Source organism: Roseateles puraquae, assembly GCF_002205845.1.
GTDB lineage: Bacteria > Pseudomonadota > Gammaproteobacteria > Burkholderiales > Burkholderiaceae_C > Pelomonas > Pelomonas puraquae.
In genome coordinates this window covers 109,426-167,096 of the sequence record NZ_NISI01000009.1, presented here as the reverse complement: position 1 = coordinate 167,096, position 57,671 = coordinate 109,426, and the positions used below count along the sequence as shown (strand labels likewise).

The window sequence follows — 57,671 nt, the reverse complement described above, 5'->3', positions numbered from 1 at the left end:
CAGCGGCCTGACCCGCACCAGCACCGAGCCCATGACCCGTGACGCCACCACCGGCGTGTGGAGCCTGGTCAAGCAGGGCAACCTGCAGGGCACGCAGTACCGCTACCAGGTGCAAGTCTTCGTGAAGGGCGTGGGCCTGGTGAAGAACCTCGTCACCGACCCCTACTCCCTCGGCCTGACGCTGGGCAGCCAGCAGAGCGTGGTCGTGGACCTGCAGTCGCCGCAGACCAAGCCGGCCGGCTGGGACCTGGGCGCCGCGCCCGCCACCGTGGCGGCGCCGTCGGACCTGAGCATCTATGAGCTGCATGTCCGCGACTTCTCCATCAACGATGCGACCGTGCCGGCCGCCAAGCGCGGCAAGTACCTGGCCTTCACCGAGACGGGCTCCAACGGCATGCGGCACCTTGCCGCCCTCGCCGCCGCCGGCCTGACGGACGTGCACCTGCTGCCGGTGTTCGACATCGCCAGCGTCAACGAGAAGAGCTGCACCACGCCCAGCCCAAGCGGCGCACCCGACAGCGAATCCCAGCAGGCCACGGTCGCGGCCACCGCCGGCACCGATTGCTTCAACTGGGGCTATGACCCACTGCAGTTCACAACGCCCGAGGGCAGCTACGCCAGCAACCCGGCCGACCCGCTGAACCGCATCGTGGAGTTCCGCCGGATGGTGCAGTCGCTGAACGGCGCCGGCCTGCGCGTGGGCATGGACGTGGTCTACAACCACACCACCTCGTCGGGCCAGAACGCCAACTCGGTGCTGGACCGCGTCGTGCCCGGCTACTACTACCGGCTCAATGCCGGAGGCGGCATCGAGCGCTCGACCTGCTGCGAGAACACCGCGGCCGAGAACCTGATGATGGCCAAGCTGATGATCGACTCGGCCGTCACCTGGGTACGCGACTACCGCATCAGCTCGCTGCGCTTTGACATCATGGGCCACCACCCGCGCTCGGTCATCGAAGCGCTCAAGGCGCGCGTCGAGGCGGCAGCCGGCCGCAAGGTTCAGATCGTGGGCGAGGGCTGGAACTTCGGCGAGGTCGCCAATGGCGCCCGCTTCGTGCAGGCCGAGATGCTGTCGCTCAACGGCTCGGGCATCGGCAGCTTCAATCCCATCATCCGCGACGCGGTGCGGGGCGGCGGCTGCTGCGACTCCGGCAATGCCGTGGTCGCGAACCAGGGCTATGTGAACGGCTTCTTCTACGACCCCAACAGCAACGCCAGCGGCCAGAGCCGCGGCGAGCTGATGTGGCAGGCCGACCGCATCAAGGCCTCCATGGCAGGCTCCATCCGCAGCTTCCAGATGCAGACCAGCTGGGACGCCAACCTGCGGCTGGAACAGATCGACGTGGGTGGCATTCCGGCCGGCTGGGTGCTGGAGCCGGGCGAGGTCGTGAACTACGTGGAGAACCACGACAACCTCACCCTGTTCGACAACAACGCCTTCCGCCTGCCCACGGGCACCTCGAAGGAGGACCGTGCCCGCGTGCAGATCCTGGCTGCGGCCATCAATGCCTTCAGCCAGGGCGTGGCCTACTTCCATGCGGGCGTGGACACCCTGCGCAGCAAGAGCCTGGACCGCAACAGCTACGACAGTGGCGACTGGTTCAACCGGCTGGACTGGAGCTACCAGGACAACAACTTCGGCGTCGGCCTGCCGCCTGCGCGCGACAACGGCGACAACTGGGCCTTCGCCCGCCCGCTGCTGGCCAACCCGCTGATCAAGCCGGCCCCCGCCGACATCGCCTGGACACGCGACGCCTTCCGCGACCTGCTCAAGATCCGCAAGAGCACCACGCTGCTGCGCCTGCGCACCGCGGCGGACATCAAGCAGCGCCTGAGCTTCCTGAACACCGGCTCGGGCCAGGAACCCACGGTGCTGGTCGGCCGCCTGGACGGCACGGGCTACGCCGGTGCCAACTTCGAGGAACTGGTCTACCTGATCAACGTCGACAAGAACCCCAAGCAGCTCACGCTGCCCAGCCTCGCCGGCCACGCGCTGCAACTGCATCCGGTGCACACCGCCACCGGCGCGGCCGATGCACGTGCGCGCCAGGCGAGCTTTGACGCCGCCACGGGCCGCTTCAACCTGCCGGCACGCACCGCCGTCGTCTTCGTCGCCTCGCCGGCCTCCGCGCCATGAAAGCCAACACCATGACAACCTGGTCCCGCCTCGCTCCTTTTGCCGCCGCCGCCACACTTGCCCTTGCCGGGCTGGGCGCCCACGCCACACCGGTGGTGGTGGACGTCGCCGGCGCCCAGAGCCGCAACCTGCTTGGCGAGACGGGCAACACCGTCTGGCTGATCGACATCGGCGCCCGTGCGGCCGTGAACGCGCTCGACTGGGACGTGCTGCTCGAAGCCTTCTCGCCCAGCCTGCTGTCGGAGCTGCAGGTCAGCTTTGGCAGCTCCTCCGGCCTGGACCAGCTGACGCTGCAGCCCGGCTTCGGCGACGACGCCAGTGGCAGCGGCCGCTACAGCGGCACGCTCGACCTGACCGGCTTCGGCATCGCTGCCGGCGACGACGGCCTGCTGCGCATCGAGTTCAGCGAGCTCTACAAAGACCTGTCCACCACCGTGGCGGACGGCCAGTGGCTCGGCGGCACGCTGACCTTCGACGTCAGCACCAGCGCCGTGCCGGAGCCGGGCTCCGCGGCGCTGGCCCTGCTGGGCCTGCTGGGCCTCGGGGCGGCCGCGGTGCACCGCCGCCGCCAGACCCGCTGAGGCGCAGGCCGCTCAGGGCTGGACGTAGCGCAGCACCGCCGCTGCGGCGTCCGGCCGGATCTCGATGAAGGCCAGGCCGATCTTGAAGCCCTGCTCGCTGGCCGAGTAGACGCTGTGCACGACCCTGGCCCGCGCCTCGATCGGCACATAGCCCATCGGCTTGATGGGCAACTGGAAGCGGATGACCATCACCGTGCCGGGTCTTGGATTGGCTTGAGCCACGATCCCCATGCCACCGGACGCGAGGTCCAGCGTGCGGACCTCGAAGGCCTGCGTCTGGCCCAGCAGGAGGGTCGCTCGGGTTCGCAGGCCCTTGCGTTCAGCAGTTCGTCGTTCCGCTTCTTCTGACGCCGACATCAGGTTCCGGTCCCAAGCAGTGGAGGAGGAACCCGCCCGGCGTCCGGTCCGGTTCACTCACAGAGAAGGGTCGCACCGCCGTCGTTCAAGCGCCAGGGCAGCCAGCGTCGGCGTGCTGGGCCCATGCTACGGGAAGCACCCCGCGCTGCGCTCACCCTCAATCGAGAACAAATACCGCCGCCGTGCGCGCAGGGACCTCGAACCGGCCCGCCACGAAGCGGGCTTCGCGCCGCACGCGCGCATCCACCCCCTGACGCTGCACCGGATGCAGCACCCAACGAGCACCCGCCTCGGTCGGCAACTCAAGCGCCTGGGCGCTTGGGGCGACATTGATCAACGCCATCACCGCCTTCGGCCCCGGCAGTCCGCGCCCATCCAGGCGCAGCGCGACCAGCGTGGGGTTCTGCCCCGGCCCGCTGCCCGGGAAGCTCAGGCGCTCGCGGATCTGCGCTGCACTCGGCAAGCGCAGCAGCGGCGTCGACGCCCGGATGCGCAGCAGGTCGCGGAACACATCGCGCGACCAGGCGATCTCGGCCGGACCTGGGGCGATGGACGCATCAGCCAGCCGTTCACGGGCCAGCGCCCAGTCGCGCCCCTCGACGCCGAAGTTGTCCTGGCGCGGCGGCAGCCCCGTGCCGAAATGGTTGCTGCGGTAGGTCCAGTCCAGGCGGTTGAACCAGTCGCCGCTGTCATAGCTGTTGCGGTCCAGGCTCTTGCTGCGCAGGATGTCCTGCCCGGCATGGAAGTAGGCCACGCCCTGACTGAAGGCCACCAGCGCCGCACCGAGCATCTGCACCCGGGCACGGTCCTCCCGCGAGGTCTCGCGAGGCAGTTTCAGCGTGTTGATGTCAAACAGCGTCTGGTTGTCGTGGTTCTCGACGTAATTCACCACCTCGCCCGGCTCGCTGGCAAAGCCCGCAGGCTGGTCACCGTAGGCGATGGCATCGAGACGGCGCGTCTCGCCCCGCCAGGTGGTCAGCTCGACGCTGCGAAGCGAGCCGGCCAGGCCGACGCGAATGAGGTCAGCCGCCTGCAGCAGGTCTTCGTCCGGTCGCCCGCTGCCCAGCGCGTTCGGCGCATACACCAGTCCGTTGAGCCAGCCCTGGTTGCGCACGCTGGCATCGCCGCCCTCGCCGGCGCCACCGCCCCGGGCCGCGTCGCGGGCGCGGTCGCTGAAGGCGCCGATGCCGCTGCCGTTCAGGCTGAGCTGCGAGGCCTGCACGAAGCGCGCGCCGTTGGCGACTTCACCGAAGTTCCAGCCCTCGCCCAGCAACTGCACGGCGCGGCCGGCCTCCGCATTCACACGGCGCTGCAGCCGTTCCATGGCCTCGCGAGGCTGGTGGCCCATCAGGTCGAAGCGCATCGAATCGATGCGGTACTCGCGCACCCACAGCGCCGCCGAATCGATCATCAGCTTGGCCATCATGCGGTGCTCAGTGGCGGTGTTGTCACAGCAGGTCGAGCGCTCGATGCGCCCCTGCGCGTCCAGCCGGTGGTAGTAGCCCGGCACCAGGCGATCCAGCACCGACTTGGGATGCTGCCCGGCGGCCGCCATGTGGTTGTAGACCATGTCCATGCCCACGCGCAGGCCAGCCCGATGCAGGGCCATGACCATCTGGCGGAACTCCCTGATGCGGCGCAGCGCATCGTCCGCGTCAGTCGCGTAGCTGCCCTCCGGCGTGTTGAAGTGCCAGGGGTCGTAGCCCCAGTTGAAGCAGTCCTCGGCCGCCACGGCCATGACGGCCGCCTGCTGGGCTTCGCTGTCGGGCGCCGCAGCGGGCACCACCGGTGTCTTGCAGCCGCGCTCGGGCACGCTGGCCAGGTCAAAGACCGGCAGCAGGTGAACGTCGGTCACGCCCGCGCGGGCCAGCGCCTGCAGGTGGCGCATGCCGTTGGAGCGGCGCTCGGTGAAAGCCAGGTATTTGCCGCGCCAGGCCGGCCGCACGGTCTCGTCGCTGATGGAGAAGTCGCGCACATGCAACTCGTAGATGACCTGGTCGGTGGCGGTCTTCACCCTGGCGGGTGCGGGCAGGCGGTCCCAGCCCGCTGGCTTGAGCCGCGGCGAGGCCAGATCGGCCACGACGCTCAGCCGCGAGTCGGCCGTCAGGGCGACCGAGTAGGGGTCGGTCACCAGGTTGCGCACGCGCCCCTGCGTTGGCGTGACCACGTCGACAAGGAAGCGGTAGGCCTGGCCGGTGAGATCACCTGCGACGCGTGCGCGCCAGACGCCGGTGGCCGCGTCGAAAGCCATCGGCTCCACGGCCGTGGCCGGGCCGCCGGTGCGGGCATGGCGGCACAGCATCACCCGCTGCGCCGTCGGCGCCCAGACCGCAAAGCGAGTGCCCGATGGCGAGGGGTGGGCGCCGAGATCGGTCACTTGTTCGGCCGCGGCGTAGAGGTCGTCCAACGCGGCGGGCATTTGAACGCCGGTCGTCGCCTTCACTTCCCCGGCAGCCGTCTCATGCACCAGCAGCAACTGCGACTTCAGCAGCCCCTTCACATCGGCACCTGGCGGCAGCACGAAACGCGGACCAGCGCCGATGAAGCGCAGACGTTGAGGCAAGGGCACGTCGGCCGGCGCGAGGTCCAGGACCCCGTCCGCCCCCGTGATCGCACGACCGCCGACTTGCAACCCGGCTGACGCCGCATGGAACAGCCGCACCCGTTCTCCCGCCTGCAGTTGCAGCCCCGGCCACTGCAGCGCGTGACCATTGAGCCAGTACGCAGCGGCAGGCCCCGGCTGCGCACCCGCCGCTGGCGTTGCGGGCTCGCGATTGCAGTCGTCAAGGTCGCTGGCATGGGCCCCACTCACCGAGAGCAACAGGGCCAGCAGCAGGGGCATCACGGCGTGCGGGGTCATGCAAGGTCTCCAGTTTTGCAAAGCATCGTAGCAAAACTACATATACAACCTTCCCCGCATGACATGACCATCTCAGATGGCTATGCTCGCCACGCTCCAGCAAAGTAGTTCGATTACATGAACCGTTCACTCCTGGCCGTGGCCAGCGCCCTCGCCCTGATGGCCCCCCCCGCGCTCGCAGACCCGACGCCCCTCATCGACACCCGCCCCGTGCCCGCCGAGCCGCGCGCCAGCACCCTGCCCGCCCATTGGCAACACGGCGTGTTCATGGAGATCTTCGTGCGCGCCTACCAGGACACCGACGGGGACGGTATCGGCGATCTGCGCGGCCTGACCCGGCGGCTCGACTATCTCCAGCGCCTGGGCGTGAGCGGCCTGTGGCTGATGCCCATCACCGCGAGCGCCGACCGCGACCATGGCTACGCCACGACGGACTTCCGCCGCATCGAGCCCCAATACGGCACGCTGGCCGACTTCGACGAACTGGTGCGCGAGGCGCACAAACGCGGCATCGGCATCGTGATGGACTACGTCATCAACCATGCCGCCTGGTCCTTCCCGCCCTTCCAGGCGGCCGTGGCCGACCGCAACAGCCCCTGGCGCAGCTGGTTCGTCTGGAACCCCGACCCCGGCCCTGGCTGGGATATCTGGGGCAAGGTGCCTTGGTACGACGCTGCCACCCGGCCCTGGACCTGGACCGGCTCGCTGAAGGACCTGCCGCCATTCAAGCCGGGGGCGCCCGACGTCTACTTCGGCACCTTCGGCCCGCACATGCCCGACTTCAACATGCGCAACCCGGCCGTGGTGCAGTACCACGAAGACTCGCTGCGCTTCTGGCTGAACCGCGGCCTGGACGGCTACCGGCTCGACGCCGTGCCCCATCTCATCGAGAACAACGCCAAGGACTGGAACGACCAGCCCGAGAGCCGCGCGCTGACCAAGCATTTCCAGGACCTGATCAAGAGCTACCCGGGCCGCTACGTGGTGTGCGAGGCCACCGCCGAGCCGATCGCCTACGGCGACCCCGCGCTCTGTGGCGGCGCCTTCGCCTTCAACCTCAACTACGAGATGATGAAGGCCGCCAAAGGCGAGGCGGGCGCGGTGCAGAAGGTGGCGGACTACTACCGCAGCATGTCACCCACCATGGCCACCTTCCTGCACAACCACGACATCTTCACCGGCCACCGCGTGTGGGACCAGCTCCATGGCGATGAAGCCCGCTATCGGCTCGCCGCCGCCAGCTATCTGCTCTTGCCGGGCACGCCCTTCGTCTACTACGGCGAGGAGATCGGCCTGGCCGGCATCGACGGCAAAGCCGCCGATGACGACGCGCCCCTGCGGGCCCCGATGAGTTGGACGCCGAGCAATCACGGCCCGGGCGGCTTCACCACGAGTGACACACCCTACCGCGCCCTGTCACTGAACCGCAGCCGGCATAACGCCGAAAGCCAGCAGCGCGACCCGGGCTCCCTCTTCAACTTCTACCGCGAGCTGATCGCCCTGCGCCGCGCACAGCCGGCGTTGACGCTCGGCCGCTACGAGGTCGACCGCGTCGAGGGCCTGGTGTGGAGCTTCCAGCGCGTGCACGGGCGCGAGCGGGTGTTCGTCGCCATCAACTACGGCGACACCGCGGCGAGCGTGGCGCTGCCCGCGCGTGCGCAGGCGCTGCACCCGCGCTCCAGCGCCCCGGCGCAGGGTCAGGTGACGCTGCCGCCGCTGTCTCTGCGCGTCTACCGACTGGACCCGTCATGAAGGCCCTGATCACCCTTGCCACCGCCCTGCTGATGACCCTGCCCACGATGGCCACCGAGCCCTTCACCCACGTCGAGCCGCCGAACTGGTGGGTCGGCATGCGCGACACCCGCCTGCAGCTGATGTTGCACGCCCCCGGCATCGCCGACAGCGAGCCCGTCCTCGCGCCCTACCCCGGCGTGACGCTCAAGGGCAGCCACCGCGCGAGCAGCGCCAACTACCGCTTCATCGACCTCGACATCGCCCCCAACGCCGCCCCCGGCGAGATCACGCTGACGCTGGGCGGGCGCACGCTGCGCTACCCGCTCAAGGCACGTGCCCCCGGCTCGGCCAAGCGCCAGGGCTTCGGACCGAAGGATGCCATCTACCTCCTCGTGCCCGACCGTTTCGCCCAGGGCGGCAGCGGCCAGCCCGGCGGCATGAAGGAAGGCCTGAAACGCAGCGCGCCGGGCGGTCGGCATGGCGGCGACCTGGCGGGCATGCGCCAGCACCTGGACTACATCGCCGGCCTGGGCTTCACGCAGGTCTGGCCCACGCCGCTGGTCGAGAACAACAGCGCCACCTACAGCTACCACGGCTATGCGGCCACCGACTTCTACAAGGTCGACCCACGCTTCGGCAGCAACGACGACTTCCGCGCCTTTGTCGCGGAGGCACGCACCCAAGGCCTGGGTGTCATCCAGGACATCGTGCTCAACCACATCGGCAGCGGCCATTGGTGGATGGCCGATCTGCCGGCGCCGGATTGGCTGAACGCCTGGCCCCAGTACACCGAGACGCATCACGCCCGCATGACGCTGCAGGACCCGTACGCCGCCCCCAGCGACCGCAAGCGATTCACCGACGGCTGGTTCGTGCCGGGCATGCCCGACCTGAACCAGCGCCGCCCCGAGCTGGCGACCTATCTCACGCAGATGACGCTCTGGTGGATCGAGAGCGCGGGCTTGTCGGGTCTACGCACCGACACCTGGTCCTACTCCGACCGCGACTTCCTGAGTGCGTGGTCGGCGCGCATCATGCAGGAGTACCCGCGGCTGAACATCGTCGGCGAGGAGTGGAGTCCGCATCCGGCGGTCGTGGCTTACTGGCAGCGCGGCAAGAAGAACCACGACGGCTATGTGTCACACGCGCCCAGCATGATGGACTTCCCGCTGCAGGCCAACCTGCTGGCCGCCCTGCTCGAAGAGGACGGGCCGCACACCGGCCTGACCAAGCTCTACGAGGGCCTGGCCCACGACTTCGTCTACCCCGACCCGGCCAACCTCGTGCTGTTCGACGGCAACCACGACACGCCCCGCCTGTACTCGGTGCTGAAGCAGGACGTGGGTCTGACCCAGATCGCGCTGGCCTACCTGGCCACCACGCGCCGCATCCCACAGTTCTTCTACGGCACCGAACTGCTGATGCAGAGCCCGACCGAGCGCGACGATGGCGCCGTGCGTGCCGACATGCCGGGCGGCTGGCCCGGCGACACGGTCAACGCCTTCACCAGCGCCGGGCTCAGCCCGGCGCAGCGCGACATGCAGGCCTGGGTGCGACGCCTGTTCAACTGGCGCAAGGGCAGCACGGTCATCCACAAAGGCCAGTTGATGCAATACGCGCCGCTTCAGGGCGTCTATGTGTTCTTCCGCTTCGATGCCGAACGCACCGTGATGGTGGTGCTCAACAAGAACGCGCAGCCGGCCGTGCTGGCGCTGGACCGATTCCAGGAGCGGATTCGCGGCGGCGAGCAGGCCCGCGATGTGTTGGGCGGCAAGGTCATCACGCTGGGCGACCGCCTCACTGCGCCCGCGCGCAGCCCGCTGATCCTGGAGTGGGCCCGCTGAACCCGCCAAGCCGCCGCAAGAACGACAAAGGCCCCGACAGGGGCCTTTGTCTTGTGGGCTGACGCGCGCGCCGGTCAGCAGGGCAGCTTCAGCAACTCAAACGGGCCGCGGCCCGAAGCGGCCGTGATGAGGCCCAGCACGCGCGCCGGCTCGCTGCCCACCCAGTCCCACTGGAAGCGCCAACCCCAGTTGCCGCCGAGCACGCCGGGCACGTTCATGCGGTGGGCGCTGTCGAAGCCCAGCACGTCCTGCAGCGGATAGACGGCCATGTTGGCCACCGAGTTGGCGCAGGCGCGGATCATGGCCCAGTGGATGTCGTGCTCGCCGCAGGCCAGGTAAGACCCCACGAAGGCGCGCTCGCGCGGCGAGGCCTGGTTCCACCAGCCACGCACCGTGTCGTTGTCATGCGTGCCGGTGTAGGCCACGGCAGCGCGGGGCCACATATGCGGCAGGAACTCGTGGTCACCCTCGGCACCGAAGGCGAACTGCAGGATCTTCATGCCGGGAAAGCCGCAGCCGTCGCGCAGTTCGTGCACGTCATCGGTGATGAAGCCCAGGTCTTCCGCCACGATGGGCAGCTCGCCGAGCGCGGCCTTGATGGCCTCGAACAGGGCCATGCCCGGGCCGACCTTCCATTCGCCGCGCTTGGCGTCAGGGCTGTCGCCGGGAATCTCGTAGTAGCCGGCAAAGCCGCGGAAATGATCGATGCGGAAGACGTCGGCCTGGCTCAGCGCGCGCTTCACGCGGGCCGTCCACCAGGCATAGTTCTCCGCGGCCATGCGGTCCCAGCGGTACAGCGGGTTGCCCCAGCGCTGGCCCAACGGCCCGAGGTCATCCGGCGGCACGCCGGCGACCACCGTGGTCTGGAAGTCGTCGTCGAGGTAGTACAGGTCAGGGCGCGACCAGCAGTCGGCGCTGTCGTGGGCCACGAAGATGGGCAGGTCGCCCATGATGTGCACGCCGCGCGCATTGGCATAGGCCTTGAGGGCCCCGATCTGTTCGTCAAATTGCCACTGCACGAACTGCCAGAAGGCGATCTCGTCGGCGTACTGCTTGCGCGCGGTGGCCAAGGCCTTCGGGTCGCGGCGCTTGAGGCCGTCTTCCCAGGTCCACCAGGGCTGGCCGTTCAGCGGCGAGCGGATGGCCATGAAGAGGGTGTAGTCGTCCAGCCAGCTCTGCTGGGCCAGACACCAGGCGGCAAAGGCCCGGCGGTCGGCATCGGTGGCGCGCTCGAAGAAGCCGGCGGCCGCCGCGCGCAGTTGCTGCTCGCGCCAGGGGGTGACGCGGCCGTAGTCCACATGCCGCGCGTCGAAGTCAGGCACCGCGGGCGCCGCCAGCCAGCCCTTGGCGACCAGCGGCTCCAGCGCCACCATCCACTGGCTGCCCGCAAAGGCCGACACGCCCTGGTAGGGGCTGTCGCCGGGGCCAATGGGCGTGGTGGGCAGCAACTGCCAGATGCTCTGCCCAGCCGACTGCAGCCAGTCGACGAAGCGGTAGGCATCGGGGCCGAAATCGCCCATGCCATGCGGGCCGGGCAGCGAGGTGATGTGCAGCAGCACACCGGAGGCGCGTTGGTTCAGGTTCATGTCGAGACGTGTCGAAGCACGAGGAGGGAGCGAGCCGGCACATTGAGCGGCTGGCCGGCGAGGAGGGTGTGGTGGGCCGACTCGCCACTGCTGTCCAGCACGAGCTGCCAGGGCCCGTTGCACAACAGGAAGGGCAGCGGCGCGGCATCGGGGTTGAACACGATCATCAGGCGCGGCGCCGTGGCGCCAGCCTCGCGCAGTTGGGCGCCAAAGGCCCGCTGGCCGGCATCGTGCCAGTCGTTGGGCGTCATCTCGTGGCCGCTCGGGGCATACCAGGCAATGCTGGCCTCGGCGGCGCCGGTGGCGAACCAGCGCGGGTGGCGCAACAGCGGCTCGGCGGCGCGCAGCGCGAGCAACTCGCCCACGAGTTCAGTCAGTCGGCCATCGGCCCGGTCCCAGTTCAGCCAGGTGGTGGGGTTGTCCTGGCAATAGGCGTTGTTGTTGCCGCCCTGGCTGTTGCCGATCTCATCACCCGCGCACAGCATGGGCATGCCTTGGGCCAGCAGCAAGGTGGCCAGCATGGCACGGCGCACGCGCTCGCGGGTGGCGTTGATCTGCGCATCGTCGGTCGGGCCCTCGGCGCCGAAGTTGGCGCAGAGCTCGCCATCGCGCCCGTCGCGGTTGTCTTCGCCGTTGGCCTGGTTGTGCTTGGTGGCGTAGCTGGTCAGGTCCGCCAGCGTGAAGCCGTCATGCACCGCGATGAAGTTGACCGAGGCCGTGGGCAGGCGTTGGCCGTGGTGGAAGACATCGCTGGACGCCAGGAAGCGACGCGCCAGCTCGCCTCGGCCGACGCCCTGCCCCACGCCGAGCCAGTAGCCGCGCACCGCGTCGCGGAACTTGTCATTCCACTCCAGGAAGCGCCCCGGGAAGCGGCCGACCTGGTAGCCGTCATAGGCCGCGTCCCACGGCTCGGCGATGAGATGAACGCCCGCCAGCACCGGGTCCTGGCGCAGTGCGGTGAAGAAGGCGGCGTTGGGGTCGAAACCATGCGAGCCGCGGCCCAGCACCGGCGCCAGGTCGAAGCGGAAACCGTCCACGCCCATGTCGGCCACCCAGTAGCGCAGCGAGTCGAGCACGAACTGCGTCACGCGCGGATGCGACGCATGCAGCGTGTTGCCGCAGCCGGTCAGGTTCTCGTAGCGGCTCCAGTCGCCGCCGACGAGCCGGTAGTAGGTCTTGTTGTCCAGACCGCGGAAGGACAGCGTCGGGCCGAACTCATTGCCCTCGGGCGTGTGGTTGTAGACCACGTCCAGCACGACCTCCAGCCCGGCGTCATGCAGAGCCCGCACCATGGCACGGAACTCCTCGGTGACCGCGGTGGGGTCATGGCGATGAGCCGCCTGCGCCCAGCGCGGGTCGGGGCAGAAAAAGCCGAGGGTGTTGTAGCCCCAGTAGTTGCGCAGGCCGCGCTCGGCGAGGTGGGGCTCATCGATGCAGTACTGCACCGGCAGCAGCGAGAGCGTGGTGACGCCCAGCCGCTTGAAATGAGCGATGGCGGCCGGATGCGCCACGCCCGCATAAGTGCCGCGCAGCGCCTCGGGCACGCCGGGCATCAGCTTGGAGAAGCCCTTCACGTGCATCTCGTACAGCACCACGTCGGCCGGTGCGCGGCGCGGGCGCGAGGCCGCCTGCGGCGCCGGCGCCGGCGCCACCCGGGCCTTCAGCGCCTGCGTGCCGTTGTCGCGGGTGTCCAGCGAACGAGGGCCGTCGGGATGCCCCAACTCGTAGCCGTGATGCTCAGCGCGCCAGCCGAAGTGGCCGACGATCTCCCGCGCATAAGGGTCCAACAGCAACTTGTTCGGATTGAAGCGATGGCCCTGCTCCGGCGCATAGGGGCCATGGGCGCGCAGGCCGTACACCAGCCCCGGCCCGACGCCGGGCAGGAAGCCGTGCCAGACGCCGTCATGCGGCCCGTCCAGCGGGTAGCGGCGCAACTCACGCTGGCCTTCGGCGTCGAACACGCACAGCTCGACGCGGGTCGCATTCTCGCTGAACACGGCAAAGTTGACGCCCCCATCTCGCGCAAGCGCGCCGAGCGGTTCGTGCCAGCCGGGTTGGAGGTCGGGAAGGTGGGCCATCTCAGGGACTGCAGAGGCTGCGCCGCAAAGGCACGAACTTGCCACAGAGGCACAGAGACACAGAGAGGCTGGTGTTCTCTCTGTGCCTCTGTGCCACTGTGGCTGTCTTCATCGGCGTTCGCAGCTGGGAGATCAAATGGGGACGAAGAACAAGGTCGCCAGCGGCGGCAGGTTGATCGTGATCGACAGGCGCCGCCCGTGGGCGGGCTGCGCCTGCACCGGCAAGCCAGCCGCAGCCACGCCGTTGCCCATGTTGCTGCCGCCGTAATAGGCCGAATCGGTGTTCAGGGCTTCCTTCCAGGCCGTCACGCCGTCCGGCACGCCCAGCGAGTAGCCCTCGCGCGGCACCGGCGTCATGTTGCAGACGACGATGACCATGCGGCCCGTGCCGTCGCGCCGCACCCACGCGAAGATGGAATGCTCGGCATCGTGCGCGCTGATCCACTCGAAGCCGCCGGGCTCGCTGTCCAGGCGGTGCAAAGCAGAGTGCTCGCGGTAGAGCTTGTTGAGGTCTCGCACCAGGCGCTGCACGCCGGCATGGCGGTCGTCTTCCAGGAGGCCCCACGGCAGCGCCTCGGCCTGGTTCCACTCGTTGCGCTGAGCAAACTCCTGGCCCATGAACAGCAGCTTCTTGCCCGGGTGGCCCCACATGAAGCCGTAGTAGGCGCGCAGGTTGGCGAACTTCTGCCAATCGTCCCCCGGCATCTTGCTGAGCATGGAGCCCTTGCCGTGCACCACCTCATCGTGCGAGATGGGCAGCATGAAGTTCTCGCTGAACGCATAGATCAGGCCGAAGGTCATCTTGTCGTGATGCCAGCGGCGGTTGATCGGGTCCTCGGCCATGTAGCGCAAGGTGTCGTTCATCCAGCCCATGTTCCACTTGTAGTGAAAGCCCAGGCCGCCCGCGTAGGTGGGCGCCGAGACGCCGGGGAAGCTGGTGCTCTCCTCGGCCACGGTGATGGCGCCTTCGATCTCGCCGACGTGCTCGTTCATCTCTCGCAGCAGCGAGATGGCTTCCAGGTTCTCGCGACCGCCGCGGACGTTCGGAATCCACTGCCCCTCGGGCCGCGAGTAGTCGCGGTAGAGCATGCTGGCCACGGCGTCCACGCGCAGGCCGTCCACGCCCCAGCGCTCGATCCAGTAGGTGGCGCTGCCGATCAGGAACTCGCGCACCTCGGTGCGGCCAAAGTTGTAGATCAGCGTGTTCCAGTCGCGGTGGAAGCCCTCGCGCGGGTCGGCGTACTCGTACAGCCGCGTGCCGTCGAACTCGGCCAGGCCATGGGCATCGGCCGGGAAGTGCGCGGGCACCCAGTCCAGCAGCAGGCCCAGCCCCTGGTCGTGCACCGCCTTCACGAAGCGCGCGAAGCCTTCCGGCGGGCCGAAACGCGCACTCGGGGCGTAAAGGCCGAGGGTCTGGTAACCCCAGGAGCCGTCGAAGGGATGCTCGCTGATGGGCATGAGCTGCACATGCGTGAAACCGAGGTCAGCCACATAGCCGGGCAGATGCTCGGCGAGCTCGTCCCACGTCGGGAACTCACCCGACACGCCGCGCCGCCAGGAGCCTGCGTGCACCTCGTAGACGCTGATCGGCGCCTGGCGCTGGTTGGCCCGCTCGCGCTGACGCGGCAGCGGCGTGGGCTCGGGCAAGGCGGTGACGATGCTGGCCGTGTCGGGGCGCAGCTGCGCGCGGCGGGCGTAGGGGTCGGCCTTCAGCGGCAGCAGCGCCCCATTGCCGGCGACGATCTCGAACTTGTACAGATCGCCCTCGGCCGCATGCGGCACGAAGATCTCCCACACGCCCGCCTGGTGGCGCAGGCGCATCGGGTGGCGACGGCCGTCCCAGTTGTTGAAGTTGCCCACGACGCTGACGCGCCGCGCATTCGGTGCCCAGGTCGCGAAGCGCACGCCGCGCACGTCGCCGTACTGCACCACATGCGCCCCCAGGCTCAACCAGGGGCGGAAGTTGCGGCCTTCGGCAAAGGCCTGCAGCTCGTCATCGCCGAGCTGCGGGTAGAAGTTGTAGGGGTCGGCATACACGCCCTCCCCGCCGCCGGCCCAGTGCACCGCCAGCCGGTAGTCGAAGCGGTGCTTGCGCCGCGGCACCTGGGCCTCGAAGAAGCCGCCGCGCCGGTGCTCAAGCTCGACGATGCGCTTGCCGCTGCCGGCATCCAGCAGCGTCACGTCCGCCGCACCGGGCAGCAGCACCCGCACCCAGAGCCGACCCGCGTCGTCCGCATGCAGGCCCAGCCGCGAGAAGGGGTCGGCGTGGCGGCCTGCCAGCAGGGCGTCGAGGTCGGCGTCGTTCAGCATCAGTTCAAGGATTTGACGGACCAGACACGGTCCACATACTCTGCGATCGTGCGATCACTCGAGAACGGGCCCATGCCGGCAATGTTGCGCAAAGCGCGCTCAGCCCAGGCGGCCCGGTCGGCGAACAGCGTGTCGACCTTGGCCTGGGTGGCGACGTAATCAGCGAAATCGGCCATCAGCAGATACACGTCGCGCTGCAGCAGGCTGTCCACCAGAGCGCGGTAGCGCTCGGTGTCGCCGTTGCTGAACACGCCGGCCGAGATGGCGTCGATGACTCGCTTCAGCTGGCGATTCTCTTCGACATACAGGCGCGGGTCGTAGCCCAGCGACTTGATCTTGGCCACCGCATCAGCACGCAGGCCGAACACGAACATGTTCTCCACGCCCATGGCCTCGGCCATCTCGATGTTGGCGCCGTCCCAGGTGCCGATCGTGACCGCCCCGTTCATGCCGAACTTCATGTTGCCCGTGCCCGAGGCCTCGGTACCGGCGGTGGAGATCTGCTCGGAGAGGTCGGCTGCCGGGATGATGCTTTCGGCCAGCGTGACGCTGTAGTTGGGCAGGAAGACCAGCTTGAGCTTGTCGCCCACGCGCGGGTCGCTGTTGATCACGCGGGCCACGTCATGCGCCAGGCGCACGATGCTCTTGGCCATCTGGTAGGCCGAGGCAGCCTTGCCCGCGATGATGACGGTGCGTGGCACCCAGTTGGCGTCGGGGTTGTCGCGGATGGCCTGGTAGCGGCTGATGACGTGCAGCAGGTTCAGCAGTTGGCGCTTGTACTCGTGGATGCGCTTGATCTGGATGTCGAACAGGCTGTCCACGTTGACCGTGAGGCCCAGCTCGCGGCGGATGACGGCGGCCAGGCGCTCCTTGTTGGCGCGCTTCACGGCCAGGAACTCCTCGCCCAGCACGCGGTCGGCCGCCAGGGGCTTGAGCTCGGCGAGCTCGGCCAGGTCTTTGCGCCAGCCGTCACCGATGCGGCTGTCCAGCAGCTGCGACAGCAGCGGGTTGGCCTGCTGCAGCCAGCGACGCGGCGTGACGCCGTTGGTGACGTTGTGGAACCGCTCGGGCCACACGCGGGCGTAGTCGGCAAAGATGGTCTGCACCATCAGCTCGGAATGCAGCGCGGCCACGCCGTTGACGCGGTGCGAGGCCACCAGCGCGAGAGACGCCATGCGCACGCGGCGCTCGCCACCGTGGCTGCCTTCGTCGATGAGGGACACGCGCGAAGCCAGCCCATGGTCACCCGGGAAGCGCTGCTGCAGCTCGGCCAGGAAGCGATGGTTGATCTCGTAGATGATCTCGAGGTGGCGCGGCAGCAGCTGCTCGAACATGCGCACCGGCCAGGTCTCCAGCGCCTCGGGCATCAGCGTGTGATTGGTGTAGGCCACGGCCTGGCGGGTGATCTTCCAGGCTTCGTCCCAGCCCAGGCCGTGCTCGTCGAGCAGCAGGCGCATCAGCTCGGCCGGCGCCAGGGCCGGGTGCGTGTCGTTCAGGTGGATGGCGTTGGTCTTGCCCAGGTTGTGCAGCGAACCGAACTCGCGCAGATGGCGCGCCACCAGATCCTGTAGCGAAGCGCTCACCAGGAAGGCTTCCTGCTTCAGGCGCAGCTCACGGCCAGCCTCGGTGGAGTCGTCCGGATACAGCACCCAGTTCAGCGCGTCGGCCAGCACCTGGTGGCGGGCAGCGCGGGCGTAGTCGCCTTCGCAGAACGGCTTGAACGCGATGGGCGCAGCCGTGGCCTGCCACTGGCGCAGGGTCGAGACCCGGTCGCTGTGGTGGGCGGGCACGATGAAGTCATAGGCCTGGGCCTCGATGCTGTCGGCCGGCAGCCAGCGGCGCACGCCGGAGGCATCCACCTCCACGCGGCCGCCAAAGCCCACGTGGTAGCGCAGGTCCTGGCGCGGCAGCTCCCAGGCCGGGGTGTCGCGGGTCCAGTCGTCGGGCTGCTCCAGCTGACGGCCCTGCTGGATGACCTGGGCGAACGTGCCATAGCGATAGCGCAGGCCATAGCCGAATGACGGCAGTTCCAGCTCGGCAAAGCTGTCCAGGAAGCAGGCGGCCAGGCGGCCCAGGCCGCCGTTGCCCAGCGCGGCGTCAGGCTCGCGCTCGAGCACGTCACCCAGGGCCAGGCCTTGCTCGGCCAGCTTGGCCTCCAGGGGCGCGGACAGCTTCAGCGCCGCGAGCGCATTGGACAGCGCGCGGCCCATCAGGAACTCCATCGACAGGTAATGCACGCGACGCACCGGCGCCTTCTCGCCGCGCTGGGCATCCTGCGCCTGGGTGGCGGCCCAGCGGCGCGCGAGGGTCTCGCGGCAAGCGATGGCCGCCGCATGCAGGGCAGCCTGAGGCGTGGCGCCATGGCTGCTCTGCGACAGCTCGCGCTCATAGGCGGTCTCGAAGGCGGCGCGCAGCGCCTGGTCTTCGGCAGTGAGGGCAGTCGGCTTCTTCATCGCAGTGGCGGCCTTGGGCTGGGTCTTGCGTTGGACGGGCGGGCGGGTTGGGGTGTTCATCAGTGCCGACCCCCGGCGACGGGGGCAAGAATGCTACTCGACAGGCAGCGTTGAGCGAAGTATCGACCAGCTTGAAGCGCTTGTGTAGTTTGACTACATCGGGAAAACCCGGCTCGATCTGCAAATGCTTGATCTACAACGGTTTCACTCGGATTCAACCGGGTAGTCTCTGTTGTTCAAGGCGCTACAGAACTGTATATTGTCTACAAACACGGGCGAAGACGAGAAATTTGAGCCCGATTTCGCGAGACAGGCCGGCGTAGTCCAGCAACAAGGCGCCCGGCGATTGAAAGGTTAGAAGTGGCTGACGTTCGACTCACCGGCGTAGAGAAGGCCTACGGCGACATCCGCATCCTCCACGGCATTGACCTGGAGATCCGCGACGGCGAGTTCATGGTCTTCGTCGGCCCGTCAGGCTGCGGCAAGTCCACGCTGCTGCGCTCCATCGCCGGCCTGGAAGAGATCACCGGCGGCGAGCTGAGCATCGGCGGCCGGGTCGTCAATGACGTGCCGCCGGCCGAGCGGGGCATTGCGATGGTGTTCCAGAGCTACGCGCTCTACCCGCACATGAACCTGTTCGACAACATGGCGTTCGGACTGAAGCTGGCCAAGGTGCCCAAGGCCGAGATCGAGACGGCCGTGCGCAGCGCCGCCAAGATCCTGCACATCGAGCACCTGCTCGACCGCAAGCCCAAGGACCTGTCGGGCGGCCAGCGCCAACGCGTGGCCATCGGTCGCGCCATCGTGCGCAAGCCCGACGTCTTCCTCTTCGACGAGCCGCTATCCAACCTCGATGCCGCGCTGCGCGTGCGCATGCGTTACGAGTTCGCCAAGCTGCACGAAGACCTCAAGACCACGATGATCTACGTCACGCACGACCAGGTCGAGGCCATGACGCTGGCCGACCGCATCGTGGTGCTGTCCGCCGGCAAGGTCGAGCAGGTCGGGTCACCGCTGGAGCTGTACGAGCATCCCTGCAACCTGTTCGTGGCGGGCTTCATCGGCAGCCCCAAGATGAACTTCATTGCCGGGGAGTTAACCGCCATCGAGCCCGGCCATGTCGACGTCAAGCTCGCCGGCAGTGGCGTGACGCTTCGGGCGCGGGTCTCCGGCCAGGGGGCCCAGCCTGGCGACAAGGTGACGGTGGGCGTGCGGCCCGAGCACATCCGCCAGGGCGGCCATGGCAACCTGCTGCAAAGCACCGTGGCTTTCGTCGAGTCGCTGGGCGGCATCACCTTCGCCTACTGTCCCTACCCCGGCCTGGAGGAGCCGCTGACCTGCCAGTTCGAAGGTCGCAATGGCGCCGACCGCCTGCGCAGCGGCCAGGCCCTGGACCTGCACCTGCCGGAAGAAGCGCTTTACGTCTTCGACAGCCATGGCCGTGCACTCCGCCGCCTTGCAGCACCGGAGCTGTCGGCATGAGGCGGTTCAGAACACAGCCACAGAGGCACGGAGGCACAGAGAAGCCGCGCTTCGTCAAAGGGCTGAGCCTCTCTGTGGCTCTGTGCCTGTGTGGCGCATTCCTTCAGCCCGTGCAGGCCGAGACCGCACCGCGCCTATTGGTCTGGATCAACGGCGACAAGGCCTACAACGGCCTGCAGAAGGTCGGCAACGCCTTCGAGAAGGTGGCGGGCGTCAAGGTGGTGGTGGAGCATCCGGTCGACCCGACCGACAAGTTCCAGCAGGCCGCCGGTGCCGGCAAGGGCCCGGACATCTTCTGCTGGCCGCACGACCGTGTCGGCGAATGGGCCAAGGCCGGCCTGCTCACGCCGTTACGCCCATCCGCCAAGCTCAAGGCTGAGGTCGAGGACCAGGCCTGGCAGGCGCTGAGCTACCGCGGCCGCATCTGGGGTTACCCGATCGCGATCGAGACGACCGGCCTCATCTACAACAAGGCCCTGGTCCCGACGCCGCCCGAGACCTGGGACCAGGTCATTGCGCTGGACAAGCAGCTGCAGGCTCAAGGCAAGCACGCCATCCTGTGGCACTACAACAAGAGCTTCTTCACCTGGCCGATGCTGGCCGGCGCGGGCGGGGAGATCTTCCGCCGCGACGCCCAGGGCGACTATGACGCCCGCCAGGTCGGCGTGAACACGCCGGGCGCCCTGAAGGCAGCCGAGATGCTGGACCGCCTGATCCGCGACGGCCACATGCCCAAGGGGGCCAACTACGCCGAGATGGAATCGGCCTTCGCTCGCGGCGAGGTGGCCATGATGATCTCCGGCCCCTGGGCCTGGGACAACGCGCGCCGCGCCAAGATCGACTTCGGCGTCGCCGGCATCCCAGCGGTCATCCCGGGCAAGCCCAGCAAGAGCTTCGTCGGCGTGCTGGGCTGCATGATTGCCGCGCCCAGCCGCAACAAGGACATCGCCAAGGAGTTCATCGAGAACCACCTGATGCGTCCTGAGGCGCTCAAGGTGCTGGACGCGGACGTGCCCATCGGCGTGCCGGCCAACAAGGCCTTCTACGCCGAGCTGTCGGTCAACCCGCTGATCAAGGCCAGCATGACCAACGCCCGCAATGGCGCCCCCATCCCGAACATCCCCGAGGTCGGTCGTTTCTGGACGGCCATGGATGCTGCGCTGGAGGCCATCTCGAACGGCCTGCAATCGCCGAAGGACGCGCTCGACGGCGCCGCTGCCCGGATGCTGCTGAACAAATGAACGCGACCTCCTCCACCCTCGGCCAGGGCAGCTACACCACCCTGGGCCCCTCGCTCGGCGAACGACTGTCCCGGGCCCTGCACTGGCCGGCTGCCGTGGCATTGATGCTCGGCGCGCTCTACCTCGTATTTGCGATCTACACCGCCGGCCAGGCGGCCTGGGCGAGTGGCCTGCTCGTGCTCTTCACGGCGGGCTTCTACGTCTACCTGAGCCGGGGCGGCTTCGCATGGCGCTACCTGTTCCCGGGCGTGGCGGGCATGCTGGTCTTCATCGCCTTCCCGCTCGTCTACACCGCGCAGATCGGCTTCACCAACTACTCCAGCACCCACCTGCTCAGCGAGAGCCGCGTGCGCGACTACCTGCTGGAGCAGCGCGATGCGGTTGAGGACCAGGTGCTGGCCTACAGCCTGCATGCCAACGGCCCGGAATACCGCCTGGTGCTGCGCGCCGAGGGCGAGCCCACGCCGCGCTGGGTGTCGCCTCCTCTGGCCCTGCGCGCCGGTGCGCCACTGCGGGTGGACCTCACCGCCCCCGCGCCCGGCAACCTGCCCGCAGACGGCGCCCTGCCGCTGGCCGAACTCATCAAGCACCGTGAAGCGCTGGCCAAGCTGGTGCTGGTGCTGCCTGACCAGACCACCCTGCACTACCTCGGCCTGCGCGAGTTCGGGCCGGTCAAGCCGCAATGGACGGGCCACAGCGACGGCAAGCTCACCCGCATGGCCGACGGCGTGGTGTTCACGCCCAACCGGGACACCGGCTTCTTCCAGTCGGATGCGGGCGAAACCCTGCAGCCCGGCTTCAAGGCCTTCATCGGTGTCGGCAACTACACGCGCATGCTGTTCGATGCCGAGTTCCGCGGCCCCTTCCTGTCCATCTCCTGGTGGACGGTGGTGTTCTCGGCGCTGACGGTGGCGTTCGCCACGGCCATCGGCATGCTGTTCGCGGTGATGCTGAACTGGGAAGGCATGCGGTTTCGCACCACCTACCGCACCCTGCTGTTCCTGCCGTACGCGGTGCCGGGCTTCATCTCCATCCTCGTGTTCAAGGGCCTGTTCAACCAGAACTTCGGCGAGATCAATGCCATCCTGGATGCCCTCTTCGGCGTGAAGCCAGCGTGGTTCGCCGACCCGCTGCTGGCCAAGACGATGCTCCTCATCGTCAACGTGTGGCTGGGCTACCCCTACATCATGATCCTGTGCTCGGGGCTGCTGAAGGCGATTCCTGCAGACCTGTACGAAGCCTCCGCCCTGGCCGGCGCGAGCCCGGCCACCAACTTCCTGAAGATCACCGCGCCGCTGATCATCAAGCCGCTGGCGCCGCTGCTGGTGAGCGCCTTCGCGTTCAACTTCAACAACTTCGTGCTGATCGCGCTGCTGACCGACGGCCGGCCGGACTTCCTGTCCACCAAGCTGCCCGCGGGCCAGACCGACATCCTCGTCAGCTACACCTACCGCATCGCCTTCCGCGACTCGGGTTCGGACTTCGGCCTGGCGGCGGCGATCTCGACCCTGATCTTCTTCCTGGTCGCGGCGCTGTCGTTGATCAACCTGCGGCTCTCCGCCAAGGCGCAGAAATGAAAACCGAACACAGCCACAGGGGCACGGAGCCACAGAGGCATCGCCCTTGTTTTCCTCTGTGTCCCTGTGCCTCTGTGGCCCCTGTCTTTGGGAGTTCTTGAATGGCCATCGTCCTCGGCAAGCAAGCCCGCTGGCGCTCCTTCGCGGCACACGCCGTGATGTGGGTGTTCATCGCCGTGACCCTCTTCCCGCTGCTGGCCGTCGTGTCCATCTCGCTGCGGCCGGGCAACTTCGCCACCGGCAGCCTGATCCCGACCGAGATCAGCCTGGAGCACTGGAAGCTCGCACTTGGCATCCCCTACCAGGCCGCCGACGGCAGCCTGGTGCAGCCGCCGTTCCCGGTGCTGACCTGGCTCTGGAACTCCATCAAGGTGGCCACCGCCTCGGCCTTCCTGATCGTGGCCATCTCCACCACGGCCGCCTATGCCTTCGCGCGGCTGAAGTTCAACTTCAGCAAGCCTGTGCTCAACGGCATGCTGCTGCTGCAGATGTTCCCGCCGGTGCTGGCGCTGGTGGCCATCTTCGCGATCTTCGAGACCATCGGCACCTACATCCCCGCGCTGGGCGTCGAGACGCATGCCGGCCTGGTGCTCGCCTACCTCGGCGGCATCGCCACGCATGTGTGGACGATCAAGGGCTACTTCGAGACCATCCCCGTGGAGATCGAGGAGAACGCCAAGGTCGACGGCGCCACGCACTGGCAGGCCTTCTCCCGTGTGCTGCTGCCCATGGCGGTGCCCATCCTGATGGTGGTGTTCGTGCTGGCCTTCATCGGCACCATCATCGAGTACCCGGTCGCCTCGGTGCTGCTGCGCGAAGAAGCCAACCTGACGCTCGCCGTCGGCTCCAAGTACTTCCTGCATGACCAGCGTTTCCTGTGGGGCGACTTCGCCGCCGCCGCGGTGCTGTCGGGCCTGCCGATCACCCTGGTCTTCCTGCTGGCCCAGCGCTGGATCGTCTCCGGGCTGACCGCAGGCGGCGTCAAGGGCTGAGCGTCATGCGCCAGACCCTGCGAGCGGCGCTGTGGGCGCTTCTGCCGCTACTGGCGCTCGCACCCGCCCTGGCCTCATCAGCCCCCTGCAAGCCCGCGCCGCTGGGCGACACGGTGCTCTACCTGCGTGGCGGGCTCAACAACTGGGCAGCGCAGGACGAGCAGGCCTTCGAGTACCGCTGCGATGCCTATTACCTGAACCTCAACGCCCGCGGCACGCAGGCCTTCAAGATCGCCGACGAGGAATGGACCGCCACGAGCACCTTCGGCGGCAACGCCGAGGGTCAGCCGCAGCGCGGCGCGCCCGCCAACCTCGAGCGCAGCTTCAGCGGCACCCATACGCTGCGACTACGGTTGAACGCAGACGGGCGCGGCCAGTTGCAGGTGGGCCCGCAGACCTTCAAGCCCACGCCGCCTCGGCCGATCCGTGATCGCGCCGCGCTGACCACTCACTTCCATTCGCGCGAGGCTGAGTTCAAGACGCCCTTCGGGGCCCAGCCTGCCGGCACTGAGTTCACGTTCCGCGTGGGCAACGACGTGCCGGGGCTGAAGCGCGCCACCCTGGTCGTTGAACGCCGGCGCCTGACCGGCAACCAGGAGCAACTCGCCTACGAGCCCCTGGCACGCATCGACATGACGCCGGAGTCACGCGGCATGGGCACAGGCTTCGCAGCGCGCTACCGCTTCGCGGAGCCCGGGGTCTACGGCTACTGGTTCGAGCTGGAGACGGCACAGGGGCGCTACGCGCTGCAGAACAACAAGGACACGATCTACTGGACTCGCGAGAAGGGCTCCATGGGCGCGGCCAGCGTCGAGCGCCTGCCCGCCCAGGACAAACGCATCCGGCGCTACCGGCAAACCATCTACGCCGCCGACTTCCAGGTGCCGGCGTGGGCGCGTGACGTCGTGTACTACTACGTCTTCCCCGAACGCTTTCGCAACGGCGACCCCAGCAACGACCCGCGGCCCGGCGGCGGTCGCCCGCAGGACCGCTACCAGGACCGCGACGTGGAGCGGCATGCCCGCTGGAACGAGAAGCCTTTCAAGCCAGGCACCGGGGATGGCTCGGACGCCCTCTACAACAACGACTTCTTCGGCGGCGACCTGGCCGGCCTCATCCAGAAGCTGGACTACATCCAGAGCCTGGGTGCCAATGCGCTCTACCTGACGCCCGTCTTCCGCGCGCCGAGCAACCACAAGTACGACGCGGCCGACTACAAGCAGATCGACCCCGCCTTCGGCAGCAACGACGACTTCCTGCGGCTGTGCGTCGAAGCGGCCAAGCGGGGCATCCGCGTCATCCCCGACACCTCGCTGAACCACGTCGGCGCCGACTCGCCCTACTTCAACCGCTTCAACAACTTCCCGGCGGGCGGTGCGTTCGACAACGGCCGTATCAACCCGGCCTCGCCGTACGCGAGCTGGTTCAAGTTCAAACCCGACGAGAAGGACCCCGACAAGCAGTTCCAGGGCTGGGTGGGCGTGACCGACCTGCCCGAACTCGACAAGAACAGCCCGTCCTTCCGGGCGTTTGCCTACGGCGACGACGATTCGGTCACCAAGCTCTGGCTCGACCGCGGGGCGGCGGGCTGGCGCATGGACGTGGCACCCTGGGTGCCCGACGACTTCTGGCGCGAGTGGCGCCGCGCGGTGAAGTCCCGCAAGGCGGATGCCCTGACCGTCGCCGAGACCTGGTTCGACAGTTCCAAGTACTTCCTTGGTGACATGTTCGACAGCACCATGAACTACATCTTCCGCAACGCCGTGCTCGACTACGCGGCCGGCAAGTCAGGAGCGGTGATGGCGGCCAACCTGGAGCTGATGCGCGAGGCCTACCCGCCGCAGGCCTTCTCGGCGCTGATGAACCTGCTGTCCACGCACGACCAGCCCCGGGCCCTGCATCACTTTGGCGAGGAGCAAGACCTGGCCCTGGCCAAGCGCCGGCTGCGCCTGGCCGTGTTCTTCCAGATGACCTACCCCGGCGCGCCGACCATCTATTACGGCGATGAGGTCGGCGTGGGCGGGGGTGACGACCCCTACAACCGCATGCCCTACCCCTGGGCCGACCAAGGCGGCCAGCCGGACGAGGCCCTGTTGGCGGACTTCAAGCGTCTGACCCAACTGCGCCATGACCTGCCCGTGCTGCGCCACGGCACCCTGCAAGCCCCGCTGCACGTGGATGACCAGGTCGTGGTGCTGGCCCGGCAGGACGGTGCCACTTGGGCGCTGACGGCGACCAACAACAGCCTGGTGCCGCGCACAGTCACCGTGACCGTGCCGCCCGGCGTGACGCTGCTGCAGGATGGGCTGACCAACACCCCGGTGCGGGTGAACGACTCGCGTCTTCAGTTCGTCGTGCCCCCGCTGTACGGCCGTGTGCTGACCACCACGCTGCCCTGAGCCGCCGGCGCCATTGCGCGCCTGGGCAGCCCGTCATCCCCATGTCCTGTGCGCCCGCGCCCCGCCTGAGCCCAGTCCCTGGGCCGAACCTCGTCCGCCTGCGCGAGACCGCACCCTAGCATTTCTGCAGACTAATGCACGCTTCAATCGATTGCCGCACGTTTTGCTCATTTCATAAGTAGCGTTTTAATCATTTCAGTGGTGCAATTGAATCACTTAGCGATCGGTCACGAGCGATAGGCGCCCGAAGACCGGACAACCGAGTCGGAAGGAGAACGGCATGTCGCTGGTGGTGAAAAACAAGGACGCCCTGCAAGGCACGCCCTCTCCGGCCGTGGTGGCCAAGGGCCTGAACCGCAACATGAACCGCGACGCCGAGCTGTACCGCCGTCGCGCCCGCACGTTGGCCAAGCAGCAGCAGGCGGCGGAGCGCGTGGCCAGCGCCAGCGCCGAACTGGCCGCCGGCATCAACGAAGCGGCCTCTGCCGCCGAAGAACTCAAGCGAGCCGCCGACCAGATCTCCAGCGGGGCCGAAGAAGCTGCCGGCGCCGCGCAGGAATCGCTCGCGGCCATCACCCAGGTCACGGGCGCGCTGGAGCGCCAGCTCGGCGCCAGCCGCGAGGCCCAGGCCAAGGCCGAGGGCATGCGAGACCTCGCGGGTCAGATCAACACCGAAATCTCCGCCACCATCCAGGCGGTGGGCGTGGCGGCCGAACGCCAGGCGGCCTCGGTCGAGATGGTGGGCGAGCTGGAGCGCCAGGCCGCCAACATCGGCGACATCGTCAAGGCGGTCGTGCGCATCGCCGACCAGACCAACCTGCTCGCGCTGAACGCCGCCATCGAGGCGGCCCGTGCGGGCCAGCACGGCAAGGGCTTCGCCGTGGTGGCCGACGAGGTGCGCACCCTGGCCGAGACCAGCGAGAAAAGCGCCAAGCAGATCCAGGATCTTGTCGGCCAGATCCAGACCGAGGTCACCAGCATCGCCTCCGGCATCAACACCTCGGCCGAGAGCATCAAGGCCGAGGTCGAGAAGAGCCAGGTCATCTCCTCGCAGCTCGACCGCATCCGCACGGATGCCAGTGAGATCGTGCAAGGCGCCACCACCATTGCCTCGGCCGCTGCGCAAAGCAGCGTGGCCGCCCAGCAGGCCTTGAAGGGCACCGAGCTGATCGCCGCTGCGTCGACCGAGCAGAGCTCGGCCTGCGAGGAGTCGGCCAAGACGGTGGAAGAGCAGTCCGCCGCACTGGCCGAATGTGAGCAGACCGCCGCCAATCTCTCCGAGATCGCCGAGGAGCTGAAGAACTCCACTGACATCTCCAAGAGCGCCGAGGAGGTGGCCTCCGCCGCCGAGGAGCTCAGCAGCACCGTGCAGGAGATCACCCGCGCCGCCAGCCAGATTATGGTCGCGCTGGAGCAGATCCGAAAAGGCGCGCAGACCCAATCGAGCGCCACGGCTGAATCGGCCGCGGCCATCACCCAGATCGGCAAGGCCGCGCAGCTCGCCGAGCAGCGCGCCACCGACGCCCGCGAGCGCGCCGGCGCCATCCGCTCGCTGATGGGCGAGAACAAGACCCACATCGACGCCCTCATCACCAGCATCAGCGCGGGCGTGCAGGCCACACGCACCAGCATGCAGCAGATCAAGGAACTGGAGCTGGTGAGCCGCAAGATCGACAAGATCGTCGACGCCATCACCCAGGTCTCGGTGCAGACCAATATGCTGGCCGTCAACGGCAGCATCGAAGCCGCCCGCGCGGGCGAGTACGGCAAGGGCTTCGTCGTCGTGGCCACCGACATCCGCAACCTCGCGCACGACTCGGCCGAGAACGCCGACCGCATCAAAGACCTCGTCAAGAGCATCCAGGACCAGATCGCCCTCGTGGGTCGTGACCTCGCCGAGATCATGAGCGCGGCGCAAACCGAGGTGGACAAGGCGCGCAACGTCACGCAAAACCTGCTGCACATGGAGCGCGACGTGCAAGCGGTGGAAGCCGGCAATGCAGCCGCCGCGCAGACGGCCGTGGAAATCTCGGCCGCCCTGACCCAGGTGCGGGTGGGCGTGGACCAGATCTCCGCCGCTGCCGCCCAGGCCGAGAAGGCCGCCGAGCAGGCCGCCGCTGCGGCCAAGCAGCAAAGCCAGGGCGCCGATGAGCTGAGCGCTGCCATCGAGGAGATCTCCTCGCTGGCCGACGAACTGCAAAGCAACTGACCCGCCAGGGAGACACCCTCATGGACGCCACCTCCCTGGCACCGCCCCCGGTCGAGGCTGCCACGGCCGAAGGCCAGTTCGTCAGCTTCGAGCTGGCCGGCGAGAAGTTCGCGGTGCCGATGGGCCCGGTGCAGGAGATCATCCGCCTGCCCGAGGTCGCCCGGCTGCCGCTGGCCCCGCCCGCCCTGCTGGGCTTGGCCAACCTGCGCGGCCGCGTGCTGCCGCTGCTGAGCCTGCGCCGCCTCGTCGGCCTGCCGGACCTCGCCCAGAACGACGCCTCCCGCGCCCTCGTCATCCACTGCGGCCAGGCCCTGGGCTTCCTGGTGGACCGCGTCTGCAGCGTGCTGCATGTGGAAGCCGGTGAACTGCAACCCGCCGCCGGCATCCAGTCGGTGGTGCAGGCCGACTGCCTGACCGGCCTGATCCGCCGCCCGACCGCCGATGGCCGCGATGAGCTGCTGATGGTGCTGGACTTCGACCTGCTCGTGCAGCGCGCCTTCCAGGCCGTGCTGCGCGAGGCTGCCGCCCGTGCCGACGCTGGCGTGCGCGACACCCGCACGGCAGCCCCTGCGACGGCGGACAACGTCGCCGCGACAGCGCAGGAACTGCGCATGGTCAGCTTCACGGTCGCCGGCCAGGAGTACGCCCTCCCGATCGAAGACGTGCAGGAGATCGTGCAGCTGCCCGAAGACGTGACCGCCCTGCCCCAGGCACCGGCCCACGTCCGAGGCGTCATCTCGTTGCGCCAGCGCCTGCTGCCGCTGGTGGACCTGCGCAGCCTCTTCCACCTCGGCGAGCCCGAAGGCGAGACCCACCAGCGCATCGTGGTGGTGAGCCTGCCCGGCTGCGGCCCGGTGGGCCTGGTGACGGATGCAGTGAAGGAAGTGCTCAGCGTGCCCCGCCAGCACAGCGATGCGGTGCCCGAACTGCTGACCCGCGACCGCCAGCTCGCCGAGTTCGACGCCATCTGCCGCCTGGACGAAGGCCGCCGCCTGGTGTCGGTGCTCTCTTCCGCGCGCCTGCTCGGCCTGGATGCCGTGCGCGCGGCCACCGCCCTGACCCAGGGGCTGCAGGCCGACGCGGCAGCAGCCCCATCGAACGAACCCTCACCGGCCCTGGAGACCCGCATGCAGGACATCGCCACCGCGAGCACCGTGCAGGACGACCTGCAGCTTGTCATCTTCCGCCTCGGCGCCGAGGAGTTCGGCGTGCCCATCATGGCCGTGCAGGAGATCGTGCGCGTGCCCGAGCAGCTCACCAAGGTGCCGCGCACCCCGGCCTTCGTCGAAGGCGTCATCAACCTGCGCGGCGCCGTGCTGCCGGTCATCGACCAACGAAGCCGCCTGGGCCTGCCCGCCCTGGCGCGCAACGACCGCCAGCGCATCATGGTCTTCACGCTGGGCGAACAGCGCACCGGCTTCATCGTCGACTCGGTGGCCGAGGTGCTGCGCGTGCCGCGCCAGAGCCTGGCGCCCGCGCCGGCCCTCTCTGACGCGCAGAGCCGCATGATCCGCGAGGTGGCACGCCTGGACGGCCAGCAGCGCCTGATCATGCTCATCGACCCGGCGCAGCTGCTGCAGTGGCAAGGCCAGGATGAGCCTGCCGCGACCGAACCCGAAGCCCCGGCCCTGCTGCCCGAGCTGCAGCGCGAAGCCGCCTGACCGACACGAGGCCGGAGGAGACAACTCATGGGCAACAAGGTCCTGGTCGTCGATGACTCGGCGCTGATGCGCAAGGTGCTGCGCCAGGTGCTGAGCGAGGCGGGCTTCGAGGTGGCGTCGGCGCGCAGCGGCCGAGAGGGCGTGGAGCTCGCCCAGGTGTTCGAGCCTGACGTGGTCACGCTGGACATCAACATGCCCGAGATGGACGGGCTCACGGCGCTGTCGCTGCTGATGGCCGCACGGCCGACGCCGGTCATCATGGTCTCGTCGCTGACCACCGCCAGCGCGCTGCCCACGCTCGAAGCCCTGGCCCTGGGCGCGGTGGACTATGTCGCCAAGCCGGGCGGCACGATCTCGTTGAACATGGACGTCGTGGCGGACGACCTGGTACGCAAGGTGCGCGCCGCCAGCACAGCCCGCATTCGAGGCAGCCGCGCCCGCGCAGCCCGCGCGCTGAGCCCAACCCCGGCAAGCCCACGCCCGGCACCGCGTGTGCGCGCCGTGGCGCCGCCGCCGGTGATGCCGCGCCCCGCACCGGTGGCGGGCCGACCGGACGGCCTGGTGCTGATCGGCGTCTCCACCGGCGGCCCGCGCACGCTGGAAGACATCCTGCCTCAACTGCCTGCCGACTTCCCCTGGCCGGTGCTGGTCTGCCAGCACATGCCGGCCCAGTTCACGAGCACCTTCGCCCAGCGGATGAACACGATCTGCGCGCTCGATGTGCAGGAGTGCGATGGCCCCACGCCGCTGCGCGCCGGCCAGGTCGTGATCGCCCAGGGCGGCTTCGACATGGTGCTGTCCGAGCGCCTGGGCCGGCTGGTGGCCCTGCCCGTTCCCGAAGCCACCGGCCACCCGTGGCATCCCTGCGTGGATGTGCTCGTCGAGAGTGCCCTGCGCCTGATGCCGGCCGAGAAGCTCGTGGGCGTGCTGCTCACCGGCATGGGCTTCGACGGCGCCGCCAGCATGGCGCGCCTGCACGACCAGGGCGGGCGAACCATCGCCGAGTCGGCCGAGAGCGCCGTCGTCTTCGGCATGCCGCAAGAGCTCATCCAACGCCAGGGCGCCGACTGCGTGCTGCCCTCCCACCGCATCAGCGACCAGTTGAACCACTGGATCCGCCCCCACTGAGCACCGCCATGGCCCTGCGCAAGAGCAATCCCAGCCCCCTGCACCCGGTGCAGGCGCGCCAGCATCCCCGCGACCTGCTGGGCCTGCAGCAGCAGCTCGGCGACCCCGACCCACGCCAGCGCCGCATGGCTGCCCGCGACCTCGGCGCCCATCCTCAGGCCGCCCTGAGCCTGGGCCAGGCCCTCGCCGTGGAAACCGACGGCGCCGTGCGCGAGGCGCTCTTCACGAGCCTGGCCACGCTCGCCAGCGAAGCGGCCGTGCAGTCGCTGCTGCCGCTGCTGCGCAGCGAAGACCCGACCCTGCGCAATGGCGCCATCGAAGCCCTGGCCGCCATGCCGCAAGCCGTCGCGCCCTGCGTGGACGGCCTGCTGCTGGACCCGGACCCGGACGTGCGCATCTTCACCGTCAACCTGCTCGGCGAGCTGCGCCATGCCTCCGTGCCCGGCTGGCTCGTGCAGGTGCTGCGCCACGAAGCCCACGTCAACGTGGTGGCCGCCGCGCTTGAGGTGCTGGCCGAGGTGGGCAGCCATGCCGAGCTGCCGGCCTTACGCGCAGCCCGGGAGCGCTTTGACGACGACGCCTTCATCCAGTTCGCGGCCGACCTGGCCATCAGCCGAATCGAGGCCGCATGAGCACCGCCCTGCGCTCCGCTCCGGCTCGCGCGGCCCGCGTGGTCAGCGATGCCGACTTCCAGAAGTTCCGCGAGTTCTTCTACCGCAAGACGGGCATCCACTTCGACGACAACAAGCGCTACTTCGTCGACAAGCGCCTCGTGGACCGCATGGAGGCCACCGGCGCGGCGGACTTCCGCGAGTACTTCGTCGGGCTGCGCTTCGAACGCGAAGGGCAGGAGCTGCAGCACCTCGTCAATGCGATGACGGTCAACGAGACCTACTTCCTGCGCGAGGCCTACCAGTTCGACTGCATGAGCAACGACATCCTCAACGAGCTGGTGCGCACCAAGCCACGCGGGGAGCGGCTGCGGATCTGGTCCATCCCGTCCTCCACCGGCGAGGAGCCGTATTCCATCGCGATGCACCTGCTGGAGAAGTGGCCGGGCATCGACGCGCATGACGTGGAGATCCTGTCCAGCGACATCGACACGCAGGTGCTGGATGCGGCCCAGCGCGGCGTGTACAGCGCCCGCTCGATCGCCAACCTGCCCAAGTCTTGGCTGGACAAATACTTCACGCGGCGCGGCGAGCATGAATGGGTCATCTCGCGCGACCTGGTGGCCGCGGTCGAGTTCAGCCGCGTGAACCTGAGCGACCCGGCCGACACGCGGCGCTTTCGCGACATCGACCTGATCTTCTGCCGCAACCTGCTCATCTACTTCGACGACCAGTCGCGCCGCGCCGCCGCCGAGGCGATGTACGACGCGCTGCGGCCGGGCGGCTTTGTCTGCCTCGGCCACTCGGAGTCGATGAGCCGCATCAGCGCGCTCTACCGCGTGCGCCGCTTTGCCGACGCCATGGTCTACCAGAAACCCCTGAACGGAGAGGCGCCATGACGACTGCGCGCATCCTTGTCATCGATGACGCCGCCACCGTGCGCATGTACCACCGCAAGCTGCTGGGCGACGCCGGCTGGCAGACCGACGAGGCCGTGAACGGGCTGGAGGCGGTGGAGAAGGTCGTGGCCGCAGGCGGCCAGGAACGCCCCTTCGACCTCTACGTGGTCGACGTGAACATGCCCAAGCTCGACGGCTACGGCTTCGTGCGTGAGCTGCGCCGCCTGCCGGCCTCGCAGCAGGCGCCGGTCATGATGGTCTCGACCGAGTCCCAGCTGCAGGACGCCTCCGCCGCGCAGGAGGCTGGGGCCAACTGCTACCTCGTCAAGCCCGCCCGCCCCGCCGAACTCGTGCTCACCGCCGCCCTGCTGCTGGGCGACGGCGCGGCCGCCGCCCGCGCGGCCGCGGCCCATCCGCTGCCCGGAGCCGCCCGATGAACACCACCGCCGAAATCCTCGAGCAGTTCGTGCTCGAAGCCCGCGAATGCCTGGAGGCCATCGGCCAGCGCCTGCTGGACATCGAGCGCAGCCCTGACAACCCGGCCCTGCTCAACGACCTGTTCCGCTCGGTCCACACCCTGAAGGGCAATTGCGGCCTGTTCGAGTTCGGCGCGCTGGAGCATGTGGTCCATGCCGGCGAAGACGTGCTCGACCAGGTCCGCGCCGGCCGCCTCGTCTACAGCAGCGCGATGGCCGATGCCCTCTTCGCCGCCATGGACCACAGCGCCGAGCTGATCGACGCCATCGCAAGCCAAGGCCGCCTGCCCGATGGCGCGATGGCCCGCTCTGAAACGCTGGCAGCCGACCTGCGCGTGTTCCTGGGCGCGCCGCGCCAGGCCGCCAGGCCGGCCCCGGCGGCACTTGCCGCCACCGCTGCGCCCGCCGCCGCAGCCCTGCCCGACTGGGCTGCGGCGCTCGCGCCCGACTGGCACCGGCCCGACCATGTCCTGCTGCGCTACCAGCCTGAGCCGCAGTGCTTCTTCAAGGGCGAGGACCCCTGGCAGCTCGTCCGCGCCACGCCGGGGCTCGTCGCGCTGAAGGTGCTGCCGCCCGCCGACTGGGGGCCGGTGGAGGACTTCGACTGCTACCGCTCACAGCTCGGCTTCCTGGCGCTGTCCAGCGCGCCCGAGGCCTATGTGATGGAGCACTACCGCTACGTACCCGAACAATGCGAGGTGGTGACGCTGGCCGCACCCGACCCGGTGCGCACGCTGGGCGAGCCCCATCACGCCTTGCTGGCGCAGCGCCTCGCCCAGCTGTGGAGCGACCAGATCGCGCTCCTGCAGCGCCACGCCACCGCCGGCACCGTGGCCGCCGCCCAGCAAGTGCTCGCGCAACTGCTGACCGTGCGCCAAGGCCTCGCCAGCGCCGATGCCACGGAGGCCGCCGCCCTGGCGGATGCCGCGGCCCAACTGCCGCCCGAGGACGCGCCCCAGGCCACGCTGGCAGCCTGGGCCCGCCAGCACCATCCGCTGGGCGCCGCGCCTGCCGAGCAGCCTGCTCGCGGCATGGCGACGCCGCCCGCCTTGGCCGACGACACCACCAGCGAGCGCGGCGGCCACAAGGTGCTCAAGGTCGCGCAGGACAAGGTCGACCGGCTGATGGACCTGATCGGCGAAATGGTGGTGGCCAAGAACGCCCTGCCCTACCTGGCGCAGCGTGCCGAGGCGCACTTCAGCCAGCGTGAGCTGGCGCGCGAAATCAAGAACCAGTACGCCGTCATCAACCGCATCGCCGAAGACATGCAGCACGCCATCATGCAGGTGCGCATGCTGCCAGTGGGCACGGTGTTCCAGCGCTTCGGCCGCCTGGTGCGCGACATCTCCAAGCGCCTGGGCAAGGAGGTCCAGCTCATCATCGAGGGCGAGGACACCGAGGCCGACAAGAACGTCATCGAAAGCCTGGCCGACCCGCTCATCCACATCCTGCGCAACAGCCTGGACCATGGCATCGAGACCCCCGACGTGCGCCTGGCCGCAGGCAAGCCCGCGCACGGCACCCTGCGGGTCAGTGCCCGCCAGGACGGTGACCGGGTGGTGCTGGACATCCGCGACGATGGCGCCGGTGTCGACACCGCGCGGGTGCGCGCCAAGGCGGTGGAGCGTGGCCTCATCCCTGCAGACCGCGCCGAGGCGCTGAGTGATGCCGAGGCGGTGCAGCTGGTCTTCCTGCCCGGCTTCTCCACGGCCGACAACATCTCGGACCTGTCGGGCCGCGGCGTGGGCATGGACGTGGTGCGCTCCGCGGTGGAGCGGGTCAATGGCACGGTGCAGCTCAGCAGCGTGCGCGGCCAGGGCACCACGCTGACGCTGACGCTGCCGCTGTCGATGGCCGTGACGCACGTGATGATGATTCGCTCGGCCGGCTGCCGGTTTGGCGTGCCCATGGACCTGATCGTCGAGACCGTGCGTGTGCCGGCCGACGAGATCCACCGCTTCAAGCAGGCCCAGACCGTGGTGCTGCGCGGCCGCATCGTGCCGCTGCGCCCGCTCAACGAGCTGCTCGGCATGGACGAGCCCGCCCGGCTGAACGCCGAAGGCGAGCACGCGGTGCTGGTGCTGCGCTGGGGCGGCGAGCCCATCGGCCTGATCGTCGACGACTTCGACGGCACCTCCGACATCATCCTGCGCCCCTTGGAGGGCGTGCTCGGCGGCATGACCGGCTTTGCCGGCTCCGCGCTGATGGGCGACGGCAGCGTGCTGATGATCCTCAACCCCAAGGAGCTGCTCTGATGGCCATCCGCTACCTCAAGACCCACGCGGCGCTGGAAGGTCACCTCGGCGCCGAGGAGGCCGAAGGCCTGCTCGCCTGGTTGCGCAGCCACCCCAAGGGCCAGGTGCACCTGGGCCGCTGCGAGAGCCTGCATGCCGCGCTGCTGCAGACCTTGCTCGCCCTCCAGCCGCGCATCAAGGCCGCCCCTGCCGACGTCTGGCTCTGCCAGGCCCTCGGCCTCACCGCCCCCACTCCCAGGAGCCCCACATGAACAAGACCATCCTCATCGTGGACGACTCCGCGACCATGCTGATGAGCCTGCGCAACTCCCTCACGATCAGTGGCATGACCGTGGAAACCGCCGCCGACGGCAGCCTCGCGCTCGACAAGCTCAAGGCCGGATTGAAGCCCGCGTTGATCATCACCGACATCAACATGCCCAAGCTCGATGGCCTGGGCCTGATCCGTGAGGCCCGCAAGCTGCTGCGCTTCACGCCCATCCTGGCACTCACCACGGAAAGCCAGCAAACCAAGCGCGATGAAGCCAAGCGCGAAGGCGCCACGGGCTGGCTGGTCAAGCCGGTAGGTGGCAACGAGCTGCTGCAGGTCATCCGCCAGATCATCCCCGGCCTGTAAGGAGGGCTCGCCATGGACCGCAACGACAACCCGCTGCCCGCCGCATCCGGGGGCGCCGGCCGCTGGCTTCGCGAGCATGCCGGTGCTGCGCTGGCGGCCGGCTTGAGTGTGGCCGGCGTGGCCATGGCCGTGCAGGGCGCGCAGGGCTGCGCCAGCGTGTCGGTGCCGCTCTTGTGGGCGGCCGGCGGCGCGCTGGCGGGCTGGCAACTGCGCCGCTGGCGCGAGCGCAGCCAGCAGCCTCCGCACGGCCAGCATGCCCAGGCCGGCAGCGTGGTGGCGCAAGACATCTCCACGCTGCAGCAGGCCTTCGCGGTGCTGGGCCAGCAGGTCAACGCCACCATCCAGACCTCCGAGACTGCGGTGCTGGCCATGGGCGAGAGCCTGTCGCGGGTGCACCAGCGCAGCACGGGCTTGCGCGAGCAGGTGGTGCAGGCGGTCGAGCGCTCGGGGCAGTTGTCGGCGGCGTCGCTGCAGCAGTCCACCGAACATGCCGCGGCGGTGGCCGACCTGGCCAGCCACCAGACCTTGTTCGAACGCACGCGGCTCGACTTCCTGGCGCGGGTGCGCAACTCGGCTTACCAGGTGCGCCACCTGGCGCCGCTTGCCGAACTCATCAGCGACATTGCACGGCAGACCAACATGCTGGCCATCAACGCCGCGATCGAAGCCGCGCGTGCCGGCAATGAAGGTTCGGGTTTCAAGGTCGTGGCCGCCGAAGTGCGCCGCCTGTCCACCCAGACCGCCGACGCCGCCCGCCAGGTGACCGACGGCATCCAGCAGGCCGCGCAGGCCATCGAGCGCGAAGCGGCCCAGCTTGAATCCGAGGTCAGCGACAGCCCGGCGGCGCAGCTCGACGAGATCGCGCATCACATCCAGGACATGAGCCGCACCTTGTCCGAGGTGGTGCCCTACCTCGGCCAACTGTCCACGCAGATGGATGAAGGCATCGCCGACGTGTCGACTGACATCGTCGAGATCCTGGGCCACATGCAGTTCCAGGACATCAATCGCCAGCTGCTGGAGCAGATCAACAACGCGCTGGCGTCGCTGTCCAGCCACTTCTCGCAGCTCTACCAGCTCATCGATGGCCAGGCCCCGCCGCCGCCCGTCATGCTGGAGGAATTGCTGCAGCGCTGGACGCAGAACTACGTGATGCACGCCCAGCGGGCCGCCCACGCGCTGGCGGTCGGCGCGGCGCAGGGCAATGTGGTGCCGCTGCACGGCAGCGCGCCTGCCGAGGGCGCGGAGGCACCCGCGGCCCTGGCGGTGGCCAATGGGCCGCGCATCGAACTCTTCTGAAGGAGACGGCCATGCATGCGCTGCCGCTGACCGGACTCGTGCTGAGCGGCGGCGGGGCGCGCGCTGCCTACCAGGTGGGCGTGCTGCGCGCCATCGCCCGCATCCGGCGCGAGCTGCAGGTCGACTCAGCCAGCCTGGCCAGCAATCCTTTCGCGGTGATCTCCGGCACGTCCGCCGGTGCCATCAACGGCGCCGGCCTGGCCTGCCATGCCGATGACTTCGAGGCCGGCGTGGAGCGCCTGGTGCAGACCTGGTCGGCCTTTCGGGCGCAGCAGGTCTACCGCTGCGATGCGCTGGGCCTGCTGACCAACGGCCTGCGGTGGATGGGCGTCATGTCCATGGGCTGGGCCATGCGCCGCCTGCGCCCGCGCTCGCTGCTGGACAACTCACCGCTGGGCGCGCTGCTGCGCGAGCTGGTGCCCATGCACCGGCTGCCCACGCTGCTGGCTCGCCGGCACCTGCATGCCCTGGCGATCAGCGCCTCCAGCTATTCGACGAGCCAGCACGTCACCTTCTACCAAAGTGCCACGCCCATCCCGGCGTGGGTGCGCACCCAGCCCATCGCGGCGCAGACGATGCTGGTGCACGAGCACCTGATGGCGTCTTCCGCCATTCCCTTCATCTTTCCGGCCACGCGGCTGCATCATGAAGGCCGCGGTGGCTGGTATGGCGACGGCTCGATGCGGCAGTCGTCACCGCTGTCGCCGGCCATTCACCTCGGCGCCAGGCGCTTGGTCGTGATCGGTGCCGGGCGCATGCACCAGCCTGCCGACGAAGTCGTGGACGACGCGCGCTACCCCAGCCTCGCGCAGGTCGCGGGCCATGCGATGTCGAGCATCTTCCTGGATGCGCTCTCGGCAGACATCGAGCGCATGCAGCGCGTCAACCGCACCCTGGAGATGCTCAGCCCCGAGCAGCGCACCAGCCACCCGCTGGCCCCGATCGACGCCATCATCATTGCCCCCAGCCAACGACTGGACGACATCGCCGCCCGCCATGTGCACCGCCTGCCGCGGCCGGTACAACTGCTGCTGCGCTCCACCGGCGTGCGCGACGGCCAGCGACAAGGGGCGGCGCTGGCCAGCTATCTGCTGTTCGAGAGCGCCTACACGCAGGAGCTGATCGAGCTGGGAGAGCAGGACGGCATGGCCCAGCGCGAGGCGCTGTCAGCCCTGCTGCAGCCCAGCGAGTTCACGGTGGCCCGGGCGGCACGCCGTCAGGCCGGGTTCAGGGACAGCCGGATGCCGCTGGCCTGAGTCGCGCCGACAGGGGCGGCAGGCGGGTCGGCCCGCCCACCAGGCGTTGATCATGGCGGTAGTCGGCGTGCGGGCGAATCTGCCAGGGCCGGTCGAAGGCGAGCGCCAGGGCTCGCGCCAACTGGTCGAAGGTCCAGGCGTCATCGGCGTTGCTGTCCAGGTGGTGCACGCCTGGCGCCCCTTGCACCAGCAGTTGCAGCAGCGCCGCCGCGGTGTCTGCCATGAACGAGCAGGCCGGCACCCACACCGTGCTGGCGGCGACATGACCGTCGCGCCGCTGCCAGTCGTCCAGCGCCATGCGCATGTTGTTGCCGGGCTGCGTGGGGTCGATCTGCCAGCCGATGCGGGCGATCACCGCATGCGGCGCAACAGCCGTGATGGCGTCCTCGCAGGCGATCTTGTAGCGGCCGTAGTCATCACGCGCACTGCGGGCATCGCCCACGTGGTGCGGGCCGTCGGGTTCGTGATCGAACACCATGGCCGTGCTGGTGAAGACGAAACGCTCGCTGCGCGCCGCCAGCCAGCCGGCAAAGCGCGGCGAGCCCATGCCGAGGTGCGCCACGGCGTCCGGCGCGCAAGCCTCTAGCCACCGGGCACTGGCGGTCTCGTCCTCCGGGTCGAGGGTGGCGCGATCCCAGCCGACCACCTCATGCCCTGCGGCGCGCGCCGCCTCGGCCAGGCGCGGCGCCAAGGTGCCGTTCAAGCCGGTGATCAGCACCTTCATGCGATCTCCCAGCCCCAGGCCGGCAGCGCATGGCCCTCCCAGACCTGCGGTTGGGCCGACAGGTTGACGGCCACGCGCACCACATCAGCGCCGCGGCGGCGCTCGAAGGCGACCACCTCCGGCGCTGCCGGCAGCAGCGTCAGTGTGCCGCCATGCGGCGGCGCCGCCAGCGCCGGGTGGCGGTGCTTGAGCGCGATCAGCCGACGATAGAAAGCGGCCTGGGGCGCATCCCGCCAGTCGATGAGGTCCTTCTCGAAGAACGCCAGGCGCCGCGACAGGCCCGCCTCCTGGCCGTTGTAGATCAGCGGCATGCCCGGCAGCGTGAAGGTCAGCACGGCGAGCGCCTGGCGGGCATCGCCATAGAGCTCGGTGTCGGTGCCATGCCAGGAGTTGTAGTCGTGGTTGCTCGTGAAGCGCATGCGGCAGGCCTGCGCGGGATGGGCACCCGGCTGGCGGCCGAGCCAGGCCTTGAGCAGCGGCGCGCCGGCTTCGCCCCGGCCGATCTTCTTGAAGACCTCGTCGGGCAAGGTCCAGTCGTAGGTGACGTCAAAGGCGCCACTGGTGTGCAGCACTGCGGCGTCGGATTCCGCCAGCATGAAGAGGGGCTTCACGGCCTCCAGCTCGCGACGGGCACGCACCCAAAAGTCCACCGGCACGAGGCTCGCCACATCACAACGAAAGCCGTCCACACCCACGTCGGCCACCCAGAAGCGCATCGCGTCGATCATGGCCGCGCGCAGTCCTTCGCTGCGGTAGTCCAGCGCGACGACGTCGTCCCAGTGCTCTTCGTTCGGCTGACCGGCATTGAAGGTGACCGGGTAGATCACGCCCTGGGCGTTGAGCTGGTACCAATCCTTGTGCGACGTAGCCCAGGCATGGTCCCAGGCGGTGTGGTTGGCCACCCAGTCGAGGATGACCTTGAACCCCAGACCCTGCGCCGCGGCCACGAGGGCTTTGGCGTCAGCCAGCGTGCCGAACTCAGGGTTCACCGCGGTGTAGTCGCGGATCGAGTAGTAGCTGCCCAGGCTGCCCTTGCGGTTGAGCACACCGATGGGCTGGAGGGGCATCAGCCACAGGATGTCGACGCCCAATGCCTTCAGGCGCGGCAGGTCCGCTTGCACGGCGGCGAGCGTGCCGCTTGCGGCGTACTGGCGCACGTTGATCTGGTAGAGCACGGCGCGGCAAGACCCGTCTGAAGGGGTCGGGTCGGGGGCGGTGAAGTTCATGTGAAGCGCAGGGATGGCGGGGCGGACGCGCCTGGCCAAGAAAAAACCCCTGCCGGATCGCTCCGGCAAGGGTTCACAGGCAGGTCAAGCGTGGGCTGATCAGAACTTGTAGTTCGCACCCAGCAGGTAGGTGCGGCCCCACTTGGTGTACTCCAGCGGACGGTCCTTGGTGCCGGCGTAGGTCTGGTAGGCGGCGTTCGTCAGGTTGTTCACCTGGAACAGCAGGCTCAGGCCCTTCAGCGAACCTTCGTTGAAGTTGTAGCCCAGCTGCAGGTCGGTGATGTTCTCGCCGACGACATAGCGCAGGGTGCGGGCGCCGTTGAAGTTGCCGATCTCGCCGATGAAGTCCGAGCGACGACGCTGGCTGACGCGAGCCTCGAAGCCATCCATCTCGTAGTAGGCCGTCAGGTTGTAGACCTGCTTGGACAGACCCGGCAGGCTGATGTCGCCACCGCCCACGCTGGACGCGCTCTCGGGGTCACGCACCTTGATACCGCTGTGAGTGAAGCTGGCGCTGGCCTGGATGCCGAAGCCCTTGAGGACGTCAGACACCAGCGACAGCGGCAGCGACGCGGCCAGTTCCACACCCGACAGGCTGCCACCCTTGCCGTTGAACGGCGCGGTGAACGTACCCTTGCTCAGCGCAGCCGGGCAAGGCTGGTTCGGGCCGGCCGGCGTGGAGCAGGTGCTCGGCGGCACGTAGCTCTTGGTGAAGGCGCTCAGGTCGTAGCCATCTTGCGTCTGCGTGTAGACGTAGCTCTTCAGGTCCTTGTAGAAGTAGGCGGCGGACACATAGGCCTTGGTGCCGAAGTACTTCTCGTAGGACACGTCGAAGGCGTTGGCGATCCAGGGGTCGGCCTTGGGGTTGCCACCGCTCGCGCCCGGCTTGCCGGTGGCGCTGTCCACGCCGAACTCGATGCCCGAGCGCAGCTGGTCCACACGGGGGCGGGCCATCTGGCGGGCCAGGCCGAGGCGCACGGTCTGGTCGTCGGCCAGCGAGAACACCAGGTTGGCGCTGGGCAGCACGTCGGTGCGGACCTTGCCGTCCGTGTTGGGCTTGATGTTGCTGCCGGCCGGCGCGTTGTTGTCCCAGTAGTTCGAGGTGGACGACTGGTCGACGCGGATCACCTGCAGGCCGACGTTGCCGCGCACCGGGATGCCGGACAGCTCGCTGTCGATGTTGCCCTTGATGAAGCCGGTGGTGGTCTTCTCGTAGACGTTCCAGGCCTTCGGGATCAGGTAGGCAGCGCTCGTCTCGCTCGGGTTGAAGGTCATGTAGCGCGCCACGGCGGCCGGCACATTCCACGCGGGAATGGTGCCCACGCCTGCGAAGCTCAGGTCGACCGGCGAGTACTGCAGGTCGCTGGCAATGGCGGTGTCGCCCTGGGCGCCGACATTGATGTTGCCTTCAGGCTGACGCTTCTTCTTGGAGCGGTCCGCGTAATTGACGCCGACGTCCACGTCTGCGAAGAAGCCCTTGAACGCATCCGGCATCGGGAAGTTGCCAGCCAGCTTGAACGACTTGAGCTCATCCACGACGCTCGGGGTCTTGCCGTAGCCCGAGCCGTAGATGGTGCCGCGCAGCAGCAGCTTGGTCGGGTCGGAGTAGTTCAGCGTCGGGGTCAGCGTGGAGAAGCCGCCGGTGGCGAAGTTCAGCTTCAGCGTGTCCAGCGGCGCGGTGGAGCCGTTGGGCGCGAGCTGGGTGTTGTTCTCCAGGTTGATTTCCTTGCGGTCAGCCTTGGAGTAGCTCACGTCGGCCGTCAGCGTGGAGCCGCCGGCGAGCTTGAGCTTGTTGTTCCAGCCGAAGGCGTCGATGGTGTCCTTGCGGTCGTTGTACATGCCGCGCACCAGCGGATACAGGCCGCTGGCGCTGCCACCGATGAAGGTGTTGTTGCTGTTGACCACCGGCGAGGTGATGTTCAGGCCGGGCGAGTAGCCACCGTTGTAGCCGCTCAGGTTCACTTCGAACTGGTTGGCCGTGTCTTCCTGCTTGGCCTTCGTGTGGTAGTAGTCCACCACGCTCGTGAAGTCCTTGTTGGGGCGGAACTCGGCGGTCGCCAGGAAGGCGTCGCGCTTGTTGACGCCCGTGCGACGCAGGGCCTTGATACCGTCGGAGTAGAACGTGCCCGCGGCCACGCCCGGACGCCAGCCGGTACCGACGGCCTGCCAGGGCTCGTACAGGCCGACCTGTTCTTCCTGAATCGGCGTTTCCTGGTGAGCAAAGCCCAGCACGACGCCGACGGTGCGGTCAGCGAACTGGTCGATGTAGCTGGCGCTGACACGGTTGCCCGTGCCCTTGGCACCGGCGGCGCCACCCAGCGAGTTCTTCTGGCCGCGCACGTTCACAGCCATCACGCGGGTGCCGAAGTTCAGCGGGCGCACGGTCTGCATGTCGATGGTGCCCGACAGACCCTGGCCGATCAGGCCGCCGTCCGGCGTCTTGTAGACGCTCACGCTGGCCAGCAGCTCGGAGGGGTACTGGTCGAATTCGACGGAGCGGTTGTCACCGGTGCTGACGATCTCGCGACCGTTCAGCAGCGAGGTGGCGAAGTCAGGCGACAGGCCACGCACGCTGATCACCTGGGCACGACCGGCCACGCGCTGGGCCGACAGACCCGGCAGGCGGCCCAGCGATTCGGCGATGGAGATGTCGGGCAGCTTGCCGATGTCCTCCGCCGACACCGACTCGACGATGTTGTCGGCGTTCTTCTTGATCGAGATCGAGGCCTCGATGCCCTTGCGGATGCCGGTGACCGTCACGGTTTCCAGCTGCTGGGTCTGCTGCGCGGAAGCCGCGGCGGCCGCAATCAGCAGGGTGCAGCCGACGGCCACAGGACTGATCCGGTACGAAATGCCAGCCTGCAGGCTGCGCTTGTCCTTGCTCATGCTCATGAATGTCTCCTCTGTTTCGGGAAAGCGGCTTGGCCCTCGTTGCACGCCGCCCCGGCGCACATGAATGGGGCGAGAACCCAACGTCTCGAACGAGTTTGTATCAAAACTAGATTTGGCACCGCACCTGCGTAAACCCTAGACGTTGCGAACAAACCACCTGATTTCGGGGCAAAACCAAGGGTTAACACCCAGTTCAACGCCAGCTTGGCGCCGCAAGGCCCAAACCGCGCCTGCCGATTACACGTTCTTTGTAGCGCAACTACATTGCCCTCTAAGGGTTTACAACAGGCACACACCGAACATGCGCCAAGCGGGTGCCCAGGACAGCGCTACCGGCGCCAGATCGGTGCCTGCGACAGGCGCGCACAAGCGCGCCGGGGCCGCAGAAGCAGCCCCGGCAAGCAAGAAGAGAGGTGAAGTGGGCGGCCCGCCCGGCAGCGTCAGCCGATCAGCCGTCGGCCTGCTCAAGCGCCAAGGCGGCGCCGGACAACGCAGCCAGCGTGTCGGTGATCAGGGCCGTCGGGATGGCCGACAGCATGGACTGGAAGCGCCCCTTGGCCTCAAAGCGTGAGCGGAACTCCGACTGGAAGAACCGCTCACCCAGGCGCGGCACGATGCCGCCACCAATGAAGACGCCGCCGCGCGAGCCCAGCGTCAGCGCCACGCTGCCCGCAAAGCCACCCAACATGGCGCAAAACACGTCCAGCGTGCGCGCGCACACCGCCGATTCGCCCGACAGCCCGCGCGCCACGATCTGCTCGGTCGGCAACCCTGCCACGTCTTCGACGCCCCCCAGCACGGCTGCGACCGAGCGGCACAGCACCGGCAGCCCGATGCCCGACAGGAAGCGCTCGGCCGACACGTGCGGGAACTCGCGGCGCGCCTGGCTCAGCACGGCACTCTCGAAGTCATCAGCGGGCGCCAGCGTGGCGTGACCACCCTCGCCTGGCAACGCCACCCAGCGCCCGGGGGCGCGCACCACGCCACCAACCCCAAGCCCCGTGCCAGGGCCGATCACCGCCATCACCGTGCCGACCTGCACCTCGCCCGGCGGCTGGGGCGCCGCGCCCCAGGGGCGGAGTTGATCCGGGCGCAGCCGGGGCAGCGACAAGGCCTGCGCCTCGAAGTCGTTCAGGCAGAGCAAGGTCTGCAGACCGAGCCCCTGCTGGGTCGCGACACGGGAGAAGCTCCACGCGCCATTGGTCAGCTCGATCTGGTCGCCATGCAGCGCCGTGGCCAGCGCGAAGGCCGCGCTGCGGGGACGCACCGCGCCGGCCGGGCGACCGGCCAGGTAGGCCTCGACGGCAGCGGCCGGGCCGGCATGTCCGGCCACCGGCAACACGCACACATCCTCCACCGGCGCGCCCGGCGCCGCCACCATGCCGAAACGCGCATTGGTGCCGCCGACATCGGCGACCAGCCAGGGGAATGCTGCCGTCATGCCACCACCCCACGCGTGGTCAGGAGGGGGCGATCGATATTCAGGGAAGGGATTTCGGTAAACACGACGGCGAAAAGCTTGAAATTTCGGGCGCGCGGACGGTAGCAAAACTACATGAATTCAGCAATACAAGCTCACCCCAGGTTTGAAAATCCAAGCGACAAATCGGCTTTCGCGTCCAGCAACCCGGCCGTCGCCCTGGGGAAACTCGATTGCCGCCACCCTGTAGTGAAGCTACAACCCTGACGAGCCCGTGCGCTGCACCTGCTGCCTGCCGGTCCCGGGTGCAGCTGCTGATAATCCGCCTCATCTTTCTGTTTTTGCCACCTCTTCATGCCGCGTTTCGACAGCCCCCGATTGCTTGCCGATATTGGCGGCACCTATGCCCGTTTTGCGCTGGAAACCGGCCCGGGTGAATTCACCCAGATGGCCTCACTGCGCTGCGCCGACCATGCCGATTTCCATGCGGCCGTGCGCGCCTACCTGGAAAGCCTGAACTGGCCCGAAGGCGCGCAGCAGATCGCCCACGCCGCCGTGGCCATTGCCAACCCGGTCGAAGGCGACCGGGTGCGCATGACCAACTACCACTGGCAGTTCTCCATTGATGAGATGCGCCAACGCCTGGGCTTCGACACCCTGGTGGTGGTCAACGACTTCACCGCGCTGGCGATGGCCCTGCCCCGCCTGGCGGAGGTGGATGTGCGCCAGGTGGGTGGCGGCCAGGCGCGCCGGCCCAGCGTCATCGGCCTGCTGGGTGCCGGCACGGGCCTGGGGGTGTCGGGCCTGATTCCGGCGGGCGAAGGCTGGATTGCGCTGGGCACCGAGGGGGGCCACGTCAACTTCGGCCCGCGCGACGAGCGCGAGATGGACATCCTCAAGTTCGCCTGGCAGACGCTGGACCACGTCTCTTATGAGCGCCTGATCTCGGGCCCCGGCCTGGAACTGATCCACCGCGCGCTCGCGGCCCGCCACGGCGTGGACGCCCCGACGCTGCAGGCCCCCGCCATCACCCAGCGCGCGCTCGACGAAGGCGACGCGCTGTGCCTGGAAACGCTGGAGGTCTTCTGCGGCCTGCTCGGCACGGCCGCCGCCAACCTGGCCGTGACGCTCGGGTCGCTGGGCGGCATCTACATCGGCGGCGGCATCGTGCCGCGACTGGGCGAGTATTTCGACCGCAGCCCCTTCCGCGCCCGCTTCGAGGACAAGGGGCGCTTTCGCGACTATGTGTCGGCCATCCCGACCTTCGTCATCACGGCCGAGAACGCGACCTTCAAGGGCGCCTCGGCGATCCTGGAAAACCAGCTGCGCAACCTGCAGGCCTCCCCGGGCTCGGCCATCCTCGGCCAGATCCGCCGCGCACGCAGCGAACTCTCACCGGCGGAACTGCGCGTGGCTGACCTGGTGCTGGCCCAACCCCGCTCGGTACTCAACGACCCGATCGCCGAGATCGCCCGCGCCGCCGGCGTCAGCCAGCCGACCGTCATCCGCTTCTGCCGCTCACTGGGCTGCGAGGGGCTGTCGGACTTCAAGCTGCGCCTGGCCTCGGGCCTGACGGGCACGGTGCCGGTCACCCACACACAGGTCAACACCAACGACTCCATGCTCGAGCTGGGCGCCAAGGTGCTGGGCAACACCGCCAGCGCCATCCTGCAGGTGCGCAGCCACCTCAACCGCGACACCATCGACCGCGCCATCGACCTGCTGCTGTCGGCCCATCGCATCGAGTTCTTCGCGCTGGGGCACTACAGCGTGGTGGCGCAGGATGCGCAGTTCAAGTTCCTGCGCTTCGGCATGCCCTGCGGTGCCTACACCGACCCGCGGCTGCAACTGCTCGCGGCCGATGTGCTGCGCGAGGGCGACGTGGCGGTGGTCATCAGCAGCGGCGGCCGGCTGCCGGAGCTGCTGTCGGTGGTGGAGAAGGCGCAGGAGCGTGGCGCCAAGGTGGTGGCCATCACGGCCAGCCAGAGTCCGCTGGCCAAGAAGGCCGATGTGACGCTCATCGTCGACCACATCGAAGACATCGCCACCCACCTGCCCATGGTCAGCCGCATCCTGCATCTGCTGGTGATCGACATCCTCGCGGTGGGCGTGGCCATGCGGCGCAGCCCCGACAGCATCGCGGCCCTGGGCGACGGGCCGGACGAGGAGGTGGCCAAGAGCGGCCGCTCCGGCGCCGCGCCGGGGGTGAGCACCGCGTCGCCTTTGGCTCGCCTCACGTCCCACAGCCGCTGACATGACTTTCGCCAGCGCGCCATCCGCTCAACAAGATGCGCCGGAAGGTGGCCACCGCGCCACCGCTCGACTGATACGCTAGATCCCGAGTTCACGCCATTGATGCGGCGGCCTGTCGGCCGCCATGCCGAGGGGCACAGACCCCGTGTCCAGGGAGGGACATGAAGACTTCACTGCTCAAGCGCTGGCGCGTGCGCCTGATCGTGCTCGGCCTGGTGGCCGTCGCCACAGCCGGCTGGTGGTTCACCCGCAAGCCACCGACGCCCCCGGCACCACCCACCGGCGTGGTGGCCCTGGCTGACGTGACCCAGAGCGTCCAGGCGGCCGGCGTGCTGCAGGCCAAGACCAAGGTGGATGTGGGCGCCCAGGTCAGCGGCCAGATCCAGACCATCCATATCGAGCTGGGCCAGCAGGTGAAGAAAGGCGATCTGCTGGTGAGCCTGGACCCGGAGCTGGCGCGCAGCGACGTTGCCCAGGCCGAGGCCGCCGTGGCCCAGGCCAGCGCAGCGCTCGACAGCCGTCGGGTGGATGCCGACGCGGCACGCCGGGAACTCAAGCGCCAGCAGCGGCTGCTCGCTGGGCAGGCCACCTCCGGCAACGAGGCAGAAAAGGCTGAGATCGACCTGGCCAAGATCGAAGCCGACCTGCGCGGCCAGGCGGCCAACCTCACGCGATTGCAGGCCGAACTCGACAAGAAGAAGGTCAACCTCTCCTACACCCGCATCACCGCACCGATGAACGGCACGGTGGTGAACCTGCCGGTGCAAGTGGGCCAGACCCTGATCTCGGTGCAGATCACGCCGGTCATCCTGACCCTCGCCGACCTGGACACCATCACCGTGCGCACCAAGGTGCCCGAGGCGGACATCCAATCGGTGAAGGTCGGCCAGACGGCGCGCTTCACCACGCTGTCCGGCGAAGGCAAGCGCTACGAAGGCAAGGTGCGCGTCATCCAGCCAGTGCCCGAGCGGGCGGGCAATGCGGTCTTCTACAACGTGCTCTTTGAGGTGGACAACCACGACCGCGCGCTGTTCAGCGACATGACGGTGCAGGTGGACATCGAGACCGGCTCCGCCAAGCAGGTCCTGACCATGCCGGTGGTGGCGCTGGGTGAGCGCGGCAAGGACGGCCGCTTCACGGTGCAAGTGCTCGACGCCGCCAACAAGCAGACACCCCGCCAGGTGCGCGTGGGCCTGCAGGACGGCGCCAAGGTGCAGATCCTCGACGGGCTCAAGGCCGGCGAGAAGGTGCTGCTGGCGCCGCCGAGCGCCGCAGACGCAGCCGCCTCGTCCGCCTCGGCCGCGTCCAGCTGACATGAAGGCCCACGTTCGCTTTGCTCCTTGCCCCCCCGAGGGGGCGCTTCAGCGCCTTCGGGCGGCCGGGCGGCGTCACATGAAGCCCCCACGTTCGCTTTGCTCCCTGCCCCCCGAGGGGGCGCTTCAGCGCCTTCGGGCGGCCGGGCGGCGTCACATGAAGCCCCCACGTTCGCTTTGCTCCTTGCCCCCCGAGGGGGCGCTTCAGCGCCTTCGGGCGGCCGGGCGGCGCTGACATGGCCCTGATCGAGCTGAAGGACGTCGCCCGGCACTACCAGCTGGGCGAGATCGATGTGCCCGCGCTGGACGGTGTCAGCCTGTCCATCGAGGCGGGCGAGTTCGTTGCCATCATGGGCCAGTCAGGCTCGGGCAAGAGCACGCTGATGAACGTGCTGGGCTGCCTGGACAACCCCACGCGCGGCCGCTTCCTGATCGACGGCCGCGATGCCGGCACCCTGGGTGCCGATGACCTCGCGGCGCTGCGCCGGGAGCGCTTCGGCTTCATCTTCCAGCGCTACCACCTGCTGCCGCACCTGGACGCGCGAGCGAACGCCGCACTGCCGGCCGTGTATGCAGGCGTCGGCCCCGGCCCGCGCGGCGAACGCGCCCGCGCCCTGCTCCAGCGCCTCGGGCTGGGCGAGCGACTGCATCACCGGCCCAATGAGCTCTCCGGCGGCCAGCAGCAGCGCGTATCCATTGCCCGCGCGCTGATGAACGGCGGGCAGATCATCCTGGCCGACGAACCTACAGGTGCGCTGGACTCGGCCTCCGGCGCCGAGATGCTTCGCCTGCTGCGCGAGCTCAACGAACGCGGCCACACCATCATCCTGGTGACGCACGATGCCGCCGTGGCGGCGCACGCACACCGTGTGATCGAGCTGCGCGACGGCAAGGTCGTGGCCGACAACGGCACACCCGCCGGCCACGTGCCGCCGCGCGAGCTGCCCAGCGACGCGCCCCCCGTGAAGGAAGGCGGCCGGCTGCGAAGGCTGCAGGTGCAATGGCGCGAAGCGGTGACGACGGCCCTGCTGGCCCTGAAGGGCAACCGGCTGCGCACCGCGCTGTCGATGCTGGGCATCAGCATCGGCATTGCGTCGGTGGTGAGCATCGTCGCGCTGACCACCGCCGCGCGGGCCTCGATCGAGACCGATCTTTCCAGCCTCATCTCCGGCCGCATTCCGGTCTGGCGCGGCAATCCGGCGCTGCCGCCGGGCACCGTGCCCCAGCCCTTCCGCCCGCACGAGATCGACTCGCTGCGCGCCCTGCCGGGCGTCAAGGGCATCACCTTGAACCGCCAGCTGCAATTGACCGCGCGCCACCAGTCGCGCGACGCAATGCTGGAAGCCATTGGGGGCGATGGCAACACCCTGCGCGCCCGCAAGCTCAAGGTGGTCGAAGGCCGCTACCTGAACGCGATGGACTTCGAGTCGCGCAGCCAGGTGATCGTGATTGACGAGAAGTCACGCGATGCCCTGTTCAAGAAGAACGAGTCCCCCATCGGCAAGCTGATCTTCGTGAACCCGGGCATGGCGCCAGACGCCTCCGCGCAGGCGGCCGCGGGCGCCGCACCGCCGCCCACGGCGGCCCTGCCGTTCACCGTGGTCGGCGTGGTGGCGCCCGAAGGCGGCGCGTTCAGCTTCGGCAGCTGGCTCGGGCAGCTCTACTTGCCGCACACCACCTTCTCGCGCAAGCTCGACGCCCGCGCCGATGTCGACAACTTCGACGTGCTGCTCGACCTGACCGTGCCGCCGCAACAGGTGCGCGAGCAGATCATCCACCGCCTGAAGGCCCTGCACGGCCGCGAGGACTTCGGCACGTGGAACGGTGAAGAGGAGTTCCGCAAGTTCCAGGGCGTGACCAGCGCCATGGCCGCGCTGTTTGCTGGTGTGGCGGCGATCTCGCTGCTGGTTGGCGGCGTGGGGGTGATGAACATCATGCTGGTCTCGGTGTCGGAGCGCACCCGCGAGATCGGCATCCGCATGGCGATCGGCGCCCGCCAGGGTGACGTGCGGCTGCAGTTCCTGATCGAAGCCGTCGTGCTGTGCTGCCTCGGCGGCCTCGTCGGCGTGGCCCTGAGCTGGCTGGCGGCACAGGGCGTCAATGCGGCGCAGGACCACCTGCACGTCGTCATCAGCTGGGCGGCCCTGGGCGTGGCCTTCGCGGTGTCCAGCGGCGTGGGCCTGGTGTTCGGCACGCTGCCCGCCCGCCGCGCCGCCGCCCTCAGCCCCGTGGACGCCCTGGCGCGGGAGTAGAACAACGATGAAGCCTCTTCTGACACCGCTGGCCTGCGCACTGGCCGCCTTGTGCATCACCGGCTGCGCCCACGGCCCGGCCGCGGCACCGGCCACGACTGACCTGGCCCTGCCTACCGCCTGGGCCGAGCGTCCGGGCGATGCCACGCCCGACTGGGCCGGCCTGCTCGACCCACAGCTCGCCGCCCTGCAGGCCCGCGCGCTGGCGGCCAACCGTGACATCGCCCTTGCCGCGCAACGCTGGAAGCAGGCGCAGCTGCTCGTCGAGCAGAGCGCGCTGCGCTGGTCGCCGTCGGCCGGCGTGTCGGCCAACGCCAGCCGCCCGGTGCAGACGCAAAGCAGCACTCGCAACGTCGACATCGGCGGCGTGACCGTGCCCGTGACCACGGCCACCGGTTGGAGCCGCAGCTATGGCGCTTCCGTCGGCGTCAGCTATGAGCTCGACCTCTGGGACCGCCTCGCCCAGGGGACGGCGGCCCAGCGCGCCCAGGCCGAGGCCGCCCGTACCGACATCGCCGCGGCACGCCTGTCCATCCGCAGCCAGGTGGCCGAGGCCTACTGGACGCTCGCGGCGCTTCAGGCCCAGCGACCGCTGGCCGAAGCCCAGATCACGCTGACGCGCGAGACCCTCGAGCTCACCCGCCAGCGGGTGCGCGAGGGCAAGCTGCTGCCCATCGAGCTCGACAAGATAGCGGTCAATCTGCAGGCTGCCGAATCGCGCCTGGCCGACCTCTCCGCGGACGCGCAGCTGCAGCGCCACATCCTGGCCTTGCTGCTCGACGAGCCCCTGCCCGGCCCGCAGCCCGACGCGACGCTACCGGCCGCGGCCCCGCCACGCTGGCGCCTGGCAGCGCCGGCCGACGTACTGGCCCAGCGGCCCGATGTACAGCGCGCCCGGCTGGGCGTGGATGCAGCCCTGGCCAAGCTGCGGGTCAGCGAGGCCGAGCGTTATCCCAGGCTGTCCTTCTCCGCCGGCCTCAGCACCGGCGGCACCACGGCCAGCGACTGGCTGGCCCAGCCGCTCGCTTCCTTTGCGGCCAATCTGGTGGTGCCGATGATCGACTGGCAACGCCTGGACCTGCAACGCGAAGGCGCGCGAACCGAGCTCGACACCACCGCGCTGACCCTGCGCGACACCTTGCAGAAAGCACTCGCCGACATCGAGAGCCAGCGCATCGAGGCCGAACGCGCCGCGCAGCAGTGGCAGGCCAACGCCGGCCGCCTGCGCGAGGCCACTGAGAACGAGCGCCTGGCACAGCTGCGCTACGAGGTCGGCGCGGTGGCGCGGGCCGACTGGCTGCAGACCCGCAGCGCCCTGCTGGACGCGCAACAGGCCGAGATCCGGCTGCGGCTGACGCAGTGGCTGCGGCAGTCGTCGCTCTTCAAGTCGCTGGGGGGCGCCTGACAGGTTCGCGCGGCGGCTTGCAGTACGCTGCCGGGATGACGTCGATACCCGATTTCTCACGCCGCCGGCTCCTCAGCGCGCTGCCGGGCCTGGCGGGCCTTGCGATGGCGCCGCTGGCCGCCGCCGCCACGCCGGTGCAGGGCTTCAAGGTGGTCAAGGCCTACCCGCACGACCCGGAGGCCTTCACCCAGGGCCTGTTCTTCCACGAGGGCTTTCTGTACGAAAGCACCGGCCTGCACGGCCGCTCCAGCATCCGCAAGGTCGAGATCGAGACCGGGCGCGTGCTGCAGTCCGTGGGCCTGCCCGACGAGTTCTTCGGCGAGGGCATCACCCGCTGGGGCGACCGTGTCATTGGCATCACCTGGCAGGAACAGACCGCCTTCGTGCTGGATCTCAAGACCTTCAAGCTCTGGCGCAAGTTCAGCTATCCCGGCGAGGGCTGGGGCATCGCGAGCAATGAACGAGAGCTGGTGATGAGTGACGGCACGCCGGAACTGCGCTTCCTCGACCCGGCCAGCTTCAAGGAAATGCGCCGCGTACGCGTGACGGCCGACGGCAAGCCTGTGGAGATGATCAACGAGCTGGAGTGGGTGGACGGCGAGGTCTGGGCCAACATCTGGCAGACCGACCGCATCGCGCGCATCAACCCCAAGACCGGCGTCGTCACCCGCTGGATCGACCTCAGCGGCCTGCTGCCGCAGCGCCGCGGCAGTGACGATGTGCTCAACGGCATCGCCTACGACGCCGCCCGCAAGCGCCTGTTTGTGACCGGCAAGCTCTGGCCCAAGCTGTTCGAGATCCAGCTCACGCCGGGCCGCTGAGCGGCATCAGCGACAGACATCCGCGCCGAAGTCGAAGACGATCTCCCAGGCCCCGGCTGGCGTGCGCCGCCAGGTGGACTGGAAACGTGCAACGAGCTTGCCGTCCGGCGCCATCACCGGGCCGCTGGTGCGGGCCAGGTCGCCACTGGGCAGCACGAGCACCAGGTCAGGCGACCAGCTGAATGGCGGCTTGGGCGCAGTGATGAGCGCCCGCCAAGCCGCCATGACCGCGTCCGGCCCGTGCAAAGCTTCCTTGTCCATCCAGATCGTGTCGGCCGCCAGGAAGCGCCGGAAGCCCTCCAGGTCTCTGGCGGCGAACGCTGCAGCGAAGGCGGTCTCGGTGCGCCTCACCTCTTCCACGCGCCGCGCGATCTCGTCGGGCGAAGGCCAGGCGGCGGGCGCCGCGGTGGCCGGGGTGTGAGCTGTGAGGGCAGGCAGGCTGGCTGCGGCCAGTAGCGCGTGTCGGCGGGAGGTCATCGATGGAACTCCGAGGGCAACAAACCGCCAGGATGACGGGCTCCGGCGCGACTGCCGCAAGTCACGACGCTCGTCACCGCCACCGGGCCGGCCCGAGCGACGTGCCCGTGGCTCAGAAGGCGGCGATCCCCGTCTGCGCGCGGCCGAGGATCAGCGCATGGATGTCGTGCGTGCCTTCGTAGGTGTTCACCACTTCCAGGTTGACGAGATGCCGGGCAATGCCGAACTCGTCGCTGATGCCGTTGCCGCCCAGCATGTCGCGCGCCATGCGGGCGATGTCCAGCGCCTTGCCGCAGCTGTTGCGCTTCATGATGGACGTGATCTCCACCGCGGCGGTGCCCTCGTCCTTCATGCGACCCAGGCGCAGGCAGCCTTGCAGGCCGAGGGTGATCTCGGTCTGCATGTCGGCGAGCTTCTTCTGGATCAGCTGGTTGGCCGCCAGCGGCTTGCCGAACTGCTGGCGGTCCATGGTGTATTGACGCGCGGTGTGCCAGCAGTCCTCGGCCGCACCGAGCGCGCCCCAGGCGATGCCGTAGCGGGCGCTGTTCAGGCAGGTGAAGGGGCCCTTCAGTCCGCGCACCTCGGGGAAGGCGTTCTCCTCGGGGCAGAACACCTTGTCCATCACGATCTCGCCCGTCAGCGAGGCGCGCAGGCCTACCTTGCCGTGGATGGCCGGCGCGCTCAGGCCGGCCCAACCCTTCTCCAGCACGAAGCCGCGGATCTGGCCGCCATCGTCCTTGGCCCAGACCACGAAGACGTCGGCGATCGGGCTGTTGGTGATCCACATCTTGCTGCCGGTCAGCTCATAGCCGCCGTCGACCTTGCGGGCGCGGGTGACCATGGAGGCCGGGTCCGAGCCGTGATTGGGCTCGGTCAGGCCGAAGCAACCGATGAACTCGCCCGTGGCCAGCTTGGGCAGGTATTTGCGACGGGTGGCTTCGTTGCCGAACTCGTAGATCGGCACCATCACCAGGGACGACTGCACGCTCATCATGGAGCGGTAGCCGGAGTCGACCCGCTCCACCTCACGGGCGATCAAACCGTAGCTCACATAGTTCAGGCCAGCGCCGCCGTACTCGGCCGGAATGGTCGGGCCCAGCAGCCCCAGCTCGCCCATCTCGCGGAAGATGCCGGCGTCGGTCTGCTCCTTGCGGAAGGCCTCCAGCACGCGCGGCCGCAGGCGCTCGCCGCAGTAGGCAGCCGCAGCCTCGCGCACCATGCGCTCTTCGTCCGTCAGCTGCTCATTCAGCAACAGCGGGTCGTCCCAGTGAAAGCTCGCCTTGGTGGCCATGTCGTGTCTCCGGAGAAAGGGGGGCACCGGCAGCCGTGGCGCCGGGCGCAATGCCGTGAGTATTGCCCTCGCCACCCATTCGTGTCCAATACAAGAATCGGCTTCAACGATTCGCCATGCCTATCGACAACCCCAGCTCGACACGCGCCCTTGAGTTCCGCCACCTGCGCTGTTTCATGGCGCTGGCGGAGGAGCTGCATTTCGGCCGCGCCGCGCAGCGGCTGGCGATGTCGCAACCGCCGCTGTCGGTGGCCATCCAGCAGCTCGAAGCCAGCGTGGGCGCGCGGCTGTTCGATCGAGACAGCAAGGGCGTGCGCCTGACCCCGGCCGGCCTGGCCTTTCGCGGCCACGCGGCCGGTCTTCTCGAACGAGCGGACGCGGCCTGCGCCTTGGCCCGCGAAGTGCAAGCGGGGGAAGTCGGGCGGCTGCGGGTGGGCTTTGTGGGCTCGACGCTCTACAACGGGCTGTCGGCCTGGCTGCGGGCCTTCCAGACAAGTTGGCCCCGCGTGGAAGTGGTGGTGGTGGAGCTGAACTCGCAGGACCAGATTGATGCGCTGCTGCAGGATGAACTCGACCTCGGCCTGGTGCACACCGACCGCCTGCCACCGACGCTGCAGTCCCAGCCGCTGTACACCGAACCCTTCCTGGCCTGCCTGCCTGCCGGGCATGCGCTGGCCGGCAGCGCCGAACTGCCGCTGGCGGAACTCAGCGACCAACCGTTCATCCTGTTTTCACGGCGCGGCTCGCCCGACTATCACGCGCGCATCGTCGACATCTGCCGTCAGCAAGGCGGCTTTCACCCGCGCCTGCAACACGAGGGGCGGCACTGGCTCTCCGTGGTGTCGCTGGTGGCGCAGGGCTTGGGCGTGAGCATCGTGCCGGCGGGCTTCCAGCGCGCCGGCATCCAGGGGGCCAGTTTCCGGCCGCTGGCAGACCGCATCGACGACTCCGCCGTCTTCGCGGCCTGGCGGCGAGATGGCGACCCCATCCTGCGACAGCGCTTGCTGGCCGCGCGCCTGAGCGCCTGACTGCCCAGGACCTCGCGCGTCCATCCCTAAGCTGCGCCTGGAGAAGACTTCTCCGTGCGTTCTGCCCACTTCTCCTCACGCCGCGCGGCTGGCTGCCCTGCGCTCACTTGCCAGCCCTTGCCGCCATGCTTGAATTCGGGTTACCCCGAAGACACCGCCGTCCGCCCTGCGAGACGGGACTGCATGGAGACACCAATGAACGCATTCCGGCCCCGTCGACTCCTCACCACCGCCTTGCTGGCCGTGGGGCTGCTCGGCAGCGCCCAGGCCGACATCACCGTCGGGCAGACCGCCGGCATCACCGGCGCCGTGGCGGGCAGCGTCAAGGAAGTGACGCAGGGCGCGCGCCTGTACTTCGACGCCGTCAACGCCGAAGGCGGCGTGGGCGGCCAGAAAATCACGCTGGTGTCACTGGACGACAAGTTCGACCCCAAGCTGGCCGCAGCCAACGCCAAGACCCTGATCGACCAGGGCGTGATCACCCTCTTCCTGAACCGCGGCACGCCGCACACCCAGGCCATCATGCCGCTGCTGGCCGAGCACAAGATTCCGCTGGTGGCGCCGTCCACGGGCGCCATGGTGTTGCACAAGCCGGTCAACCCGTGGCTGTTCAATGTGCGCGCCACCTACCAGCGCGAAGCCGAGCGCGCCATCGAACACCTGAGCCTGATCGGCATCAACCGCATCGCCCTGGTGCAGGTGAACGACAGCTTCGGCGAGGATGCGGTGGCCGGTGCGTTGGCCGGTCTGGCCAAGACCAACAAGCAACCGGTCGCCCACGAAAAGTTCGACCGGGCCAAGCCTGAGCTGGCACCGGTCGTCGCCAAGGTCCTGGCCGCGCAGCCGCAGGCGGTGATGTTCATCGGCTCGGGCTCCGCCGTCGTCGAAGGCATGAAGGCGGTTCGCGCCGCCGGCTCGTCGGCCCAGATGGTGACTCTGTCCAACAACGCCTCTGCCGGCTTCATCAAGGACCTGGGCGATGCGGGCCACGGCGTCATCGTGAGCCAAGTGTTCCCGTACGAGCGCTCCATTGCCAAGCCCATCATCAAGGAAGCCATGGAGTTGGCTCGCAAGGCCAGTACGGAGCTGACGCCCAGCATGGTCGAGGGTTATGTGGCGGCCAAGGTGCTGGTGGAAGGCCTCAAGCGCGCCGGCCCCAAGCCCACGCGAGACAGCCTGAGGAAGGCCCTGGAAGGACTCGGCCGGTTCGACCTTGGCGGCATCGAGGTGGGCTACGGCCCGAACGACCACAGCGGCATGGACTACGTGGACCTGGCCATCATCGACCAGACGGGCAAGTTCCGCCGCTGACACGTTCCGACGCCCACGCCGGGCCCCGCCGCAAGAAGGAGAACACCATGGCTCTCATGACCCCGACCGCCCAGCGATGGCTGAGCATCGCCACATTGACCGTGGGGCTGGTCAGCACCGCCCAGGCCGAGTTGCTCGTCGGCCAGACAGCCGGCATCACCGGGCCCGCCGCCGACAGCGTCAAAGAGGTGACTCAGGGCGCCAAGCTCTATTTCGACGCGGTGAATGCGTCGGGCGGTGTGCACGGCCAGCACATCAACCTTCAGTCGCTTGACGACAAGTTCGACCCCAAGCTGGCGGCAGCCAACGCCAAGGCGCTGATCGACAAGGGCGCCGTCGCCCTCTTCCTGACCCGCGGCACACCGCACACCCAGGCCGTGCTGCCGCTGCTGGCCGAGCACAAGATCCCGCTGGTCGCCCCCTCCACCGGCGCGATGGTGCTGCACAAGCCGGTCAACCCCTGGCTGTTCAACGTCCGGGCCTCCTATCAGCGCGAGGCGGAACGGGCCATCGAGCACCTCGGCTCCATCGGCGTGACCCGCATCGCGCTGGTACAGGTGGACGACTCTTTCGGCGACGACGCCATCGCCGGCGCCCAGGCCGGATTGGCCAAGGCCAAGCAGCAGCCGGTGGCGCACCAGAAGTACCCGCGCGAGAAGCCCGACATGCCGGCCGTCGTGAGCCGGGTGCTCGCCGCATCCCCCCAGGCGGTCCTGTTCGTCGGCACCGGCGAGGCCGTCTCTGAAGGCATGAAGGCCGTCCGCGCAGCCGGCTCCACAGCCCAACTGGTGACGCTGTCCAACAATGCCTCGTCGGGCTTCATCCATTCGCTGGGCAAGGTGGGGCATGGGGTCATCGTGAGCCAGGTGTTCCCGCCGGAGCGATCCATTGCCAAGGCGATCATCAAGGACGCCCAGGAGAGTGCGCGCAAGGCCAAGCTGGAGCTGACGCCCAGCATGATCGAAGGCTATGCCTCCGCCAAGGTGCTGGTGGAAGGCCTCAAGCGCGCCGGCCCGAAGATCAACCGCCAGTCTCTGCGGGATGCGCTCGAAGGCATGAAGGCCTACGACCTGGGTGGCCTGGAGGTCAGCTACAGCGCCAACGACCACAGCGGCCTGCAGTACGTCGATCTCGCCATCCTCGACGAAAGCGGCAAGTTCCGGCGCTGACACGCACACAGCTCTTGAAGCGCAGGCACAGCGGCGGCAGAGTTG

40 protein-coding genes (1 of these 40 running past the window's edge) are annotated in these 57,671 nt (G+C 68.7%); 28 read left to right on the top strand and 12 right to left on the bottom strand.

What is annotated here, in order from left to right; translation table 11 throughout:
- Positions 1-2,140, top strand: partial view of an alpha-1,6-glucosidase domain-containing protein gene (locus CDO81_RS19925; protein WP_088484975.1) — the 3' portion only. It extends 1,451 nt beyond the left edge of the window; the window shows 2,140 of its 3,591 coding nt (coding positions 1,452-3,591); its start codon lies off the left edge, out of view; it ends in the stop codon at positions 2,138-2,140.
- 11 nt (positions 2,141-2,151) lie between these two features.
- Positions 2,152-2,721, top strand: a complete 570-nt coding sequence (locus tag CDO81_RS19920) for a PEP-CTERM sorting domain-containing protein (RefSeq protein ID WP_158218355.1) — start codon at positions 2,152-2,154, stop codon at positions 2,719-2,721.
- Between the two features lie 12 nt (positions 2,722-2,733).
- Here CDO81_RS19920 and CDO81_RS19915 read toward each other — a convergent pair whose 3' ends face one another.
- Complete coding sequence (locus CDO81_RS19915; protein WP_088484973.1) at positions 2,734-3,078, bottom strand: PilZ domain-containing protein; 345 nt, start codon at positions 3,076-3,078, stop codon at positions 2,734-2,736.
- Between the two features lie 157 nt (positions 3,079-3,235).
- Positions 3,236-5,938, bottom strand: a complete 2,703-nt coding sequence (locus tag CDO81_RS19910; RefSeq protein ID WP_088484972.1) for an alpha-1,6-glucosidase domain-containing protein — start codon at positions 5,936-5,938, stop codon at positions 3,236-3,238.
- Between the two features lie 117 nt (positions 5,939-6,055).
- On the opposite strand from CDO81_RS19910, the gene CDO81_RS19905 reads away from it, so the two are divergent.
- Together CDO81_RS19905 and CDO81_RS19900 are read left to right on the top strand one after the other, a co-directional pair.
- Positions 6,056-7,690, top strand: coding sequence for an alpha-amylase family glycosyl hydrolase (locus tag CDO81_RS19905; RefSeq protein WP_088484971.1), 1,635 nt, complete (start codon positions 6,056-6,058; stop codon positions 7,688-7,690).
- Positions 7,687-9,516: a glycoside hydrolase family 13 protein gene (locus CDO81_RS19900; protein WP_088484970.1), complete on the top strand. Its 1,830-nt coding sequence runs from the start codon at positions 7,687-7,689 to the stop codon at positions 9,514-9,516. Before CDO81_RS19905 ends, CDO81_RS19900 begins: the two co-directional genes overlap by 4 nt.
- A 74-nt stretch (positions 9,517-9,590) precedes the next feature.
- Here the strand turns inward: CDO81_RS19900 and malQ are convergent, their stop codons facing one another.
- The 4 genes from malQ to CDO81_RS19880 all read right to left on the bottom strand — a co-directional run bounded on the left by malQ (position 9,591) and on the right by CDO81_RS19880 (position 18,003).
- Entirely contained in the window at positions 9,591-11,102 is a 1,512-nt protein-coding gene (malQ, locus tag CDO81_RS19895) for a 4-alpha-glucanotransferase (protein WP_088484969.1), read from the bottom strand.
- Positions 11,099-13,180: a glycogen debranching protein GlgX gene (glgX, locus tag CDO81_RS19890; RefSeq protein ID WP_088484968.1), complete on the bottom strand. Its 2,082-nt coding sequence runs from the start codon at positions 13,178-13,180 to the stop codon at positions 11,099-11,101. Before glgX ends, malQ begins: the two co-directional genes overlap by 4 nt.
- Positions 13,181-13,312: 132 nt before the next feature.
- A complete protein-coding gene (glgB, locus tag CDO81_RS19885) occupies positions 13,313-15,490 on the bottom strand; it encodes a 1,4-alpha-glucan branching protein GlgB (protein ID WP_088484967.1) in 2,178 nt (725 codons plus the stop codon).
- Entirely contained in the window at positions 15,490-18,003 is a 2,514-nt protein-coding gene (locus tag CDO81_RS19880; protein WP_241517077.1) for a glycogen/starch/alpha-glucan phosphorylase, read from the bottom strand. The genes glgB and CDO81_RS19880 overlap by 1 nt, the downstream gene beginning before the upstream one ends.
- Positions 18,004-18,303: 300 nt before the next feature.
- On the opposite strand from CDO81_RS19880, the gene CDO81_RS19875 reads away from it, so the two are divergent.
- From CDO81_RS19875 to CDO81_RS19800, 16 genes are all read left to right on the top strand, one after another.
- The gene (locus CDO81_RS19875; protein ID WP_088484966.1) at positions 18,304-19,425 is read left to right on the top strand and encodes an ABC transporter ATP-binding protein; all 1,122 of its coding nucleotides are present in this window, start codon (positions 18,304-18,306) and stop codon (positions 19,423-19,425) included.
- A complete protein-coding gene (gene malE / locus CDO81_RS19870; protein ID WP_088484965.1) occupies positions 19,422-20,666 on the top strand; it encodes a maltose/maltodextrin ABC transporter substrate-binding protein MalE in 1,245 nt (414 codons plus the stop codon). Before CDO81_RS19875 ends, malE begins: the two co-directional genes overlap by 4 nt.
- Positions 20,663-22,243, top strand: coding sequence for a maltose ABC transporter permease MalF (gene malF, locus CDO81_RS19865; protein ID WP_088484964.1), 1,581 nt, complete (start codon positions 20,663-20,665; stop codon positions 22,241-22,243). The genes malE and malF overlap by 4 nt, the downstream gene beginning before the upstream one ends.
- A gap of 101 nt (positions 22,244-22,344) precedes the next feature.
- Positions 22,345-23,235, top strand: a complete 891-nt coding sequence (gene malG, locus CDO81_RS19860; RefSeq protein WP_088484963.1) for a maltose ABC transporter permease MalG — start codon at positions 22,345-22,347, stop codon at positions 23,233-23,235.
- 5 nt (positions 23,236-23,240) lie between these two features.
- Entirely contained in the window at positions 23,241-25,634 is a 2,394-nt protein-coding gene (locus tag CDO81_RS19855; protein WP_088484962.1) for a glycoside hydrolase family 13 protein, read from the top strand.
- Between the two features lie 280 nt (positions 25,635-25,914).
- A complete protein-coding gene (locus tag CDO81_RS19850) occupies positions 25,915-27,843 on the top strand; it encodes a methyl-accepting chemotaxis protein (protein ID WP_088484961.1) in 1,929 nt (642 codons plus the stop codon).
- 20 nt (positions 27,844-27,863) lie between these two features.
- Positions 27,864-29,504: a chemotaxis protein CheW gene (locus CDO81_RS19845; protein ID WP_088484960.1), complete on the top strand. Its 1,641-nt coding sequence runs from the start codon at positions 27,864-27,866 to the stop codon at positions 29,502-29,504.
- 27 nt (positions 29,505-29,531) lie between these two features.
- A complete protein-coding gene (gene cheB / locus CDO81_RS19840; protein ID WP_088484959.1) occupies positions 29,532-30,632 on the top strand; it encodes a chemotaxis-specific protein-glutamate methyltransferase CheB in 1,101 nt (366 codons plus the stop codon).
- An 8-nt stretch (positions 30,633-30,640) separates the two neighbouring features.
- The gene (locus tag CDO81_RS19835) at positions 30,641-31,264 is read left to right on the top strand and encodes a HEAT repeat domain-containing protein (protein WP_241517074.1); all 624 of its coding nucleotides are present in this window, start codon (positions 30,641-30,643) and stop codon (positions 31,262-31,264) included.
- Positions 31,261-32,142, top strand: coding sequence for a CheR family methyltransferase (locus CDO81_RS19830; RefSeq protein ID WP_088484958.1), 882 nt, complete (start codon positions 31,261-31,263; stop codon positions 32,140-32,142). The genes CDO81_RS19835 and CDO81_RS19830 overlap by 4 nt, the downstream gene beginning before the upstream one ends.
- On the top strand, positions 32,139-32,579 hold the full coding sequence (locus CDO81_RS19825; protein ID WP_088484957.1) for a response regulator: 441 nt from the start codon (positions 32,139-32,141) through the stop codon (positions 32,577-32,579). Before CDO81_RS19830 ends, CDO81_RS19825 begins: the two co-directional genes overlap by 4 nt.
- Complete coding sequence (locus CDO81_RS19820) at positions 32,576-34,873, top strand: chemotaxis protein CheA (RefSeq protein ID WP_088484956.1); 2,298 nt, start codon at positions 32,576-32,578, stop codon at positions 34,871-34,873. The genes CDO81_RS19825 and CDO81_RS19820 overlap by 4 nt, the downstream gene beginning before the upstream one ends.
- Positions 34,873-35,124 (top strand): hypothetical protein, encoded by a 252-nt coding sequence (locus tag CDO81_RS19815; protein WP_088484955.1) that lies wholly within the window; start codon positions 34,873-34,875, stop codon positions 35,122-35,124. The genes CDO81_RS19820 and CDO81_RS19815 overlap by 1 nt, the downstream gene beginning before the upstream one ends.
- Complete coding sequence (locus CDO81_RS19810; RefSeq protein WP_088484954.1) at positions 35,121-35,489, top strand: response regulator; 369 nt, start codon at positions 35,121-35,123, stop codon at positions 35,487-35,489. The genes CDO81_RS19815 and CDO81_RS19810 overlap by 4 nt, the downstream gene beginning before the upstream one ends.
- Positions 35,490-35,501: 12 nt before the next feature.
- Positions 35,502-36,788, top strand: a complete 1,287-nt coding sequence (locus CDO81_RS19805) for a methyl-accepting chemotaxis protein (protein ID WP_088484953.1) — start codon at positions 35,502-35,504, stop codon at positions 36,786-36,788.
- An 11-nt stretch (positions 36,789-36,799) separates the two neighbouring features.
- Positions 36,800-38,044, top strand: coding sequence for a patatin-like phospholipase family protein (locus CDO81_RS19800; protein WP_088484952.1), 1,245 nt, complete (start codon positions 36,800-36,802; stop codon positions 38,042-38,044).
- On the opposite strand, the gene CDO81_RS19795 is transcribed toward CDO81_RS19800, so the two are convergent.
- The 4 genes from CDO81_RS19795 to glk all read right to left on the bottom strand — a co-directional run bounded on the left by CDO81_RS19795 (position 38,016) and on the right by glk (position 44,327).
- Positions 38,016-38,768 (bottom strand): sugar nucleotide-binding protein, encoded by a 753-nt coding sequence (locus tag CDO81_RS19795; RefSeq protein WP_088484951.1) that lies wholly within the window; start codon positions 38,766-38,768, stop codon positions 38,016-38,018. The two genes, CDO81_RS19800 and CDO81_RS19795, sit on opposite strands and share 29 nt — an antisense overlap.
- Complete coding sequence (locus tag CDO81_RS19790; protein ID WP_088484950.1) at positions 38,765-39,994, bottom strand: alpha-amylase family glycosyl hydrolase; 1,230 nt, start codon at positions 39,992-39,994, stop codon at positions 38,765-38,767. Before CDO81_RS19790 ends, CDO81_RS19795 begins: the two co-directional genes overlap by 4 nt.
- A gap of 99 nt (positions 39,995-40,093) precedes the next feature.
- Positions 40,094-42,886, bottom strand: coding sequence for a TonB-dependent receptor (locus CDO81_RS19785; protein WP_206602136.1), 2,793 nt, complete (start codon positions 42,884-42,886; stop codon positions 40,094-40,096).
- A 448-nt stretch (positions 42,887-43,334) separates the two neighbouring features.
- Complete coding sequence (gene glk, locus CDO81_RS19780; RefSeq protein WP_088484949.1) at positions 43,335-44,327, bottom strand: glucokinase; 993 nt, start codon at positions 44,325-44,327, stop codon at positions 43,335-43,337.
- A 333-nt stretch (positions 44,328-44,660) separates the two neighbouring features.
- On the opposite strand from glk, the gene CDO81_RS19775 reads away from it, so the two are divergent.
- The 5 genes from CDO81_RS19775 to CDO81_RS19755 all read left to right on the top strand — a co-directional run bounded on the left by CDO81_RS19775 (position 44,661) and on the right by CDO81_RS19755 (position 52,350).
- Positions 44,661-46,559: a glucokinase gene (locus CDO81_RS19775; RefSeq protein WP_088484948.1), complete on the top strand. Its 1,899-nt coding sequence runs from the start codon at positions 44,661-44,663 to the stop codon at positions 46,557-46,559.
- Between the two features lie 161 nt (positions 46,560-46,720).
- On the top strand, positions 46,721-47,872 hold the full coding sequence (locus tag CDO81_RS19770; RefSeq protein WP_088484947.1) for an efflux RND transporter periplasmic adaptor subunit: 1,152 nt from the start codon (positions 46,721-46,723) through the stop codon (positions 47,870-47,872).
- A gap of 236 nt (positions 47,873-48,108) precedes the next feature.
- Positions 48,109-50,124: an ATP-binding cassette domain-containing protein gene (locus CDO81_RS19765; protein ID WP_088484946.1), complete on the top strand. Its 2,016-nt coding sequence runs from the start codon at positions 48,109-48,111 to the stop codon at positions 50,122-50,124.
- A 7-nt stretch (positions 50,125-50,131) separates the two neighbouring features.
- Positions 50,132-51,529, top strand: coding sequence for a TolC family protein (locus tag CDO81_RS19760; protein WP_088484945.1), 1,398 nt, complete (start codon positions 50,132-50,134; stop codon positions 51,527-51,529).
- A 35-nt stretch (positions 51,530-51,564) separates the two neighbouring features.
- Positions 51,565-52,350, top strand: coding sequence for a glutaminyl-peptide cyclotransferase (locus CDO81_RS19755; RefSeq protein ID WP_193466522.1), 786 nt, complete (start codon positions 51,565-51,567; stop codon positions 52,348-52,350).
- A gap of 6 nt (positions 52,351-52,356) precedes the next feature.
- Here CDO81_RS19755 and CDO81_RS19750 read toward each other — a convergent pair whose 3' ends face one another.
- Together CDO81_RS19750 and CDO81_RS19745 are read right to left on the bottom strand one after the other, a co-directional pair.
- On the bottom strand, positions 52,357-52,827 hold the full coding sequence (locus CDO81_RS19750) for a YybH family protein (protein WP_088484944.1): 471 nt from the start codon (positions 52,825-52,827) through the stop codon (positions 52,357-52,359).
- A gap of 112 nt (positions 52,828-52,939) precedes the next feature.
- A complete protein-coding gene (locus tag CDO81_RS19745) occupies positions 52,940-54,118 on the bottom strand; it encodes an acyl-CoA dehydrogenase (protein WP_088484943.1) in 1,179 nt (392 codons plus the stop codon).
- 116 nt (positions 54,119-54,234) lie between these two features.
- On the opposite strand from CDO81_RS19745, the gene CDO81_RS19740 reads away from it, so the two are divergent.
- The 3 genes from CDO81_RS19740 (at position 54,235) to CDO81_RS19730 (ending at position 57,626) form a co-directional block, all read left to right on the top strand.
- Positions 54,235-55,146 carry a LysR family transcriptional regulator gene (locus CDO81_RS19740; protein WP_088484942.1) on the top strand — a complete coding sequence of 304 codons (912 nt, stop codon included), beginning with the start codon at positions 54,235-54,237 and terminating at the stop codon, positions 55,144-55,146.
- A gap of 195 nt (positions 55,147-55,341) precedes the next feature.
- The gene (locus CDO81_RS19735) at positions 55,342-56,457 is read left to right on the top strand and encodes an ABC transporter substrate-binding protein (RefSeq protein WP_088484941.1); all 1,116 of its coding nucleotides are present in this window, start codon (positions 55,342-55,344) and stop codon (positions 56,455-56,457) included.
- A gap of 56 nt (positions 56,458-56,513) precedes the next feature.
- Entirely contained in the window at positions 56,514-57,626 is a 1,113-nt protein-coding gene (locus tag CDO81_RS19730) for an ABC transporter substrate-binding protein (protein ID WP_088485038.1), read from the top strand.
- Positions 57,627-57,671: the final 45 nt, after the last annotated feature.

Coding starts and splice junctions, on each gene's coding strand:
- CDO81_RS19920 (WP_158218355.1), top strand. CDS start 2,152: ATGACAACCTGGTCCCGCCTCGCTCCTTTTGCCGCCGCCGCCACACTT.
- CDO81_RS19915 (WP_088484973.1), bottom strand. CDS start 3,078: ATGTCGGCGTCAGAAGAAGCGGAACGACGAACTGCTGAACGCAAGGGC.
- CDO81_RS19910 (WP_088484972.1), bottom strand. CDS start 5,938: ATGACCCCGCACGCCGTGATGCCCCTGCTGCTGGCCCTGTTGCTCTCG.
- CDO81_RS19905 (WP_088484971.1), top strand. CDS start 6,056: ATGAACCGTTCACTCCTGGCCGTGGCCAGCGCCCTCGCCCTGATGGCC.
- CDO81_RS19900 (WP_088484970.1), top strand. CDS start 7,687: ATGAAGGCCCTGATCACCCTTGCCACCGCCCTGCTGATGACCCTGCCC.
- malQ (WP_088484969.1), bottom strand. CDS start 11,102: ATGAACCTGAACCAACGCGCCTCCGGTGTGCTGCTGCACATCACCTCG.
- glgX (WP_088484968.1), bottom strand. CDS start 13,180: ATGGCCCACCTTCCCGACCTCCAACCCGGCTGGCACGAACCGCTCGGC.
- glgB (WP_088484967.1), bottom strand. CDS start 15,490: ATGCTGAACGACGCCGACCTCGACGCCCTGCTGGCAGGCCGCCACGCC.
- CDO81_RS19880 (WP_241517077.1), bottom strand. CDS start 18,003: ATGAACACCCCAACCCGCCCGCCCGTCCAACGCAAGACCCAGCCCAAG.
- malE (WP_088484965.1), top strand. CDS start 19,422: ATGAGGCGGTTCAGAACACAGCCACAGAGGCACGGAGGCACAGAGAAG.
- malF (WP_088484964.1), top strand. CDS start 20,663: ATGAACGCGACCTCCTCCACCCTCGGCCAGGGCAGCTACACCACCCTG.
- malG (WP_088484963.1), top strand. CDS start 22,345: ATGGCCATCGTCCTCGGCAAGCAAGCCCGCTGGCGCTCCTTCGCGGCA.
- CDO81_RS19855 (WP_088484962.1), top strand. CDS start 23,241: ATGCGCCAGACCCTGCGAGCGGCGCTGTGGGCGCTTCTGCCGCTACTG.
- CDO81_RS19850 (WP_088484961.1), top strand. CDS start 25,915: ATGTCGCTGGTGGTGAAAAACAAGGACGCCCTGCAAGGCACGCCCTCT.
- CDO81_RS19845 (WP_088484960.1), top strand. CDS start 27,864: ATGGACGCCACCTCCCTGGCACCGCCCCCGGTCGAGGCTGCCACGGCC.
- cheB (WP_088484959.1), top strand. CDS start 29,532: ATGGGCAACAAGGTCCTGGTCGTCGATGACTCGGCGCTGATGCGCAAG.
- CDO81_RS19835 (WP_241517074.1), top strand. CDS start 30,641: ATGGCCCTGCGCAAGAGCAATCCCAGCCCCCTGCACCCGGTGCAGGCG.
- CDO81_RS19830 (WP_088484958.1), top strand. CDS start 31,261: ATGAGCACCGCCCTGCGCTCCGCTCCGGCTCGCGCGGCCCGCGTGGTC.
- CDO81_RS19825 (WP_088484957.1), top strand. CDS start 32,139: ATGACGACTGCGCGCATCCTTGTCATCGATGACGCCGCCACCGTGCGC.
- CDO81_RS19820 (WP_088484956.1), top strand. CDS start 32,576: ATGAACACCACCGCCGAAATCCTCGAGCAGTTCGTGCTCGAAGCCCGC.
- CDO81_RS19815 (WP_088484955.1), top strand. CDS start 34,873: ATGGCCATCCGCTACCTCAAGACCCACGCGGCGCTGGAAGGTCACCTC.
- CDO81_RS19810 (WP_088484954.1), top strand. CDS start 35,121: ATGAACAAGACCATCCTCATCGTGGACGACTCCGCGACCATGCTGATG.
- CDO81_RS19805 (WP_088484953.1), top strand. CDS start 35,502: ATGGACCGCAACGACAACCCGCTGCCCGCCGCATCCGGGGGCGCCGGC.
- CDO81_RS19800 (WP_088484952.1), top strand. CDS start 36,800: ATGCATGCGCTGCCGCTGACCGGACTCGTGCTGAGCGGCGGCGGGGCG.
- CDO81_RS19795 (WP_088484951.1), bottom strand. CDS start 38,768: ATGAAGGTGCTGATCACCGGCTTGAACGGCACCTTGGCGCCGCGCCTG.
- CDO81_RS19790 (WP_088484950.1), bottom strand. CDS start 39,994: ATGAACTTCACCGCCCCCGACCCGACCCCTTCAGACGGGTCTTGCCGC.
- CDO81_RS19785 (WP_206602136.1), bottom strand. CDS start 42,886: ATGAGCATGAGCAAGGACAAGCGCAGCCTGCAGGCTGGCATTTCGTAC.
- glk (WP_088484949.1), bottom strand. CDS start 44,327: ATGACGGCAGCATTCCCCTGGCTGGTCGCCGATGTCGGCGGCACCAAT.
- CDO81_RS19775 (WP_088484948.1), top strand. CDS start 44,661: ATGCCGCGTTTCGACAGCCCCCGATTGCTTGCCGATATTGGCGGCACC.
- CDO81_RS19770 (WP_088484947.1), top strand. CDS start 46,721: ATGAAGACTTCACTGCTCAAGCGCTGGCGCGTGCGCCTGATCGTGCTC.
- CDO81_RS19765 (WP_088484946.1), top strand. CDS start 48,109: ATGGCCCTGATCGAGCTGAAGGACGTCGCCCGGCACTACCAGCTGGGC.
- CDO81_RS19760 (WP_088484945.1), top strand. CDS start 50,132: ATGAAGCCTCTTCTGACACCGCTGGCCTGCGCACTGGCCGCCTTGTGC.
- CDO81_RS19755 (WP_193466522.1), top strand. CDS start 51,565: ATGACGTCGATACCCGATTTCTCACGCCGCCGGCTCCTCAGCGCGCTG.
- CDO81_RS19750 (WP_088484944.1), bottom strand. CDS start 52,827: ATGACCTCCCGCCGACACGCGCTACTGGCCGCAGCCAGCCTGCCTGCC.
- CDO81_RS19745 (WP_088484943.1), bottom strand. CDS start 54,118: ATGGCCACCAAGGCGAGCTTTCACTGGGACGACCCGCTGTTGCTGAAT.
- CDO81_RS19740 (WP_088484942.1), top strand. CDS start 54,235: ATGCCTATCGACAACCCCAGCTCGACACGCGCCCTTGAGTTCCGCCAC.
- CDO81_RS19735 (WP_088484941.1), top strand. CDS start 55,342: ATGAACGCATTCCGGCCCCGTCGACTCCTCACCACCGCCTTGCTGGCC.
- CDO81_RS19730 (WP_088485038.1), top strand. CDS start 56,514: ATGACCCCGACCGCCCAGCGATGGCTGAGCATCGCCACATTGACCGTG.